The sequence below is a fragment of the Pseudomonas sp. CGJS7 genome (assembly GCF_036961695.1).
This window is the reverse complement of record NZ_JBAMDI010000081.1, coordinates 1-53,032: the sequence shown is the minus strand read 5'-3', so window position 1 is coordinate 53,032 and position 53,032 is coordinate 1. Positions and strand designations below refer to the sequence as shown.

Below are 53,032 nucleotides of genomic sequence, written 5' to 3'. Positions count from 1 at the left end.
ACAAAACCACGGCGCGAACAACGACACCGTCGCGCAACGCTCAAACCTTGAAGCGCCCGCCATCCACCCGCAAAACCTCGCCGGTGATGTAAGCCGCATCGCGCAGATACAGCACCGCGTCGACCACGTCGTCGACCGAACCCATCCGGCCTAGCACCGTGCGCGCGGCGATCGCGTCTTGCTGTTCGGCGCGTTCGGCCGGATCGCGCACCGACGGCAGCACCGTGCCCGGGGCGACCGCGTTGACCCGGCACGGGCTCAGTTCGGCGGCCAGGGCGCGGACCATGCCGGCGCCGGCGGCGCGGCTGACCTGGTAGGCGCTGTGGCCGGGGAAGGAACGGTCCAGGTAGGTATCGAGCAGCATCACCACCGAGTTCAACGGATGCCGCGCGTGCAGGCTCACCACCAGCTCCCACGGCGCCAGCAGGTTCACCCGCAGGTGCTGCTGCAAGCGCTCGCGTTCTTCCTCGATGCGCGCCTGCCCGCCGTCGGCCGCGCCGAGCGCGCCCCAGGCGTAACCGCGTTCGAACAACGAAGCGCTGAGCACCACGTCGGTGACCGGCGCCGTCGGCAACGCCGGCAGCGGCTGGTTCATGTCCCAGCACCATTCCAGCACCGGCGCCGAATACGGCTCGGGCACGCTGTCGGCGCTGCGCCGGTGCGCGACCACGGCATCGCCGCGGCGTAGGCAGGCTTCGGCGATGGCGCGGCCGATCCGGCGCGAGGCGCCGGTGACCAAGGTCGTGCGTGGCGGCATCAGCCGGTCTCCCGTTGCGAGGCCGAAGCCAGCCGGTCGGCCGCCTCGCGCAGGTAACGCTGCACGAACGCGGCGCTGGCGAAGCAATAAAAACCGCTGGCGTTGTGTTCCGGATCGAAGCCGCGCTGGCCGGCGAGCGCGGTCAGTTGTTCCTGCAACGCCGGCAACGGCAGCTGGCGCAAGCCGTGGAACAGATACGGCCGGCCCGGGTCGTAGCGCGCCTGCCAGCGCGGCGCGCCGTCGATGCGGCCGACCAGGTCGATGTCCAGCGGCACCGGCATCTGCCGGCGCGGATCGCGTTCGCGGCCGAATTCGGCTTCCAGTTGCTTGAAGCGCCGCTCCAGCGCGGCATCGGCCGGCGTCGCGCCGCGCCACTCCAGCGCCAGCATCAGGTTGACCGTGGCGCCGCCGCGGTACGGGCGGTGGCGGTCGCCGTACAACTCGGACACGCCGCGCAGCGAGTCGGCGCCGGCTTCGGCGGTCAGTTGGGCCGCGGCTTCGAGCAGATTTTCCACCCGCGCGCCGTCGCTGGCGCCCAGGCAGATCAGCGCGATCCAGCTCATGCCGCGCGCGCCGGTATGTAGCGGCGGCAGCGTCGAATCGGCGAATGGGTATCCATGGTCTTGCGCTCCAAGTTGCGCGCGCCCGGTCACGGCGGCCGCGGCGTCGAATGAGGCGCGATCGGCGCGGACGGCCGCGCGATCGCTTCGCCCGCATTCTAGCCAGCAAACGATGGGTTCCAGCGTGACGGGCGCGGCGCCCGCGTTCAGGACACCGGGTACGGCATGTCCTGGAAGCGCTGCGCGTGGTAGCCCTTGATCCCGACCTGATGGGCCAGTTCGCTGCGGAAATCCAGGCCCGCGCGCAGACAATCCAGGACGTAGCCGAAACCGAAGCGCGGCTCCCAGTGCAGGTCGCGCCGGGCGGCCTGGTTCACATAAACGCGATCCAGCTGCGGCAACAGCGCCCAGCCTTTGGCCGCGTACAGCTCGCGGCAGTGCGGGAACAGCCGCTCGACCACCATCGCCGCATCGCGGCTGAGTTCGGCCAGATCCTCCGGCGCGAACGGCGTGGTCGCCGAGACGATGTAGCGGCCGAAACCGAGCGCCGGCGCGCGCTCGATCGCGCACAGGTGCGCCTGCACCACATCGTCGATATCGGCGCGGCGATACAGCAGCTCATTGGCCTGCATGTTGGCCGAGTCGAAACGGCTGCGCACCGCGGCATCGTCGTCGTCCTCGGGGAAGAACCGCGAGGTGCGCAGCACCAGCACCGGCAGACCGTGCTTGCGCTGGAACAGTTCGCACAGGCCCTCGGCGGCGATCTTGGTCGTGCCGTAAATATTCTTGGGAATCGGCGCGACCTGCTCGGTGATCCAGGTCGCCGGCTCGCCCGGCCGCGGCGTCAACGCCGCGCCGAACGCGCTGGTGGTGCTGGTGAAAATGAAGCACTCCACGCCTTCGGCCACGGCCGCTTCCAGCAGCGCCAGGGTTCCGGCGATGTTGGTGTCGACGAATTGCCGATAGCTGTGGGTGGCCACATGCGGCTTGTGCAAGGTGGCCGAATGGATCACGCAGCGCACACCGCGCATGGCTTCGGCCACGACTTCGCGGTCGGCGATGGAACCGACCAGATCGGTGAACGCCGACGGCTTGATGTCCAGCCCGCGCGCCGACCGCGACTGTGCGCGCAAACGCCGCATCAGGCCTTCGCCCAGGTGGCCGGCGCTGCCGGTGACGAGGATGGTCATAACGCAGTGCTCGCGGGAGTCTTGCCGGAAAAGCTTGCGGAAAAGCGCCGCCGCGCGCTCGGGGCGCGACGGCGATGCGGGGATGTCCGCTAGGTTACAAGCCCATGCGCGCCGCTGCCACGGACAGATGTCACAGCCGCATCAAGCCCCGCCGTCCCGGCCGCCCGCATCGGCGCTCGCCGACAGCCGGCCCCAACCCCGCTCCAAGCGCGTCCCGCACGTGTTGCATTCCCGGTTGTTGCAATAGAACAACTCGACCCGGCCGACGCGGAGCGGGACGCATGCGCCCCGCTCCGCCTTTTGCTCCTTCCGTGGAGCTGCCGATTGAACCGATATCGAACCAGCGGCGAGCCGTTCGGCTCGCCGCGAACCCACGTCGATTACTGGGCCGAAGCGACCTCGGAGGTTGCGCCGGCCGCGGCGGCGACCACCGCCGTCGATGCCGACGCGACGCATGCGGACACGCGCCCTTCGACATCGCCACCGACAGCGCGCACCACATAGCCGTAACCCTTGCCGTCGTCGATCAGATTGTCGACCAACGTCAGGGCGCCACCCGCGGCCGCCGACTGATGCGCCACCAGGCGATACCCCTTCGCCGTCGTCTCCGCGTTGCAGCCGCCTTCGATTCGATAGAGCTGGTAGCCGGCGGCGTTGGCGACCGCGCCGAACTGCACGGTCACGCTCGGCGCCGGCAACGCCACCCGATTGGCCACCCGCACTGCGGTCGGCGCGGCCAATTGCGCCTTGCCTTGCGCCGGGCCGAACGCACCGGAGGCCACCAGCGCATAGCCCTGGCGGTCGCTGCCGGCCAGATCGGCACCGGCGCCGGGCACGTAAGTCCCCTTGACCCGCAGCTTGTAACGGCCGGCGACCGGCGCGGTCAGCCGGATCTGCTCGACGTTGTTGAGCACGTCGGCGTCGTTGGGCCCGGCCTGCAGGCAGCGCTGGGTCGTATTGCGCATCTGGTTGTAGCGCTCGCGGGTGCAGAACTCCTTCGACACGCCCTTGACCAGGCTGTTGCCGCGGTACACGCGTCCGTCCGGCCCTTCGACTTCCAGATCCAGGTCGTTGACCAGCGCGACCGCCGCGCCGGCGGTGGTGGGCGGATCCATCCAGGTCAGGGTCACCCGCAGTTCCTCTCCCGCCCGCAGCGCGGCGAGCTCGTACTCGTGCTGCTCATCGGTGCGCAGGCCGTTGGCGTTGTCGCGCTCGAACAAGCGCAAACGGCGGTTGTCGTTGCCGCCGAGCGTGGTGCGCTGGAACCACAAGTTCGAGTCCAGCCAAGGACGGCCCCAACCGCCGCCCAGAATCGGCCAGTCCGCGCCGCCCTTGTTGATCGGGCTGGAGGCATTGGCCGGATCCTTGACCGGCCGGGTGCCGTTGAGCAGCACCGCCTTGAGCGCCGCCGAACTCGGCGCCAGCCGATCGGCGACCGTGCGCTGGCCGGAGGGATAAAAGCCGTCGGTGAAGTACTGCCGCGTCAGCGCGGCCACCGCCGAAATCGCCGGCGCCGCCATCGAGGTGCCCGTCATCGCCTTGGTCTTCGGCGTATAGCCGGCTTGCGCCACGCCCGACGAATTCAGACACAGCCCCAAAAAGAACGGAGAATCGCAGGTCGCCGAAACCACGTCCGTGCCCGGCGCGGCGATATCCGGCTTAAAACGCCCGTCCGGAGTACCGCGGCTGGAGTAGCTGTCGATCTCGGTCGACGAGCCGTGCTTGGTGGCCGCCACGCTCAGAATGTTCTTGGCCAGGCTGATGTCGCCGATGCTGTTCCAGCAACGTCCGCCGCGAAGTTCCTGATCGCAGGCGAACCTGGGATCGCCGTTGTCGCCGAAGTTTCCGGCGGCATGCACGACCAACAGATCGTTGCGATACGTCGAGATGTCGGCCGCGCGCGCGTAGACGCCATAGCCGTTGCGGAACACGCCCCAGCTGTTGTTGTGCACGCGCGCGCCGGCGGCGTAGGCCTGATCGAGCACCTTTTGATGGGGGAATCTGCCCTCGTTGGCGTCGCCCTCCTTGAACGAGGATGCCTGGAACAGCAACTGCGCATGCGGCGCGTTGCCGTCGGCGCTGTCGTGCTCGGGCTGGCCGAGGAAGGACGCCGAATACAGGCTCTCGCCGTACTCGCCCGACAAATCGCCGGCGATGATCCCCGACACGTGGGTGCCGTGCTCGCTGGCGAGGGCCGAGCCCATGAACTCGGGCACGCTCGGCGCCCACACGCCGATCAGCTTGTTGGCCGGCGACAACGGCCCGATCGCGAGCGGCTGATTGTCGCCCGCCGGCGCGATAACCGAGTACGGCGTGATCGCCGCCGCCGGATCGCCGCCGTCGGCGCCGCGCAGATAGGTGAACCAGGCTTCGTCGTTGTCGATCGGAGAATCCATCACGCCCACGATCTGCCCCGAACCGACGATGCCCTGATCCCAGATCGGCGTCGCGCCCGTCACCCGTCCTTCGCCCGGCTCGGCGGTTCCCGCGCGTGGCGCATAGTTGCTCTGCAGCACCGGAATCGTCGCGGTGTTGAGCAACTGCGGTCCGGCATGACGGCTGATCTGTTGCACCGAATCGATCTGGCCGAGCGCCGACAACGCCTCGGCGAGCAGCGCGCCGGGCACTTCCAGCCGCACCGACGGCGCCTCGGCATCGTTGAACACCTGCAGCAGTTTCGCCCCCGGCAGGCGCGACTGAATCGCTTGCGCGGCGGTGCGCGCGTTCTCGTGATCGAACAGGCTCGCAACCAGCGAAGTCTTGTCGAATTTGACCGCGGCGCCGCCCTGCACCTGCCGCAACAGATCCGGCGCGAGCTTCATGTCGGAACGATAGCCGCCGGCCCAGCGAACGCCCTGGAGTTTCCGCAGCGCGCCGATCCCGCCGCTCTCGGTGCGCACCAGATAGGCGTTGTTGGGCACGTAGCCGAGAATCTCGGCGCCGCTGTTTTGCAACACCGCGCGCTGATCGCTCGCGCCTTCCTGGAACTGCACGATCGCGTACCGATCCGATACCGCCACGCCGGCGTTCGACACGTTCTGGCGCGGATCGGCCGGATCGAACAAACCCGATTGCAGGATCAGCTTGCGCTTGTCGCGGACCGCGGCGGCGATGGCGCTCTGGCTCGCGGGCACCACGCCTGCGGCGGGAGTGACCGAGGCCAACCATTGCTTGCGTGCGCGCTGCGCCACCGAGTCGTTGCCCGGATCGGCCGCGTTGCCGACGCTCGCCACGGCGCCCGCGGCGGTCGAACCGCCCGCATCGTGGGCCAGGTTGCTGTAAACGAAGGTTCCAAGCGCCGCCGCGACAGCGGTGGCGATTCCGCCGCGAACGAGTTTGCGTTTATTGTTCATGCGTCAATTCCTCGGGCTGTATGGATTGCTGATCGTCGTATCCATCGAACGACGCCTCTCATCCCGATGCGCACGAATCAGTTGCAACGCGCATTGTTGGCGTGGCCCGACTTCGTAGTACTAAAACGCAGCGTCCGATACCCACCCCACCCGATTTTCCGCGCCATGCTTCGAACTGCTTCGCGTTTCGTGAATCGCTCACGGTCAGCGATTTTTTGTAGGGAGCCGCGGCCGATCTACGTTGTTTGAACCGAAATGCGCTTGGCCTTCGGTTTGCCGACCGGCTCGTTGCAAGCGAGGTTCGAACGCGAGTGCGCGCGCAAGCCATGCGAATCGAAACCGGTTTCGTCGCGCCGATGTCTTCCGCGCGATCCATCTCGTCGACAGCCGCCGTCATGGCGCGGCGCGACGACACCGCTGAATGGAAGATCGTCGCGCGCCGATATCGATGGCGACGTCGATCAGGCGATCGACGTCGCCCAAGCGCGGCGAAGAATTACTGGATCGACCGCTTCGACCAACTCGGCGCCCGCGACCGGCCCCGCGCGGCGCACAAGGCGATGGCTCTGAAGCTCATCCGATTCGCAGCGCGCAAACGGACCGCCCGACTCGCCCGCTCACACTTTCGGCGGTACGCGCGTCGGGATCGCAGCGCCGTCGTCTGGATTCGACGCATCGGATCGCTCCGCTGGCGGGAGCGTCGTATCGGCCGAGGTCGCCTCGCGTGCGGCGGCGACGATCGCCCGCGCCAAACGTTCGGGGTCGTCGATCTGGGACAAACGCACGGCCAGGCGGTTGTAGCGCGATGCGTTGGAGCGAGGATCCATGGCGGTCCGGGAATCGATGGCGCGAGCCGACGGCTCGCGAGCTGCCGCTCAGGATGCGCCCGCCGATGTAGGCCGAATGTCGGAATCGCCCGCGCTGCGATCGGCCGGTTCGGTCCCACGCGGCGCAGACCGGCGACCGACGGCCCCAGCGGCCGCCGCAGCGAAGGCGCGCTCGAACCCACCCGGCGGCTTGGCTAGGATGGCCGCGACACCATCGCCCGCCGCTTCCGGAGCCCCGGCCCATGCAAACCAGCCTCAGACTGCATTGTCGCGACCTGCGCGCATCGATCGAGTTTTACGACCGCATCTTCTGGGCACGGCCGCAGCAACGCCGCGACCCGGACGCCAAGGTGCAGCACGTGGCGATCGGCAATGGCTTGTGGTTGAAGCTGATCGAGCGCGATCACCGGCCCGCGACCGACAGCCACCTGGAATTCGAAGGCGTCGACGTCATGTCGCTGTACCAGCGCATCCGCGGTCGCATTCCCGAGCGCGAGGGCTTACGCGAAGACCTGCCCCCGGGCCACTGCTGGGGACCGTACGAATACCCGGGCGGCCATCTGCTGGTGATCCGCGATCCGGATGGGCACGACCTGGATTTCGTCGAGTGGTGACCGCGCGGCCTGCGCAGCGAACATCCGCGTCGCGGCCCGCCGCCCGGCAGCGCCAGAACCGCCGCCCGCGGACGTGCCGCGCAACGAATAGGCTAAACTAGCCCGGTCACCGCATCCTGCCCGGATGGCGAAATCGGTAGACGCAGCGGACTTAAAATCCGCCGGCCTCGCGGCCGTGCCGGTTCGAGTCCGGCTCCGGGCACCACAGGTCAATGCCGGGATGTCTGGATGCATTCTGCAGAATGTGCGAAGGCCGGCGACCCCAGACCCGTATCCGCAGGCGCCCGCCGCGTCGAGCGTCCAACCCCGAAGCGAGCGCACGCGCACATCGCAGGGCACAAGTCGTGAATCGAAATGCCGCGGGAATTTCATGGTTGGCGTTCGCGCTCGCCGCCGGCCTTGGTCCAAACGCAATAGCCGCAGAGGACATCGTGCCCCCAGACGTCGCTTACAAGATATTGACGCGCCCGCAGATGGAGAAGCTCGAGGCGGACGGACGATTCGAAGGTTCGCAGCAGGATGCCGCCGATGGCTACATCCATCTTTCGACCGAGCAGCAATTGAATCGAACCGCCGATTCGCATTTTTCCGGCAACACCGATCTGTTCGTCGCATCGGTGAACGTGAAAGCCGCGGGCGAAAAAATCAGGTGGGAGACCTCGCCGCGCAGCGGTCTGATTTTCCCTCATCTGTATGGCGTGCTGGATCGATGCCTGGTGATGTCGCTCGCTCCTCTGCGGCGGGACGACCGCGGGCGCGTCGTCCTGGATGCGCGGTCCGAACCTTCCGCCGACTCCGGTCGCGGGTCCGGCGCGCGCGGATGCGCGCCGACGGGAGAATGACTGCGCAAGCGGCGAACGGATCGGAATGCGGCGTCGGGATCGTCGCCGCGCGCGCCCGGGCGCTCGGCGAGCCGCCGATGTTTTCCTGGACGACGCCGTATCCGCCGATCGCCGCCACTCACCAATCGCGGGTAGCGATCAACTCCTCGATATCGGCCTGGAACCCGTACGCCTGCGCGATCAAGGCGAAATCGCCGCCGATGCTTTCGCGCGCGGCGGTTTCGATTTCGCTGTCGTGCTCGTAGAACTCTTCGGCCAGATCGTTGAAGCGATCCGTCGCTGCGTGGGTCAAGCGATACAAGGCATCCAGATCGGCCGGACGCTGGTCTTCGATCGCCTCGCACAGTCCGATCAGGATCTGCTGCCCCTTGGCCACCAGATGCGGCGGGAAGTACGCGTCGTTCTGCATCTCGCGCAAGAACGCGTAGGTTTTCAGTTGCTCGTTAGCGATCGGCATATCGGACCTCCGTGTGCGGCCGAGCCGGCGCGGCCCTTCCTGGACCGGCCAAGTATCGCCTAAGCGCGGGTGAAGCTCGTAAAGGTGCTTGCGTCCTCAGACTGGGGGGCCACAGCCCGCTCGGACGACGCCAGGCGCTGGCGTGGCCTGCCTGCGATGCGCCCGCAAGGCGGCGCGGACCGGATGGGCGAATGCTTCGGGCAACAAAAAAGGGCCGCAAGGCCCTTGTTTGGATTAGCGCGATCCGGCCGGTGCCTGAATCGCGAAATCGGATTGGAGCGGGAAACGAGACTCGAACTCGCGACATCTACCTTGGCAAGGTAGTGCTCTACCAACTGAGCTATTCCCGCAGAAACTTTTATCTAAAACTCTTCTGAAGCGACGAACGTCCCGAAGGGGTGCGCCGATTCGAATTGGAGGCCGAGGTCGGAATTGAACCGGCGTACGCGGATTTGCAGTCCGCTGCATAACCACTCTGCCACCCGGCCGGTGACGTCGACACGTGTTGCCTACAACATACAGCCTGTTACCGAGAACGCCAGCAATTTTTTGGATCGCCTGCATTCGTTTTCTAAAAAACAAAACCCCGCGAGGGGGTTTAGTTTCAAGGAAGATTCCGTTGCCGGCATCTTCTCGAATCTGGAGCGGGAAACGAGACTCGAACTCGCGACATCTACCTTGGCAAGGTAGTGCTCTACCAACTGAGCTATTCCCGCGGAAGAACCGATATTTTAGGCATCGAAAGAAAACTGTCAACTAGTTTCTTCACGCCCCGGCGCCTTGCGGCCCGCGTCCGAACCGCCCGACAAGCCCGTCCCATAAGGTCCGCAGCGACTGGTTGCGTTGCGTCCCCTGCCCGTTCGGGCCCGGTCCGCATCGGCCGTTCCGTTGCCGGTCAGGCCGAAGGCTTGTTCGTATCGGCGCGCATTATAGGCCATGCCGCGCGCAAATAGGCCAGCCCCGACCACAACGTCAGCAGCGCGGCGGCGGCCAACATCCACTCGCCGATCTTGAACACCGGCAAGCCCAGGATGTCTTCCTGATACAGCAGACACACCAGCGCGACCATCTGCACGATGGTTTTGATCTTGCCGATCGCCGCCACCTTCACCGCCGCGCGCTGGCCGAGTTCGGCCATCCATTCGCGCAGCGCCGACACCGCGATTTCGCGGCCGACGATGACCGCCGCCCACAAGGTCATCCACACGGTCGGATGCTTCTGCACGATCAACAGCAGCGCCACCGCGACCATCAGCTTGTCGGCGACCGGATCCAGGAACGCGCCGAACGCCGAGTACTGGTTGTAACGGCGGGCGATCCAGCCATCGAGCCAGTCGGTGATCGAAGCGAACGCGAAGATGAACGCGGCCGCGAAATTGGTCCACGGATAGTCGAGGAAGAACACCACCACCAGCACCGGGATCAGCACGATCCGGGCCAGGGTCAACATGGTGGGTATGGTCAACTTCATCCTTCGCTCCGCTTGCGGTCCGGCGCCGCCTCGGCGGCGTCGGCGGGTTTACTGCGTTGGGTCTTGCTGCCCGCGGCCGCGGCCTTGGGGACTGCGCCCGGCGCGGGCGGTGCGGAGGCTTCGGCCGGCGCGTCCAGCCCGTGCAGGGCGGCGTAGATGCGCTCGGCCAAGGCTTCGTTGACGCCCTCGACCCGGGAGATTTCCTCGATCCCGGCGGCCTTCAGACCGCCCAGACCGCCGAAATGCCGCAACAGATTAGCGCGTCGGCGCGGGCCGATGCCGGGAATGTCTTCCAGCCTACTGCTGTTGCGCACCTTCTGACGACGCCCCCGATGGCCGGTGATGGCGAAACGGTGCGCCTCGTCGCGAACCTGCTGGACCAGCTGCAGCGCCGGCGACTCGGCGCCGGGGCGCACGGTGCGGCCGTCGGGCAGCAGCAGTTCCTCGTCGCCGGGGCGCCGGGCCGGGCCCTTGGCGACGCCGACCAGGATCAGGCCTTCGACCCCGAGCTCCTCCAGCGCCGCGCGCGCCTGCGCCACCTGCCCGGCGCCGCCGTCGATCAGCAGGATGTCGGGCAGCACCCCGTTTTCCTCCACCGCGCGGCGGAAACGCCGGCCGATCGCCTGATTCATCGCCGCGTAGTCGTCGCCCTCGGTGATGCCGGCGATGTTGTAGCGGCGGTACTGGCCGCGCACCGGCCCTTGCGCGTCGAACACCACGCACGAGGCGACGGTGGCCTCGCCCATGGTGTGGCTGATGTCGAAGCATTCGATCCGTTGCGGCAGCGCCGGCATCTTCAGCAAGTCGCGCAGCGCTTCGGCGCGGGCCAGTTGGGCGGAATGGCTGGTCAGTTCGGTGGCCAGGGCCAGCTCGGCGTTGCGCCGGGCCATGTCGACATAACCGGCGCGCTCGCCGCGCACGTTGGTCTTGATCTGCACCCGCCGCTCGCCGGAGGCGGAGAAGGCCTGCTCGAACAGTTCGCGGTCGGGCAGATCGCGGTCGAGCACGATTTCGCCCGGCGGGGTTTGTTCGCCGTAGTACTGGGAAATGAACGCGGTCAGCACTTCCTCGGGGTTGTCGCTGCCGCGGGTTTGCGGGAAGAACGCGCGGGTGCCCAGGTTGCGGCCGTCGCGGAACGCCAGCAGCAGCACGCAGGCGTTGACGCCGTGCATCGCCAAGGCCAGCACGTCCAGATCGGCGGCGCGGCCGTCGACGTACTGGCGCGCCTGCAGGCTGCGGATGCCGGCGATCAGATCGCGGATGCGCGCGGCGTCCTCGAAATCCAGGCGCACGCTGGCCGCTTCCATGTCGCGGCCGAGTTCGTCGGTGAGCTCATCGCTGCGGCCTTCCAGGAACAAGCCGGAGCGGCGCACGCTCTCGGCGTAGTCGCGCGCCGGCACCAGGCCGACGCAGGGCGCGCTGCAGCGGCCGATCTGATGCTGCAGGCACGGCCGCGAGCGGTTGCGGAACACGCTGTCCTCGCAGCTGCGCAGACGGAACAGCTTGTGCATCAGATTGAGCGTGTCGCGGACCGCGCCGACGCTGGCATACGGGCCGAAATAACGTCCGGCGATCGCGCGCGGGCCGCGGTGCATGGCGATGCGCGGCCAGGCCTCGGTGGTCATCAGCACGTAGGGATAGCTTTTGTCGTCGCGCAGCAGCACGTTGTAGCGCGGCTTGAGCGACTTGATCAGCTGGTTTTCCAGGATCAGCGCCTCGGCCTCGGTGCGGGTGACCGTGACCTCCATGCGCGCGGTCTGGGCCAGCATCGACATGATCCGCGCCGACTTGGGCGTGGCGTTGAAGTAACTGGAAACGCGGTTCTTGAGCGCGCCGGCCTTGCCGACGTAGAGCACGCCGTCGTCGGCGCCGATCATCCGGTACACGCCCGGCGCGGTGCTGAGGTGTTTGACGAAGGCTTTGCCGTCGAACGGCGCGGGCTGGGCGGCGCTCATGCGCGCGGCGTCCTCGCCGCGGCGCGTGGGCGACGGCGGTCGAGGCGGGCTGGCGCGGTAGCGGGCGTCGCGGTCTGGGGCATCGGGGGCGGCGTTTGGGCTCGGGAGCCGGCGGCGGATCGGGACGGGGAATGGATTGGGTCGATTATGCGGGAGTGCAAGGTGTGGGGGTGCGATGGCGGGGGCTACCCTCACCCCAACCCCTCTCCCGCAAGCGGGGTGAGGGGCCGCGCTTGCGAGCCACCGGCTCGCGCGGCACCGAACGCCCGAACGCTATGCGTTCGGGCCGGGGTGCGGGCGGAGTAAGCGCCGCAACCAGGCCCAACCCCTCAACGCCGCCTCAACGCACCCGCAACTCTTCGCGCAACCGCGCGATCGCCCCATCCGCGGCGCGGTCGAGCAACTGAAACACATGCTCGAACTGAGCCGGCCCGCCGGTGTACGGATCGGGCACTTCGCCATCGGTCACCGTGCCGCACCAATCCAGCAGCAACGCGCTTCGCGCCGTCGCGCCCTTGGGCGCACGCGCGCGCACGTCGCGCAAATTGGCCCGGTCGGCGCACAGCAACCAATCGAACTCGCGATAGTCCGCTGCCGCCAACTGCCGCGCGCGCAACCCGGAAATATCGATCCCGTGTTCGGCGGCATTGGCGATCGAACGCTTATCCGGCGGCTCGCCGATATGCCAGTCGCCGGTGCCGGCCGAATCCAGTTCCACCCGCCCCGCCACCGTCGAAGCGGCGATGCGCGCGCGCAGCACGCCCTCGGCCACCGGCGAGCGGCAGATGTTGCCCAGGCACACCACCAGCAGGCGCATGGCTCAGGCGCCCTCGCCGCCGGACGCGTCCGCCGCGTTCTGCCGCTCGCGCGCCAGATGCGCTTCGGCGCGCAGCAAATCCTCGGGCGTGTCCACGCCGGGCGGAAACGGCTCCGGGGTGATGCCGACCGCGATGCGGTAACCGGCTTCCAGCGCGCGCAATTGTTCCAGCGCTTCGATCTGTTCCAGACGCCCCGGCCGCATCTTGGCGAACTTGCGCAGGAAGCCGGCGCGGTAGCCGTAAATGCCGATATGCCGCAGCCACTCGCCGCCGCCGGGCATGCGCTCGCGGTCCTTGGCGAAGGCGTCGCGCGGCCACGGGATCGGCGCGCGGCTGAAGTACAGCGCATCGCCGTTGCCCGCGCGCACCAGCTTGACCGCGTTGGGGTCGAACAAGACGTCGACCTCGGTCACCGGCGCGGCCAGCGTCGACATCTCCGCGCCGCTGTCGCGCAAGGTCTGGGCGGTGGCGAGGATGCCGGCGGCCGGCGCGAACGGTTCGTCGCCCTGCAGGTTCACCACCACCGTGTCGTCGCGCCAACCGGCCAGGTCGGCGCATTCGGCCAGACGGTCGGTGCCGGACGCGTGTTCGGTCGAGGTCATCGCCACCTGAACTCCGCTGTCCTTGAGCGCTTGGGCGATGCGTTCGTCGTCGGCCGCGACCCAGACTTCGCGTGCGCCGGCCGCCAACGCGCGCCGGGCCACGTGCAGCACCAGCGGTTCGCCGGCCAGCTCGCGCAACGGTTTGCCGGGCAGCCGCGAGGCGGCATAGCGGGCGGGAATGGCGACGACGAAGTCTTGGCTCATGTTCGGCTCCGGATAAGGCGGCCCGCGGCGAAGATCGGGCGAGCGTGCATCATCTCAGATCGTCGGGCGGACGATGTGTGATCGCGCGGGACTGGGCCGGCGCCGCACACACCGCGATGCGCCTGCGATCGCCGCGCCGATGCCGCACGCCAAGGCCACCTTCGTTGAGCCTATCTCCTTGCTGCGCGCCATGAAAACATGGCGGCCGGCCCAGGCATCGCAAAGAGCGCTACCGATGATCGAAATCCAACCGTTGATCGGCGTGGGACCGTTGCGGCTGGGGATGTCGCAAGTCCAGGTCGGCGCGATTCTCGGCCCGCCCGACAGCCTCTGCTTTCCCGAACAGGACGACATCTTCGACGAAGCGCAAGAGCGGGCGTTCTATCGCGGCCAGATCGTGGAAATCCGCGGCCGCGACCAGACCATGGACCTGTTCGATCTGACCTTCGAGAACGACCGCCTGGTGTGCATCAATCTGCGCGGCGACTCGCCGCGGTCGTCGCTCGGCGGCATGGCCTGCAACGGCGACCGCATGCGTCTGCTGGATCTGCTGCGGGTAGGCGATCCGGCCGTGTACATCCGCAGCGACGACTACCTGTTCCTGACCACCGGGCTATGCGTCTCGCGCGCCAAGAACCGCAAGGACATGAACTATCTGCGGCTGTACGACCTGCCCTTCAAGCAACGCCGGTTGGCGTTCGAGCTGTACCAGCCGCACACGGGCGCGTTGATCCCATGATCGTGTCGCCGCGCGGGATCCGATCGCTTCAGCGCGAGAGCCCGCTTCGAGCAACGCCGAAGAGGCCGGATCGGCCGGCCGACTAAAGCAAACGCAGCTTTTCCGCCAGCGACACCCAGAACGCTTCCGGCAATTCGGCCCGCACCGGCACGCTGTAGTACGCGTCGGTGGCGAAGGCGCCCTCGCCGCTCAGCGGAATCTTGACCGCGTCTTTCTCGGTCATCAGCACCGGCAGTTTGCTGCCGAAGGCGAAATCGGATTCGACGTAACGGTGGTGATCGGGAAACGCATGCGGCACCACCGCGATGCCGAGGCCGCGCAGCATGGAGAAATAGCGTTCCGGATCGCCGATGCCGGCGACCGCGTGCACGCGCTGGCCGGCGAAGGCTTCCAGTTTGAGCGGGCGCGCGCCGAGCAAGGGCTGGGCCTGATCGGCGATCAGCCGCATCGGCCACTCGCCGAAGCCGGCGCTCGCGGCCGGATCGGCCGTGGCCGATTGCGCCAGGTTGACCACGCGGAAATCGCACAAGGCCGCGCGCTCGGGCGGTTCGCGCAAGGGGCCGGCCGGCAGCAACTGGCCGTTGCCGTAACGGCGGCGGCCGTCGACCACTTCGATCTCGATGTCGCGCGCCAGGCGGTAATGCTGCAAGCCGTCGTCGCAGATCACGATGTCGCAGCCGGCCGCGGCCAGAGCCTTGGCCGCGGCGGCGCGGTCGCGGTCGGCGCGCAGCTTGACCCCGGTGCGGCGCGCGATCAGCACCGGTTCGTCGCCGCCCAGGCGCGGATCGGTGTCGCGTTCGATCCACAGCGGCGTGGCGATGTCGTCGCGGCCGTAACCGCGGCTGGCGACCCCGGGATTCCAGCCTTCCTGCTTGAGCCGCTGGACCAGGGCGATGGTCAGCGGCGTCTTGCCGGCACCGCCGGCGGTGATGTTGCCGACCACGATCACCGGCGCGCCGGGATGGATGCGGCGCTTGTAGCCCTTGCGGTACAGCGCGCGGCGCAAACCGGTGACCGCGGCGTAGACGCCGGACAACAGCCGCGCGTGCGCGGGCACGGCGCTGTCGTCGTACCAGTACGCGGGCACGCCGTTGCGGTTGTCCGCGCTCATCGGCGCACGCTCGCGAGCGGACAAGACTGCGCGGCGCGAACGCGCGAGGGCGGCATCGGGGCGCGGCGGATATCGGTCATTCGGCTTCGCGGAACTGCATGCGGTGCAGATGCGCGTACAACCCGCCCTGGGCGAGCAGTTCGGCGTGCGAGCCGCGTTCGACGATCCGGCCCTGATCCATCACCAACACCTGGTCGGCGTGTTCGATCGTCGACAGACGATGGGCGATGACCAAGGTGGTGCGGTCCGGCATGAGCCGTTCCAGCGCGTCCTGGACCAGACGCTCGGATTCGGTGTCCAGCGCGGCGGTGGCTTCGTCGAGAATCAGGATCGGCGCGTCCTTGAGCATCGCCCGCGCGATCGCCAGACGCTGACGCTGGCCGCCGGACAGCTTGCCGCCCTTGGCCCCGACCGAGGTCTGCGCGCCTTCGGGCAAGCGGTCGATGAACTCGGCGGCGTTGGCGCCGCGCATCGCCCGATCCAGCGCGGCGTCGTCGGCGTCCTGCATTTCGCCAAAGGCGATATTGGCCGCGATGGTGCCGTCGAACAGCATCACCTGCTGGCCGACCAACGCGATCTGACGGCGCAGATCGGCCAGTTTGTAGTCCTGCACCGGGTGGCCGTCGAGCAGCACCTGGCCGGATTCGGGGTCGTAGAAACGCGGAATCAGCTTGATCAGGGTCGACTTGCCGCTGCCGGACCGGCCGACGATGGCGGTGACCGTGCCCGGCCGGGCGATGAAACTGATATCCGACAGCGCCGGCGAGGTCTGCCCGGGATAGCGCGCGGTGACCGCGCGGAATTCGATCTGGCCCTGGCTGCGCGTGAGTTCGCGGGTGCCGCTATCGGGTTCTTCGACCGCGTCGAGCACGTCGAACAAACGCTCGGCCGAGGCGACGCCGCGCTGGAGCATGTTCTGCACGTTGGTGAGCTGGCGCAGGTTGGGGATCATCGCCATCATCGACAGCATCAACGCAACGAAGCCGCCTGCGCTCAAGCGCCCGTTGAAGGCTTCGTAACCGGCCACCAGCAGCAACACCGCCAGGCCGACCGAGCCCATCAACTGCACCAACGCCGAGGCGATGCTGCGGGTGGATTCGACCTTGAGGCTGAGCTTGAGATAGTGATCGGCGACCGCGGCGTAACGGGCCAGCTCGGATTGCTGAGCGCCGTAGACCTTCACTTCCTGCTGGTTGGACAAGGACTGATCGGCGGCCAGCAACAACTGCGCGCCGCTTTCCTGGATGCGATGGCTGATCCGCCGATAGCGGCGCCCGACCTTGTCCATGACCCAGGCCAGCGGCGGCGCGACCACCAGCACCGCCAAAGTCACCTGCCAGCTGGTCGAGATCATCACCGCGAGCAAACCCAGGGCCTGGGTCGATTGCTGCACCATGACCTTGAGCGCGTCGACCGAGGCCTGCGCGACTTGATCGCTGTCCGAACCCAGGCGCACCAGCATCGACGGCACCGGCTCGGTGTCGAAGCGCGAGCCGGGCATGCGCAGGTACTTGCCGAGCACCTGCACGCGCAGATCGCGGGCGACGCCGCGGCCGGACTTGGCCATGTAGTAATCGGTGACATAGCCGGCGATGCCGCGCAGGACGAACAGGGCGACGATGGTCAGCGGCAGCCAGATCGCCACGCTTTGGTTCTTGGCGATGAAGGTCTGGTTGATGATCGGTTCCATCAACTTGGTGAACCCGGCGCCGGCAGCGGCTTCGATCAACATGCCGATGCCCGCCAGCCACAGCAGGCGGCGGTACGGCCTGGCGAATCGGAGCAGCCGGCGATAGACCCGCCAGGACGAATCGGTTTCGGCCTGCGTCACCGCGCCGACTCCGCGACGGGCTTAGCCGCGTTCTGCGGCGGCGCGGTCGCGCTCATGATCCGACGGAAACCCAATTGGCCGAGCGCGTCGTACACGGTGACCACGGCCTGGTACGGCGTGCGCGCATCGGCGCGCAGCATCACGGTGCGGTCGCGGTCGTTGCCGGCGACCTCGGCGATGGTGCTCTTGAGCGATTCCAGATCGTCGCGCAGCACCTCGCGGTCGCCGACGAAGTAACGGCCTTCGGCGTTGACCAGCACGATCAGCGCCTTGCTGGCGTCGCCCGAGGGCTCGCCGGTGGCGCGCGGCAGTTCCAGCTTGAGCACCGAGCGCGCGTCGAAGGTGGCGGTGACCACGAAGAAAATGATCAGCACCAGAATCACGTCGATCAACGGGACCAGGTTGATCTCGGGTTCGTCGTCGGCGCGATGGTCGCGAATACGCATTGCGGCGACCTCAGCCGGCCTGGCCGCCGGCCAGACGCACCGGCGCGCGCGCCGCTTCGGTCTGGCGCGATTCGGCGGTGCCCGGGGTCAGCACGTCGACCAGGGCGATGGCCTCGTGCTCCATCGCCACGATGTACTCGGCGATGCGGCCGCGGAACCAGCGGTGGGCGATCAGCGCCGGGATCGCCACGATCATGCCGGTGGCGGTGCACACCAGCGCCTTGCCGATGCCGCCAGCGAGCTGGTTGACGTCGCCGATGCCGTGGTCGTTGATGACCATGAACATCTGGATCATGCCGACCACCGTGCCGAACAGGCCCAGCAAGGGGCCGGCGGCGGAAATGGTGCCCAGCGTATTCAGGTAACGCTCCATGCGATGGACCAGATGCCGGCCCACGTCTTCGATGCGCTCGCGGATTTCCTCGCGCGGGCGCTGGCGCACGTCCAGCGCCGCGGCCAGCAGCGCGCCCAGCGGCGCGGTCGCGCGCAGCGATTCGATGTGGGCCGGATCGAGCTTGCCGCTGGCGGCCCAGGCGCGCACTTCCTGGCCCAGACGCGGCGGCAGCACCGCCCGTCGGCGCAGGGTCCACAGCCGCTCGATGATGATCGCCAGGGCCACCGCCGACAGGATCAACAGCGGAATCATCGGCCAACCGCCGGCCTTCACCAGTTCCAGCACTCGCGAACCTCCGGCCCGTGGCCGACTTCAATCCGGCCGATAGGATAGCCCAGGGCCCGCGCGCCGGGTCGCATCCCACAGACGCGGGTGTGTCTGGCGTCGCGTTTCCAGGCCGATCCCGCCGGCGCGCAGACCTACCCGCAGAGCCCCGTCGGCGGCGGTATCGGACGGCCGCGCACCGGCGCCGCGCCAGCGTTCGAGCACGTCCGCGCGCGGGTGGCCGAAGCGGTTGCCGTGGCCGCTGGAGATCAGCGCGTGGCGGGCGCCGGTGGCGCGCACGAAGGCCGGATCGGAGGAACCACCACTGCCGTGATGAGCCACCAGGACCACATCGGCGCGCAAGGAAGCGTCGGCCGACTCGGCCGCGCGGCGGACCAGATCGCGCTCCACCACCTCGCCGATGTCGCCGGTGAGCAAGGCGCTGCCGTGCCTGGTGTCGATCCGCAGCACGCAGCTGGATTCGTTCTTCAAATACGGAAAGTGCTTGGGCGGGTGCAGGAAACGCAGGCGCACGCCGTCCCATTCCCAGCCGGCGCCGGCCTGACAAGGACGCGTGCGCATGCCGTGCACCGCCTCGCCGTCCACGTCGGCCGGCGCGAACGGCGGCGACGTTGGAAATCGCCGCAGCACCGCGGCCATGCCGCCGGCATGGTCGTTGTCGCCGTGGCTGATCACCACCCGATCCAAGCGCCGCACGCCCAAGGCATGCAGCGCCGGCACCACCGCGCGCTCGCCGGCATCGAAGCCGTCGCGCACCGCCGGACCGGCATCGAACAACAGGCTGTGGCGGGCGGTACGCACCAGCACCGACAAGCCCTGCCCCACGTCGATCACCACCAGTTCTGCCTCGCCCGGCGCCGGCAGACGCCGCTCCGGCCACAGCAGCGGCAGCCACAGCAGCGCCGCCAAGGCCTTGCCCGGCGTCCCGCGCGGCAGCAGCAGCCAGAACGCGCCAATCAGCGCCAACGGCAAGGCGAACCACGACGCTTCCGGCAACCACCACAGCGCCAGCGGGCTATCGGCCAAGGCGACGAAGGCCGGCCAGCCCGGCTCGAAACACGCCGCGGCCCAGCGCCAGGCGAACTCGCCGGCGCCGGCATGCACGGCTTCCAAACCGGTTCCCAACAGGGACAGCGGGATCACCAGCAAACTCCACCACGGCACCGCAATCAGGTTCGCCAGCGGCCCAGCCAACGAGGCCTGTCCGAACAAGGCCGCACACACCGGCAGCAAGCCCAGGCTGGCCACACCCTGGGCCGAGACGAAGCCCTGCAGTTGTCGCCGCCAGTAGCTCTGCGCGAGCTCTGCGCCCGGTTGCGATCCGCTCCCGGGCAGGCACCACAGCAACCAGGCCACGCCCAGAAAGCTCAGCCAGAAACCGGCGCCGAGCAGCGCCAGCGGATCGGCCGACAGCATCGCGATCGCGGCCAGGGCCAGCGCGTCGGCGCCGTGCATCGGCCGCCTGAAAATCCGCAGGCCGGCGATCACCGCGATCATCAGCCAGGTGCGTAAGGTCGGCAGCGCGAACCCCACCGCGGCCGCGTACAGCAAACCGCCGAGCATCGCCGCCGCCGAGGCGGCGACCACCGCCGGAATTCGCCGCCCCAACGTTGGCGCCAACCACCATCCAACGCGCGCCAGCAAGGCGAAGAAACCGGCGACCAGCCCCACATGGAAACCGGAGATCGCAATCAGATGGGTCAGACCGTCGGCCCGCAACACCTCCCAATCGCGATCGCTGAGCCCGCGGGTATCGCCCAGTGCCAGCGCGCGCACGAAGCGCGAGCCTTGCGAAGGCACCGCCGCGGCGATGCGGTCGCTGATCGATTCGCGCCACGCACTCAAGCCTTGCGCGGGCGCCAGCAGACGCGCGCGCTCGGGATTGCGCAGATAACCGTTGGCGCTCAGGCGCCGCATCAATGCGTACTTTTCGGCATCCGCGCCACCGGGGTTGCGCAGCCCTCGCGGCGCGCGCACCCGCGCCTGGAAATGCCAGCGCTGTCCGGCTTTAAGTGCGCCACGCGCGCGCGGGTCGTCGTCGTACCACGCCAGCCGCAGCAGCGCGCCGCGCAACGGCGCCGGCTGCGAGATGTCGTCGTCGACGCGGAATTCGATCCGGCTTCGGCGCACCTCGTGCACCGGCAGATCGACGATGCGGCCGCTGACGGCGACGTCGCGTTTCTCCCAATCCGCGGGCAACTGCAGGTCCAACGCGTAGGCCGCATGCAACCCGGCCAGCGCGAACCCGAACCCGGCGATGGCGAGCGGCCGCCATCGCGGCCAACCCCACCACCCGTACCCGGCGGCGATCAGCATCGCCGCCGACATCTGCCACGGACACAGCCACGGCAAGGCCAGCGCGGCGCAGACGCCGGCCAACAGTGCGATCGCGGCTAGTTTTCCGAACGGCGGCGTCCTTGCCGCATCGAGCATGTCTACACCTCGGCGGCGTCCAGTTGCCGCAGCTTGCCCTCGTGCAGTTCCAGCACTCGGTCCAGGCGCCGCGCGAGGCGGCGGTCGTGGGTTACCAGCACCAGGCTGGTGCCCTGCTCGCGGTTCAGCGCGAGCATCAGCTCGAACACCGTCGCCGCGGTTTTCTCGTCCAGATTGCCGGTGGGCTCATCGCCGAGCACGCAGGCCGGGCGATTGATCAGCGCGCGCGCCACCGCGGCGCGTTGGCGTTCGCCGCCGGACAACTCGCCGGGCTTGTGCTGCAAGCGGTGGCCCAAACCGACCGATTCCAGCAAGGCCTTGGCGCGTTCGCGCGCCTGCGCCACCGACGGCGCGTCCACGCTTTCCGAGACCGAGCGCAGCATCGCGCAGGGCAGATCGAAGAAAACGTAGCGCGGAATGCCGAGCACCACCCCGCCCCAGGACCGCTGGCGGCGCGCGCGTACCGAGCGCCCGCTGAGCAGGATCGGCAGCATCACGTTTTCCAGCGCGGTGAACTCGGGCAACAGGTGATGGAACTGATAGATGAAGCCCAGCGATTGATTGCGCAGAATCCCGCGCGAGCGATCCGGCAAATCGTTCATCCGATGGCCGGCGACGAACACCTCGCCCGCGGTCGGCGTGTCCAGGCCGCCGAGCAAATGCAGCAAGGTGCTCTTGCCGGCGCCGGACGCGCCGAGGATGGCCACGGTTTCGCCGCGCTTGACCGACAGGTCCAGGCCGTCGAACACCGGCGTGTGCAGATTGCCTTCCGAATAGGTCATCGCCAATCCCTGGCACGACAACACGATCTCGGACGAGGCCGGGCCGCCGGTCTGCGCGGCGGCGGCGGATTGACGGATATCACTCATAACGCAGCGCCTCCGCCGGTGCCGTGCGCGCGGCGCGCCAGGCGGGATAAATGGTGGCCAGGAACGCCATCGCCAAAGCCACGCAAGCGATCACGATCACGTCGCCGCTGCGCAGATCAGTCGGCAGGCCGGTGATGTAGTAGACGTCTTCCGGCAGCAACTGCACGCCGAGCACCGCTTCGATCGCCTTGAGGATATGCTCCAGGTTCAAGGTCAACACGATGCCGCCGACCACGCCGAGCACCGTGCCGATGATGCCGATCAAGGTGCCCTGCACCACGAAGATCCGCATCACGCTCATCGGGGTGAGGCCGAGGGTGCGCTGGATCGCGATGTCGGCCTGCTTGTCGGTCACCAACATCACCTGCGAGGACACCAGATTGAACGCGCCCATCGCGATGATCAGCGACAGCAGGATCGCCATCACCGTCTTTTCCATCTTCAGCGCGCGGAACATGTTGGCGTTGTCGCTGCTCCAGTCGGTGACCCGATACGGGCCGCCCAGGCTGACCGCCAGATCGCGCGCCACCTCGCCCGCCTGATCCATGTCGTGCAGCTTCAGGCGCACGCCGGTGACGCCGTCGCCCATGCGCAGCACCCGCTGCATGTCGTTCATGTTGACGACGGCCAGGCCCTTGTCGAACTCGTTGTAGCCGGCCTCGAAGATGCCGCTGACGGTGAAGCGCTTGAGCTGCGGCAGCGTGCCCATCGGGCTGCTGCGGCCGTCGGCGAGCATCACCACTACGCCGTCGCCGACCTGCGCGCCCATCCACAGCGCGAGTTCCTTGCCCAGCACGATGTTGAAGCTGCCGGGCGTGAGCGAATCGAGCTTGCCTTCGACCATCTTGTCGGCCAGCACCGACACCTTGCCTTCTTCGGCCGGGACCACGCCGCGGATGATCGCCGGCTGTTGCCGCGTCGCCGACAGCAGCGCCTCTTTTTCCACGTACGGCGCGGCGCCGATCACCCGGGTGTCGGCCATGGCCTTGTCGACCGCGAGCCGCCATTCGGTCAGCGGCTCGCCGTAGGCGCTGACGGTGGCGTGCGCCGCCATCTGCAGCATGCGGTCGCGGATTTCGCGCTGGAAACCGCTCATCACCGCCAGGGTGGTGATCAGCGCGGTCACGCCCAGGGCGATGCCGGCGATCGAGGCCAACGAAATGAACGAAATGAAGCCGTTGCGGCGTTTGGCGCGCAGATAGCGCAGGCCGATGGCTACTGAAATGGGTTTGAACATCTAGGGATTCGGGCTTCTAGGTTCGAAATGGAGGATTCGCGAAAGCGTCGGCGGTTGGGTCGGTTCTGGTCGCGGGCTCGATCCGGCGGTTTTCGCGTGGGCCAATCGCCGATCTGAGTCTCGAATCCAGGCCGCTCATGGTGCCATCGAACTCGGACCACGCGCAGGCTCTAAGACCGCGACGGCCAGCCGTAGTTCACGGCGGCCGCCGGCGTCGAGCGTGTCCGGCCACCACGACAGGCGCAGGCGACGGCCGTCCGGGCCTACGGCATCGAGCCGGGCCAGCCAGCCGCGCCAATGCAGGCGCAGGTCCGAGACCGGGATATCGTCGAGGGTGGCGCGGCCGCCGGAGATCGTCAGCGACCGCGCCGGGCGGACGGCTTCACGACGGGCGGACCACAGTCCCCGGCCCAGGGTCAGGATCGCGAGCGGCCAGGCCGCGGCTGCGGGCAGCTCGCTGGCCAATACCGAGAAGGCCGCCAGCGCCGCCAGTACGATCAATCCCGCGCACAGCAGCCGCGAAGGCCGCCAGCGCAAACGGCATGCGCCCGTCGCCGGCGCGGGCTTGGCGCCAAGCGCGCTTACCGACCGCTCAGGGCGGCAGTTGGCGGATGAAGCCGACGAGTTCTCGCAACTGCGCATCGTGGGCGTCCTCGTGGCCCATGAACCAGTGCCAGAGCTTATCGTCCTCGGTTTCCAGCAACCGTAGGAAAACCCCGCGCTGGGCTTCGGAAGCCTGCCTCCATTCGCGGTCGAGATAGCGCCCGAGCAACTGATCCAACTCGCGCATGCCGCGCCGGCAACGCCAGCGCAGGCGCCGCAGTTCGAGTTCGTCGCGCTCGGCGGCGGACAGTTCTTCGTTCACGGTGCGCTCTCCGATGTTTGCGCCGAAGCGATCATCGCGCACAAGCCGCTCGGACGGCGCGCGCAATAGCCGTCGACCTCGCGTTTGAGCGCGGCGTCGCGGTTCAATGCCGTCGCCGCGGCGGCGAACAATTCCGGTCCGAACGAATCGCCCAGGGCGTCGCCGAGCTTGCCCTGCAAGTCGCCCGCGGCGAAAGCCTGATGCGCCTGCCATTGCGCTTCGCCGCCGCGTTCGCGGATGCATTCGCCGACCAGCGGCGTTCCGGGCGCGTCGTGCACGCAGCTCAACTCGGTCTGGCCGGCGGGACTGCGGAAATACGCCAAACCTTCGGCGATCTGGGCGCGGTCGAATTGCCCGGCCAGCCGCTGCGCGGCCTGCGCGGAAATCGCCTGCATCGGCGTCGCCGCGAGCCAGCGCTGCAGCAAGGCGGCGTCGCCGGCCTCGCGCGGTTCCCCGGCAACGGGCTGCTCGTTGATCAGCAGCAGCATCCGCCGCATCAGGTTTTCGAATCGCATGGTCTCGAGCAGGTCGCGCGCTTGCGCCACCTCGGTCTGCGGGGCCGCTGGCGCCGACGAATCGGCGGCCATCGCCGATCCGGCGCACAGCAGGCCGCCCAGGAGCGTCGCGAATCCGCTGGTCGAAGCGATCATGCGCAGAACAAACCCACGGCCAGACGGATCCACAACAGCCACAGCATCAAACCGCCGGCGGCATAAGCGAAAAAACGGTGCATGACTTTGTTGTACGTGCATTGGATGTAGCTGTGGGCGATGCGCATCGCCACGAACGCCCAGGCCAAGGTCAAGGTGAGCGCATCGGTGAAGCCGTTGAACGCCGCCACGCACAGCGCCAGGTAGAACAGCACCGGCAGCTCGAACAGGTTGCGGAAGTTGTCGGCCGCGGTCGATTCGGTCAAGCGGGTGATCGCTTGCGCGGAAGTGGCGACCGCCTGCGGGTGGATGCGGTCGCGGCGCATCTGGCCGATGCGCACATGGAACATGCGCAGCCATACGATGCAGGTCAACGCGGCCATCGCCAATGCGGGGAAGAAGATCGCTTTCGTATCCATTCGGTCGCCTCGCTGCTGTGTGATTTGCGCGTATTCGCTCTTCGCCCGTCATCCCCGCGAAGGCGGGGGTGAACGGATGCCGCTTGCGAGCCACTGGCTCGCGCATTCGTGAACGCCACGGCGCTTGCGCCGTGGCCGGGCCGCAGAGACTTCAGAGTCCTGTCGCGATAAAGCCCTGGATCCCCGCCTTCGCGGGGATGACGGGCGTTAAAGCCTCGCCCTATCGTCCCTTACCCGCGCCCCGGATGGCATCGCACCAACGGCCAAGGCCCGCTCGCGAAAACGCCGCCGCCGGATCGTCCGGGCGGCGGCGTCGAGGCGGTCGGAACCGGCCGGATTCAGCGATCAGACCCGGCGGGCCAACATCAGCTTCTTGATCTCGCCGATCGCCTGCGCCGGGTTCAAACCCTTCGGGCAGGTGCGGGCGCAGTTCATGATGGTGTGGCAGCGGTAGAGCTTGAACGGGTCTTCCAGATCGTCCAGGCGCGCGCCGGTGTCTTCATCGCGCGAGTCGATGATCCAGCGGTAGGCCTGCAACAGGATCGCCGGGCCCAGGTAACGGTCGCCGTTCCACCAGTAGCTCGGGCAGCTGGTCGAGCAGCACGCGCACAGGATGCATTCGTACAGGCCGTCGAGCTTCTTGCGGTCCTGCGGCGATTGCAGGCGCTCGCGGTCGGACGGGGTCGCGCTCTGGGTGCGCAGCCACGGACGGATCGAGGCGTACTGCGCGTAGAAGTGGGTCAGATCCGGAACCAGATCCTTGACCACGCCCATGCTCGGCAGCGGATACACCGGCACGTCGCTCTTGGCGTCGCCGCAATCGGCGATGGCGCGGGTGCAGGCCAGGGTGTTGGTGCCGTCGATGTTCATCGCGCACGAACCGCAAATGCCTTCGCGGCAGGAGCGGCGGAAGGTGAGGGTCGGGTCGATCTCGTTCTTGATCTTGATCAACGCGTCCAGAACCATCGGACCGCAAGTCGCCAGGTCCACCTCATAGGTGTCCACTCGCGGGTTCATGCCGTCGTCGGGGTTCCAGCGATAGACCTTGAAGGTGCGCGGCTGCTTGGCGCCGGGCGTCGGCCAATGGCGGCCCTTCTGGATCTGCGAATTTTTCGGTAGTGCGAACTGAGCCATGCTGGCGATCTCTGGGCTGGCGGCGGTACTGAAGGGTTTGGATTGCCGGCGCGCGACGGGCGCGCGCCCGGAACTCCGATCAGTACTTGCGTTCCTTGGGCGGCACGTAGGCCACGTCGTCGGTCAGGGTGTAGTTGTGCACCGGACGGTAGTCGATGCTGGTCGTACCCTTTTCGTCGACATAGCACAGGGTGTGCTTCTGCCACTCGGCGTCGTTGCGCGTGGGGAAGTCCTCGCGGGCGTGCGCGCCGCGCGACTCGGTGCGGTTCTCGGCCGAGACGATGGTGGCCAGGGCCTGGCTGAGCAGGTTGGACAGCTCGTAGGTCTCGATCAGGTCCGAGTTCCAGATCAGCGAACGGTCGCTGACTTTGACGTCGGCGAATAGCGCGTGGATCTCGCGCATCTTGCGCACGCCGTCGCTGAGCGTTTCGCCGGTGCGGAACACCGCGGCGTCGGCCTGCATGGTGCGCTGCATCTTGTCGCGGATCACCGAGGTCGGGGTGCTGCCGTTGGCGTTGCGCAGCTTGTCCAGGCGCGCCAGCGCCGCGTCGCAGGCGTCGGCCGGCAACTTGGCGTGGGCGCCGCCGGGCTTGATCGTCTCGGCGCAACGGTTGGCGACGGCGCGGCCGAACACCACCAGATCGAGCAGCGAGTTCGAACCCAGGCGGTTGGCGCCGTGCACCGACACGCAGGCGGCTTCGCCGATGGCGTACAGGCCTTCGACCACCGCGTCCGGGTTGCCGTCCTTCAACTGCACCACTTCGCCGTGGTAGTTGGTCGGAATCCCGCCCATGTTGTAGTGCACGGTCGGGATGACCGGGATCGGCTCCTTCTCCACATCGACGTTGGCGAAGATGCGCGCCGATTCGGCGATGCCGGGGAGCTTTTCGTGGATCACTTCCGGGCCGAGGTGGGTCAGGTCGAGCAGGATGTGGTCCTTGTGCTCGCCGACGCCGCGGCCTTCGCGGATTTCGATGGTCATCGAACGGCTGACCATGTCGCGCGGCGCCAGATCCTTCACGCTCGGCGCGTAGCGCTCCATGAAGCGCTCGCCGTTGCTGTTGCGCAGGATGCCGCCCTCGCCTCGCACGCCTTCGGTGATCAGGCAGCCGGCGCCGTAGATGCCGGTCGGGTGGAACTGGACGAACTCCATGTCCTGCAGGCCCAGACCGGCGCGCAGGGCCATGCCGCCGCCGTCGCCGGTGCAGGTGTGGGCCGAGGTCGCCGAGAAATACGCGCGGCCGTAGCCGCCGGTCGCCAGCACCGTGCCCTGGGCGCGGAACAGGTGCAGGGTGCCTTCGGCCATGTCCAGCGCGAGCACGCCGCGGCAGGCGCCGGTCTCGTCCATGATCAGGTCGAGGGCGAAGTATTCGATGAAGAACTGGGCGTCGTGCGCCAGCGACTGCTGGTACAGCGTGTGCAGGATCGCGTGGCCGGTGCGGTCGGCCGCGGCGCAGGTGCGCTGCGCCGGCGGGCCTTCGCCGTACTTGGTGGTCATGCCGCCGAACGGGCGCTGGTAGATCTTGCCCTCGTCGGTGCGCGAGAACGGCACGCCCTGGTGTTCGAGTTCGATGATGGCCGGGATGGCCTCTTTGCACATGTACTCGATCGCGTCCTGATCGCCCAACCAGTCCGAACCCTTGACGGTGTCGAAGAAGTGGTAGCGCCAGTCGTCCTCGCCCATGTTGGCCAGCGCGGCGGAGATACCGCCCTGCGCGGCGACGGTGTGCGAGCGGGTCGGGAACACCTTGGTGATGCAGGCGGTCTTCAGGCCCTTCTGGGCCAGACCGAAGGTCGCGCGCAAACCGGCGCCGCCGGCGCCGACCACGACCATGTCGAACTTGTGTTCTTGGATCTTGTAAGCAGAGGCCACGACTCAGGCTCCCAACGCGATGCGGATGATGGCGAGCACGCTGGCCAGGGCCGCGAGTACGCAAACGAAAACGACGGCGATCTGCGAGGCCGTGCCCAGCAGGCCGTGGACGTAGTCCTCGATGATCACCTGCAGGCCGAGCTTGGCGTGCCAGAACATCGCGATCACGAACGCGCTCAGCAGCACCGCGTTGCAGGGATTGGCGACCGAGGCGCGGACGCTGGCGTAATCGCCGCCGATCCACGACACGATCAGGCCCAGCACGTACAAGGTCAGGAACACCAACGCGATCGCGGTGACCCGCTGGACGATGAAGTGGTGGGTGCCGTCTTTGGCCGACCCCAGACCGCGCGCGGTCTTGAGCGGGTTGCGCAGGCTGCGTCCGCTTTCGCTTCCGATCTTGGTGCTCATGCGCCACCTCGCGACATCATGGCGACGATCCAGATCAATGCGGTCAGCACCAGGCTGCCGATGACGCTGATCCAGCCGTTACGGATGAAGGTCTCGACCTTGTAGGCATAGCCCGCGTCCTGGACCAAGTGGCGGATGCCGTTGATCAGGTGGTAGGCGAAGGCCCAGGTCCAGCCGAACAGAATCAGAAAGCCCAGCGGCGAGCGCGCGCAGGCGGTGAATTGCGCCCACGACTCCGGGCCGGCCGCCAACGCGACCAGGGCCCAGGCGATCAGCAGGCCGCCGACGGCGAGGATCACACCGGTGGTCCGGTGCAGGATCGAGGTCACCATCTGAATCTGCCAGCGGTAAACCTGCAGATGAGGTGATAAGGGTCGTTCGCGGTTCGCCATTAGCGTGGCAATCTCGGCTGGGCGGCGGCGCCGCGTGGCGGGAAGCGTGGGAGCGCTGTGGGTGGGGTGTGTGCTTGAAATGCGCGGTCGTTGCCCGGATCTAACAGGCTTGCAGCAAGCCAGCTAGAAATCGATGCAACGGCCGTTCTTTTCCCAGTCGCCGTAGCGGGTCGGCTCGAGGCCCTCGCGACCACCGTGCTCTTTCGGAGCATGCTCCTTGGGAGCGTCCTTGGCGGAAGGCGATTGGCCTCCCGCATCGGAAACGGGAGTCGCCGGGGTCTCGGACGCTTGGTCCGAACGTGCTTCCGGGGTGGTTTCGCCTATCATCACAGCGTTAAATATTAAGTCCCGCCCCCCATGCCTGACAACCCGCAAGCCTTGCCCGGACAGGCCTTCGCCCTGCCCGATCACTATTTGATCGCCCTGGAGGGCCGCGATGCGGCCGCTTTCGCCCAGGCGCAGTTCATGAACGATGTCAAAGCCTTAGCCGACGGCCATTGGCAATGGAGCGGCTGGCTGACGCCCAAGGGCCGGGTGATCGCCCTGTTCGCTTTGCTGCGCCTGTCGGATCAATCGATCCGGCTGCTGCTGCCCGATGCCGACGCGACGGCGCTGGTGGAATCGCTGAAACGATTCGTATTCCGCAGCAAGCTGACGATCGCTCTGAGTGAAGACCAGGTGATCGAAGGCCGCTTCGCCGCGCCGACGCAGGCGCGCGGCTCGGCGATCGGCGGCGATGAGGCCTCCGGCCTGGAACTGGATTTCAGCGGCGAAGGCGGCGCGCGCAGCCTGCGCGTCGTCGCCGGACCGGGCGCCGCCGCCGATGAGGCCGCACAGGCGCGCTGGGCGCAGGCGGACGTGGCGCACGGCTTGCCGCGCTTGCCGGCTTCGCAGCGCGAACAATGGACGCCGCAGCAGCTCTCGCTGGAGCGGCTGCGCGCTTTCAGCGTCAAGAAGGGCTGCTATCCCGGCCAGGAAATCGTCGCGCGCACCCATTTCCTCGGCAAGGCCAAGCGCGGGCTGGTGTTGTTCGAAAGCCCGGCCGAGGTCGCCGCCGGCGCGGAAGTGCGCGGCGAAGCGGCGGTGTTGGGTACGGTGGCTTCCAGCGCGAGCGCGGAGAACCGCCATTTGGCGCTGGCGGTGTTGCCGCTGGATCGCGCCGAAGGGCCGGCGAGCATCGATGGTCATGCGGTGAGCGAACAAGCGCTGCTGGCCGGACTGGAACGCTGAGGCGACGCTCCTACAGGGGGCGAGCCCTATAACCCGCCTTCGCCGTGCGAGTTGCGCGCCATCGCCTCGCCGGCCAGATTGCGCTGTTCGCGCCAATACTGATGCCAGGCCTGGAACATCAGCACGTTCCACAAATGCGTGTGCCAGCGCTTTTCGCCATCGACGAACGCGCGCCACAGGCCGCCGACCAGATCGGCGTCGAAGTAGCCTTCCGCGCGCAAGCGCTGCGGGTCGAGCAAGGCCTCGGCCCAGTCGCGCAGATCGCCGCGCAACCACTGCGACACCGGCGCGCCGAAACCGCGTTTGCCGCGGTCGACCATGGCATCGGGCAGATAGCGCTTGAGCACGCGCTTGAGCAAGTGCTTGCTGCCGTCCTCGCCGCGCTTGTACGCCAGCGGCAGCGACCAGGCGAATTCGGCCACGCCGGTGTCCAGCAACGGCGCGCGCGCTTCCAAGCCCACCGCCATGCTCGCCCGGTCGACCTTGCACAGCAGATCGTCGGGCAAGTACACGCTGTAGTCGGCCAGCATCATCGCGTCGGCCGGGGTGCCCTGCCCGTGCAGCGGCTCGGCCAGGTCGTATAGCGTCGGCCGCAGTTTCGAACCCGGCACCGCCGCTTCGGGGAAGCGCCAGCGCACGATCCGGTTGCGGTACACATCGCCGATCCCGCGCGCGCCCATCTCGGCCGCGAACGCGGCGAAACCGCCGGCGCGCGAGGCTTCGCCGTGGCCGCGCGCCGATCTGGCCAGCCAGTCGCGCAGCGACTGCGGCACCCGCTGCAACAAACGCAGATTGCGCAGCGCGCGCTCGTAACGCTTGTAGCCGAAGAACAATTCATCGCCGCCGTCGCCCGACAGCGCCACCGTGACCAGGCTGCGCGCCAGCGTGCACACCAGCGCGGTCGGCACCTGCGAGGCGTCGGCAAAGGGTTCGTCGAACATCGCCGGCAACCGCGGCACCACCGCCAACGCGTCGGTGCCGCTGACGTACAGCTCGGTGTGGGCGGTGCCCAGGTGCCGCGCCACTTCCAGCGCCAGCGGCGCTTCGTCGTGGTGCGAGCCTTCGAAGCCGATGGTGAAGCTCTGCACCGGCTTGCTGCTGAGCGCCTGCATCAGCGAGGTCACCACCGAAGAATCGGTGCCGCCGGACAGGAACACCCCGACCGGCACGTCGGCGACCATGCGCAGGCCGACCGCTTCGCGCAGCAGCTCATCGAGCCGGTCCTCGGCCGAATCCAGGTCGCCGTCGAACGGTTGCGCGATCGCCTCGGCCATGCGCTCGCTGGCCTGCCAGTAGCGGCGCTGATCGCGCTCGGGGTTGTGCATGCCCGGGCCGGCCGCGACCGCGCAGGAATCGAAGCGCAGCAAGGCGCCCGGCATCAGTTTGAAAGTGTCGGTGTGGATGCAGTACGGCGACGGCACGTAGTCGTAGCGCAGCAACAGCGCCAACGCATCGCGGTCGACGCCGTTGTCGAAATCCGGATGCCGCCACAAGGCCTTGAGTTCGGAACCGAACACCAGGGTCTCGCCGGCCCAGCCGTAGTACAGCGGCTTCTTGCCGACCCGATCGCGCGCCAGCCACAACTCGCCGCGCTGCCGGTCCCACAGCGCCATCGCGAACATGCCGTTGCAGCGGGCGATGGCCGCGTCCACGCCCCACTCCACCACCGCGGCCAGCAACACCTCGGTGTCGGAGTGGCCGCGGAAACTGCGGCCGAGCGCGAGCAATTGCTCGCGCAGTTCGGCGAAGTTGTAGATCTCGCCGTTATAGGCGACCACATAACGGCCGTCGGCCGAGGCCATCGGCTGATGGCCCAGCGGCGACAGGTCCAGGATGCTCAGGCGCCGGTGCGCGAGCGCGATACCGGCCTGCGGATCGGCCCAGACGCCGTCGTCGTCCGGGCCGCGATGGCGCAGCGCATCGCCCATCGACGCGGCCAGCGCCTGCAGGTGCTCGAGATCGAGATCCTTGCGCGGACGCAGCAGCCCGGCCAGCCCGCACATCGGCGATCAGCCCTGCGCCAGCGCGTCGGCGGCGCGGACGATGTCGTCCTCGCCGGGAATCACCAGGAACGCCGCGCCGGCCAGCGGCGTGTAGGTATCCACGCCGACCACCCGCTGCATCGGCACTGCGCCCAGGCCGGCTTCGGCCAGCGCGGTGATCACGCCCTCGCCGACGCCGGCGCTGCGCCGGCCTTCGTCGACCACGATGATGCGCTTGGCGCCGCGCGCCTGTTCGGCGATGTAGGCGTCGTTGAGCGGCACCAGCCAGCGCAGGTCGACGACCCGGGTTTTCCAGCCGCGGGCCTGTTCGATCTGTTTGGCCGCGCGCAGGCTCATCGGCACGCCGTTGCCGTAACTGAAAATCACCAGATCCTTGCCTTCGCCATAAGTACGGCCTTCGCCCAGGGTCATCGCTTCGGTTGGCGCAGGATACGAGGTCAGCCACTGGCCGTCGCCGGCCTCGTACAAGTCCTTGGTCATGTACAACGCAATCGGCTCCAGGAACACGGCCACGCGGCCGTCGACCTTGGCCAGCGCGGTCAGCGTGCGCAGCATCGTCGCCGCGTCGTCGCCGCGCGAGGGGCAGCCGACCACCAGGCCGGGGATGTCGCGCAGCGCGGTGATCGAGTTGTCGTTGTGGAAATGGCCGCCGAAACCGCGCTGATAACCCAGGCCGGCGATGCGCACCACCATCGGGTTGCGGTATTGGTTGTTGCTGAAGAACTGCAGCGAGGCCGCTTCGCCGCGGATTTGGTCGCAGGCGTTGTGGAAATAGGCCAGGTACTGGATTTCCGGAATCGGCAGCAGGCCGACGTTGGCGAAGCCCTGGGCCATGCCCAGAATCATGGTTTCGTCGAGCAAGGTGTTGAACACCCGGCGCGGGCCGAACGCCTTCTGCAAGCCCTTGGTGACGGTGTAGACGCCGCCCTTCTGCGCTACGTCCTCGCCGAACAGCAGCGTTTCCGGGTACTTGGCGAAGATGTCGTGCAGGGCGTTGTTGATCTGGATCGCCAGATGCCGCGGCGGCTGGTTTTCCGGCAGCTTGGCCTCGCCGCCGAACACTTCCAGGCGGCGCTCGGCGAAATCGGCGCGCGACGCTTCCTGCGCCACCGCCGCCGGCGTGTACGGCGCCAACGGCGCGATCACTTCGTTCAAATCGTCGAGCTTGGGCCGGCGATCGGCCTCCTCGGCCGCGGCGAAGCAGCGCTTGCGCGTGGCTTCGTACAGATCCAGCACGTCGTCTTTCGACATCAAACCCGATTCCAGCGCGATCGCCGCCGAACGCAGCAACGGGTCGCTGGCCTCGACCGCGCACAGTTCCTCGACCGAACGCCATTCGATTTCGAAGTCGGTACCGGCGTGGCCCATGATCCGGGTGGTGCGCAGGTGCAGGAAGGTCGGCCGGCGGCTGCGGCGGCAATGTTCGACCGCGCGCTGCACGTCGCCGTAACCGTTGGCCAGGTCCAGGCCGTCGGCGGCGAAATAATCCAGGCCGTCCATGTTGCGGAAGCGGTTGCCGATCCAGCCGCCCGGGGTCTTGACCGAAATGCCGATGCCGTTGTCTTCGCACACGAACAACACCGGTGCCGGCAGCTTCTGGTACGCGGTCCAGGCCGCGGCGTTGAACGCGGTCTGGGCGGTGGCGTGATTGGCCGAGGCGTCGCCGAAGGAGCAGATGGCGATGCTGTCGTCGGGAATCGGCAGCGCGTGGCCGAGGCGGCGGCCGGTTTCGATCGCCACCGCGGTGCCCAGCGCCTTGGGCAGGTGCGAGGCGATGGTCGAGGTCTGCGGCAGCACCCACAACGGCTTGCTGCCCCATACCTTGTGGCGCCCGCCCGAGGCCGGGTCGTCCTTGCTGGCGGCGAAGGACAGCGCCGAATCCATCACCGGATCCATGCCCGGCAACTTGCGGAAGCGTTCGGCCATGAAGCCGCCGCTGCGGTAATGCAGGAACGCCGGATCGGTGTGGCGGGCCAGCCGCGCGACCATCGCATTGCCTTCGTGGCCGCTGGAACCGATGGTGTAGAAGACCTTGTTCTGCACCCGCAGCACCCGCGCCATCAAGTCCAGATGGCGGCTGATCAACTGCGATTCGAACAACTCGCGGAAACCGCGCGCGTCCAGCGCGCTGCCCTCCAGGATGGCTTCGTCGGCGGCCGGGCGCGCGTCGGCGCGGCCGTTCCAGGCTTTGACGAACTCGACGAAATTGACGTCGCAGATCTCGGCCCGGTTGAGGCCCTTCATCCGCGCCGGAATCGGCTGGGCCACCGGATTGAAGTTCGGCACGCTGCTGAAGATCGGGGACTGCGGTTGCGCTGACATCGGACACTCCGCCGCCCGCATGCGGGCCGGCTCAACGGTTGGAAGGAATCGTAAGGGCGAATCAATCGGTCTGTGCGATCCGTCGCGCGGCCTGCGCGTCGGGTTCGGGCAAGGCGAGGAAACCCGGCGTCGCGCGCACCCGCGCCAGCCAGGCGCGCAGCGCCGGATACGCGTCCAGGGCGATGCCGCCGTGCGGGGCGACGTCGGTGTAGGCGAACAAGGCGATATCGGCGATGCCGTAAACATCGCCGGTGAACCATGCGTGAGTTTGCAGATGCCGCTCCATCACCGCCAACGCGCAATGGCCGCGCTCGCGCAGCATCGGCAGCTCGGCCCGGCGCGGCGAATCCTCCGCGGTCCAGCCGGCGATGAAACGGGCTACGGCGATGTACGGTTCGTGGCTGTATTGCTCGAAGTTCATCCAGCTCAGCGCCTGCGCGCGTTGCCACAGATCGGACGGCAGGAACTCGCTGCCGTCGGCAAGGTAGTACAGGATCGCGTTGGATTCGCTGAGGGTACGGCCGTCGCCGAACTCCACCACCGGCACCTTGCCGTTGGGATTGAGCGCGAGGAACTGCGGCGTGCGGGTCTGGCCCTGGCTGCTGTCGACCTCGACCCACTGGTAACGCTCGCCCAGTTGCTCCAGCAGCAAGCGCAGCTTGTGGCAATTGCCCGAGGGCGAGAAACCGTGGACGGTGATCACGCCGCCGCTCCGGCCTTGCGCCGCGCGCGCCACTCTTCGGCGGACTGGCCCCAGACCTCGACTTCTTTTTCGTCGAACGGCACCGGCAGCCGGCCTTGGCGCAGGTAGCGCGAGCCGAGTTTGGCGGCCACGCGCTTGGACGGCAGGTTGCCGGCATCGATGGTGTGGATGATCTCGGTCCAGCCCAGGTGCTCGACCGCCCAATCCATCGCCGCGGCGGCGCCTTCGCTGGCGTAGCCCTTGCCGCCGACGCTTTCGATCACGCCCCAGCCCACTTCGGTGCCCGGCCAACCGTCCGGCTGCCAGGGGCCGAGCCGGCCGATCCAGCGGCCGCTGTCTTTTTCGATGATCGAGAAGAAGCCGTAACCGAGCGCGGCCCAGGAGCCGATCACCGACATCAGGCCGCGCCAGGCCAACGGCCGCGGCTGCGGGCCGCCGATATAGCGCAGGTAGTCGCCGGCGTTCATGAATTCGGCCCAGGCGTCGAAATCTTCCATGCGCGGCGGACGCAGGATCAGGCGCGGCGTTTCCAGCTGGATATCGGGAATCGTCATCACGGTCGCGTACTCCTGCTGCGCATCGATGCCCTGCTTCGCTTTTGGAGCCCCTCTCCCGCTTGCGGCGCCCGAAGGGTGTGCAAGGCTGAGAGGGGTTGGGGTGAGGGCGTGCGGTACTGCCAGTTGCGCGATTTCGCGCGCCCTCATCCGGCCCTCCGGGCCACCTTCTCCCGCGAGCGGGAGAAGGAATTTCGCGCTGCCTGCGGCAGCAACACTTAGAAAGCGTTGATCCCGGTCAGCTCGCGACCGACCACCAACTGGTGAACCGTCTCGGTGCCTTCGTACGTGATCACCGATTCCAGATTCAGCGCATGGCGGATCGCCGCATGCTCGGTGGTGATGCCCGCGCCGCCCAACAAGTCGCGGCATTCGCGCGCGATGTCGATGGCCATGCGGCAGTTGTTCCACTTCGCCAGCGACACCTGGGTCGGCTGCATGTTGCCGGCGTCCTTCAGACGGCCCAACTGCACCACCAGCAACTGCGCCAGGGTGATCCGGCGCGCCATCTCGGCCATCTTGATCTGCGCCGACTGGGTCGCCGCGACCGGACGGTCGAACAGGATGCGTTCCTTGGTGTAGCCCAGCACTTCGTCCAGGCAGGCGATGGCCGCGCCGATCGGGCCCCAGGTGATGCCGTAACGGGCCTGGGTCAGGCAGCCCAGCGGGCCCTTGAGGCCCTTCACGTTGGGCAGGCGGTTGGCCTCGGGCACGCGCACGTTGTCGAAGAACAGCGACGAGGTCACCGACGCGCGCAAGCTCATCTTGTGCTTGATTTCCTGGGCGGCGAAACCGGGCATGCCCTTCTCGACCACGAAGCCCTGGATGCCGTCCTCGGTCTGCGCCCAGACGATGGCGATGTCGGCCAGGTTGCCGTTGGTGATCCACATCTTGGAGCCGTTGAGGATCCAGTCGGCGCCGTCTTTCTTGGCGTTGGTCTTCATGTTGGCCGGATCCGAGCCGCCGTGCGGTTCGGTCAGGCCGAAGCAGCCGATGATCTCGCCGCGGGCCATGCCCGGCAGCCAGCGCATGCGCTGTTCTTCGGTGCCGTAAGCGTAGATCGGGTACATGCACAGCGAGGACTGCACGCTGACGAAGCTGCGGATGCCGCTGTCGCCGCGCTCCAGTTCCTGGCAGATCAAGCCGTAGCTGACCGCGTTCAGGCCGGCGCAGCCGTATTTTTCCGGCAACGAGGAGCCCAGCAGACCCAGCTCGGCGATCTCCGCCACCAGTTCCTTGGGGAAACGGCCCTGATCGAAGGCATCGCCGATGATCGGAATCACGCGTTCGTCGGTGAAGCGGGCCACGGTGTCCTGGACGGCGCGCTCCTCTTCGCTGAGCAGGGAACGGACGTCGTAGAGATCGTAGGGATGCAGGGCCATGGCGCGCTCAGGAGTCCTGTTTAGGCAGAAAGACCGCCATTGTATCGACCGCACCGCGTCGGAGTAAGGCCGAAAGCGCGAGAAAACGCTGTTGTAAGCGTTATCGGCACGAACGCTTCATGCGCGCGCAAATTCGCCGCTTTTCGACCACCCCGCACGCAAAAAAAAACGGGGCCGGATGTCCGGCCCCGTTTGGGATGTCGCTGGTGTGGCGAAGGATCAGCCGCGGACCGGCGCCGCCGCGGACGCGGTCTGGGTGACCACCTGGCCGTTGATCACCGGCAGGCGCTGGGTCGGACGCTCATCCATGCGGATGGTCTGTTCCTGACCCTGATAGCGGTAGGTCACGTCGTAACCGACGGTCTTGTTCTCGCTGCCCAGGGCGATGCGGCTGCCCGGCTTGCTCTCGGTGCGCATGGTGCCGGTGGTGCCGTCCGGGTTGCGGAAGGTCACGTTGTAGGCGACCACGCGCGAGGACTGCGAGCTGTCGGAGACGGTGTGGCACTGGCGCTCGGTGCGATTGACCACCCGGCCGCCGACGTGATTGCGGTCGACCCGGTTGCCGATGAAGCCGCCGGCCACGGCGCCGGCCGCGGTGGCGGCCTTCTTGCCGTTGCCGCCGCCGATCTGGTTGCCGAGCAGGCCGCCGATGACCGCGCCGGCCACGGTGCCGCCGACGTTGCCGTCGCGCTCGGGCAGGCGCTCTTGCACGACCACGTCGTTGCAGACTTCGCGCGGGGTGGAGACGGTGCTGGTTTCTCGGACCGGATCGGTGCCGATCACGGTGGCGTAGAGCTTTTCTTTCTGGTTGATCGGCTTGACGTTGACCACGTCGGCGTAATCGACCTGCGGGGCGGTGTTGATCGCGCCGCTGGAGGCCAGGTCGCCGGCCGGGCTGGCGCCGTTGAGGGCGGCCTGCGGCTCGAGCGGGGCCGGGCTCAGGGTCGCGGCGGGGCCGGCGGCGGACGGGCCGCGGAAGCTCTGGAAGGCCGCTACCGCCACACCGCCGACCAGCAGCGACGCGATCGCGACGGCAATCATGTTCTTGTTCATTTGGAGCCTCCTGCAGCGGGGGAACCGCGGTGGTGTTGAGCTTGGCCGTTGCCCGCGGATCGCTTCGTGGAAACCCGTAATGCGTGTGCGGTTTCCGAAGCCTCTCCCCGAGGCGCGTCCAAACCGTTCGTGGACGGGGCCATTCCACCACCGGAATGCTGAACCGGTGCCTATTGAATTTCGCTAATCTGTCCCCTGTCTGAACCGTCACGCGGCCTCGTGCTAGCGTGTTCGCCAACTGCGTCACAACCCAAACCGCCATGGCCAATCCGCTGCTCGCTCCCCTGATGGGTTTTCTCGGACGCCTGAGCTATCCGCGTCTGTTCGTGGTGACCGCGACCTTGTTCGTGGTCGACCTGCTGATCCCCGATTTCGTGCCGCTGGCCGACGAGATCCTGCTCGGCCTGGGCACCTTGCTGCTGGCGAACTGGAAGAACCGCAAGAACGCCCCGCCGCCGCCCAGCATTCAGCCGCCCGCCCGCTGAGCGCATGCCCGCGCTGATCGACAGCCACTGCCACCTCGACGCGCCCGAATTCGATCCCGACCGCGCGCAGGTGATCGAACGCGCGCGCGCCGCCGGCGTGGCCGCGCAAGTGGTTCCGGCGATCGACGCCGCCGGCTGGCCCAAGCTGCGCGAAGTGTGCGCGGCGCAAGGGCTGTATCCGGCTTACGGCCTGCATCCGATGTTCCTGGATGCGCACCGGCCCGAGCATCTGCACGAACTGCGCGACTGGCTCGCGCGCGAGCGGGTTTGCGCGGTCGGCGAATGCGGGCTGGACTACTTCGTCGAAGGGCTGGATCGCGAACGGCAATCGTTCTACTTCGACGGCCAACTCGAACTGGCGCGCGAATTCGACCTGCCGGTGATCGTGCACGCGCGCCACGCGGTCGATGCGGTGATCGCCGCGATCCGTCGCGTCGGCGGCTTGCGCGGCGTGGTGCACAGCTATTCGGGCAGTCAGGAACAGGCCGAGCAGTTATGGAAACTCGGCTTTCTGATCGGCCTGGGCGGCCCGGTGACCTACGAGCGCGCCCAGCGCCTGCGCCGGATCGTCGCGGCGATGCCGCTGGAATTCCTGCTGCTGGAAACCGACGCGCCCGATCAGCCCGACGCGCAGATCCGCGGGCAACGCAACGAACCGGCGCGATTGGCGACGGTGTGCCAGACCATCGCGCAACTGCGCGGCATGCCGGAAGACGAACTCGCCGCGGCCACCTCGGACAATGCGCGGCGTTTGTTCGGATTGCAGTAATCGTTGAAGGCTTGCGCCCAGCCCTGCAGCCTTAAGCCGCCTGCGCCTTGGGCTTGAGCAGAATCTCCAACGCCCGCGCCACCGCCGCGAACGCGAACACGCCGGTGATGTGGGTGGCCGCGCCGAGCCCTGCCCCGCAATCGAGCTTTAATGCCGCGTCGCCGGCCACTTTCGGGCGCAAGCCGCACACGGTGCCGTCGGGCTGCGGGTATTTGACGTTTTCCAGCGAATAGATCGCCGACACGCCGAAGTAGCGATCCGGATTCTTGGGGAAATTGAACTCGCCGCGCAGCTTCTTGCGGATCAGCGCCAGCATCGCGTCGTGCTCGGTGCGCGACAGATCGCGCACCCGCACCAGGGTCGGATCGGTGCGCCCGCCGGCCGAACCGACCGCGATCACCGGCAGCTTGCGCCGTCGGCACCAGGCGATCAGCTCGACCTTGCTGCGGAAGCTGTCGCAGGCGTCGAGCACCAGATCGAAACCGCGGTCGAGCAGTTCGTCCAGATTCGACGGGGTCAGAAAGCTCTGCACCGCATCGACCTGGATCGCCGGATTGATCGCGCGGCAGCGCTCGGCCATCGCTTCGACCTTGGCCCGGCCGTACTGGCCCTCCAGCGCCGGCAGTTGCCGGTTGGTGTTGGACACGCACAGATCGTCGGCGTCGATCAGGGTCAGATGGCCGATGCCGGTGCGGGCCAAGGCCTCGACCGCCCACGAACCGACGCCGCCCATGCCGACCACGGCGATACGGCACTGGCGGAAACGGGCGACGGAACCGTGTCCGTACAAGCGGTCGATGCCGGCGAAACGTTCTTGCCAGACGGTGTCGGAGGATGCGGAATTCATCCCGCCATTGTAGTGGTCCCGGCCGTCCCTTCGGCTGCCGGCGATGGAAAAGTCCGGGCCATCGGCGACGCCGCGCCCCGCTCGCCGGCCCGGGCCGCGCGTGATCCGGGCCTCACATCGGCCCATGCTATCGTTCCGCGATCTTGGATGGAGGCCAGGCAATGAGCGATACCCAGCCCACCAACGCCCCTGCAAAACGCAAAGGCAATGGTTCGAAATACTTGTTCCTGTTTTTGATCGGCCTGGTCGGCGGCATCGTCGCCACGGTCATGGCGGTACGCGCGCTGGAACAGCGCAAAGACCATTTCCCCGACAGCGTCATGCACGTGCAGGCTTGGCATCTGGGTCAGCTGGACAGCAGGGCCAAGGAAAACCGCTGCGCGGCCACCGACACGCTGCCGCACATCAAGGCCTTGCGCACCATGGCCGACGATCTCGATCCGGCCTTCCCCGACCTTAAAGACGACGCGCGCTTCGCCCAGCATTCGGCCAAGATGCGCGCCGCGCTCGACGGCGCTCTGGCCGCGCCGCCGGTCAGCTGCGCGGGCGTGACCGCGGTGTCGCAACAGATCGGGGAAGCCTGCAAGGCCTGCCATCAGGATTTCCGCGGCTGAGTCGCGCGATCCATCGACAAAGTCGAATCCACCTCGATCGGCCCCGCCTCCGCGCGGGGCCGATTCTTTTTGCGGCGCCCACCCTGCCCTCAGCTGAACACGCCCGGTTCGCGGCACATAAATTGAACACGCGTTCACGTAGCGGCTTATAGCTTGGCAAGCGCGTGGCGACTGTCCGCCACCTCGCATGCACAAGCGCAGGAGCCTGGAATGAACATCAACAACATCCGATTGCTGGGCGTAGCGGCCGTAGCCACCCTGGCGCTGGCCGGTTGCGCGACTTCGCCGGGTTACGGCGGTGGTGGCGGCTACAACAACGGCGGCTACAACAACAACTATCCGCAGCCGAGCTACCCCAATCAGAACAACGGCTGCTACGACTGCGGCATCGTCACCCGGATCGAGCAGATCAGCACCCAGAGCAACGCCCCCAGCGCCACCGGTGCGGTGTTGGGCGGCTTGGTCGGCGCGGTCGCCGGGCGCAAGATCGCCGACGACCACACCGACAGCAAGGGCCGCAAGAACAGCGCCACCGTCGGCGGCGCGGTCGCCGGCGCCATCGCCGGCAACGCCATCCAGAACCGCGTCGGCGCGCCCAGCTACAACGTGTATGTGCGCATGGACGACGGCCGCACCCAAGTGGTCACCCAGAAGGATCTCGGCGGCATCCGCGAGAACACCTATGTGCGGGTCAACAACGGCCGCGCTTACATCCGCTGATACGCGGCGCCGGCATCGGCGCAACCCGCGCCGCGTTCGCGTGGCGCGATGAAACAATGTAACGAAACCGAACGGCCCGCATCGCGGGCCGTTTTCGTTGTGCGCGCACGCGGCGACGAGTTCTCAACCCGCATCACGATTAGCCGCGGAACTGGCGCACCTATTGGGGTCTTCTTCGCGCAAGCCTTGGGTTAGCGTCGTTCGCGTCCGCATCGCGGGCCTCGCCATCGCAAGATCAGGAGATCGGAATGAAACTTCGCTTCGTGCATGTGGTTTCCGTGGGCGCCGTTCTGACCGGCGCCATTGCCGCCGCCGTCGCCACCCCGCCCAGCGTGCAGAACAATCCGCTGCGCGTGGGCATGGTCGCGGTCACCGGCGGCGCCGACGATTTCCTCGGCTCGGTCGAAATCAGCATCACCAACACCAGCCGCAAGACCGTGCGCTTGCCGAAGTGGCAGCTGCCGTCGGATCAGTTCGACGCCAAGCTGTTCTCGATCAGCTACAACGGCGAACCGGTGGCCTACGAGGGCGCGATGGTCAAGCGCGGCCTGCCGCAGGCCGAGGACTTCGCGATCCTGCAGCCGGGCCAAACGCTGCGCCGCGTGGTCGATCTGTCCGCCGGTTACGACCTGTCCCGGACCGGCCAGTACGTGGTGACCTTCCGCGCGCCGCTGCAGCACGCTTCCACCTCCGACCGGGTCATGCTGCGTCAGGCCAACGGCTTGCCGATGAGCGCGCAAAGCGCGCCGCTGAGCCTGTGGGTCGACGGTCTGGATCAACTCGGCGGCGCCAAGGCCGGCGGCGCTCAGCTCGCCGCCAAGAAGCCCAACGTCGGCCCCGCCGCGGTGGTCAACGGCGTCAACTACGTCGGCTGCAGCACCTCGCGCATCAGCACCGCCGGCCAGGCGGTCAACGCCGCGCGCACCTACTCGGAAAACGCCAAGGGTTATCTCAACGCCGGCACCGTCGGCCCGCGCTACACCACCTGGTTCGGCGCCTACACCTCCAGCCGCTACGGCACCGCGCGTTCGCACTTCCAGTCGATCGACACCGCGATGGATCAGAACAGCGGCCAGATCACCATCAACTGCGGCTGCACCAGCAGCGCTTACGCCTACGTGTATCCGAACCAGCACTATCAGATCTACGTGTGCAACGCGTTCTGGAACGCGCCGCTGACCGGCACCGACTCCAAGGCCGGCACGCTGATCCACGAGATGAGCCACTTCACCGTCGTCGCCGGCACCGACGATCACGTCTACGGGCAGGCCGGTGCCAAGAACCTGGCCAACACCAACCCGACCAACGCGCTCGACAACGCCGACAACCACGAGTACTTCGCCGAGAACACCCCGTTCCAGAACTAAACCGCGTTCGCCGCCCGTCCGCGCTCAGGCGCGGGCGGGCCGCGCCGCTCCACGGCCCGCCATCGCGGGCCGTTTTTTTGCCCGGTGCCAACCCCGCCGCGCGCGTGCGCGCGTTGGATATCTGCGAGCCCGGCGCAGGATGCGCGCGACGATGCAGGAGGCGCGAGCGCCGGCGGGAGACGAGGCCCGCCGCGCGATCGATGCAGGCTCTCCGCGCCCGGTCGTGGCGCGGGCGGTCGGATCGGTGTGGGGCGAGGTATCGGAACACCGGTTCGCGGGTTTGCCGCACACGGAGGTGAACACGGCCGCCGGGGGTCCATCGGGCCCCCGGTTTTTTATCCGGCCGGGTATCTGCTCGCGAATATCCAGAATCGGCCGCGGGAGGGATCGGCGACCGGCACTCGCGGCCGGCCGGCGATAATCGATTTAAATCGATATAAATACGTAGAAAATGTGCCTAACCGGGCGTTCCAAGGTGTTTCTAAATTGCGAGTCGGGCGATGCCGGGCACCAGCGATGTGTCGCCAGCTGGCGTCGTGGAAGGGCAAACATTCGCATTTGTGACGGGCATCAAAAATACACAAAAGAAAAACCCGGCCGAGGCCGGGTTTTTCTGACTCGAACGCTGCGCCTTGCGGCGCTGCAGCATCGAGCATTACTTCATTACAACGGCTCGACGGCGTCGGCCTGCAGGCCCTTCTGGCCCTGCACCACGGTGAAGGAAACCTTCTGGCCTTCCTTCAGGCTTTTGAAGCCCTGGCTCTGGATCGCGCGGAAATGCACGAACACGTCTTCGCCGTTTTCACGGCTGATAAAGCCAAAACCCTTGGCGTCGTTGAACCACTTAACGGTTCCGGTTTCTTTGGACATCGTTACTCTCTCCTTGGAACGTGGTGTTGTTAACGCGAGCATCGCGTGCTGGTTGCAAGGAGGAAGCGAGGTGCAACGATGTAGCGGATCGGTGGATCTACCGCATCGGGCCACGATTCACGGTGACCCTTGGCAAACGCAGCGCCCGCAACGTACCCCGACATGGGCCAAAATGCAAACAGCCCGGACAGCCCGTCCGGACAGGGGTCAGGTATGGATTTAGATACGTTTTATTACATATTGGCGGGCGTACTGGTGGTGGTCGGAATCGTCGGTACGGTGCTGCCCGCGCTGCCCGGCTTGCCGCTGGTGTTCGCCGGCATGGTCCTGGCCTCCTGGGTTTCGGATTTCCAGAAAGTCGGCTGGGTGATGCTGGTGGTGCTGGGCCTGCTGACGGCGCTGTCGATGGGGGTGGATTTCGCCGCCACGGCCATGGGCGCCAAACGGGTCGGGGCCAGCAAGCTGGCGATCGTCGGCTCGGTCATCGGCACCTTCGCCGGGTTGGCGTTCGGCCTGATCGGGGTGTTCGTCGGCCCGTTCCTGGGCGCGTTGATCGGCGAGCTGATCCACACCCGCCAGCTCGATCAGGCGACCAAGGTCGGCGTCGGCACCTGGGTCGGCATCGTCGTCGGCACCGTGCTCAAGCTGGGCCTGGCCTTCGCGATGATCGGCTTGTTCGCACTGGCCTGGTTCTTCTGAGCGGCTCGCTCAGGGTTTGCCGAGGCAGCCGGATGCCTCGTCGATTCACGCTTCTTTCGCGAGCGGATGCAAAACTGCTGCGCCGCGTCGCCACGCCGGAGCTCGCTTTGGAACCGCCGCACACATGATGACTACGTCCCCACCCTACTCCCGTTGCGTCCTGTCGATCGCGCTGGCGGCGTTGCCGGCGCTGAGCCAGGCGCAGACCGCCGTGCCCAAGCCGGCCACGCCGGAAGCCTGTCTGGCCATTTCCATCGACGCCGACCGTCTGGCCTGCTACGACGCGGCACTGGGCCGGCAAGGCGGCGGCGTGCGCGAGGCCGATATCGCCGCCAAGGAAGCCAAGGCGATCCAGAAGAATCTGCAAGTCGGCGACGAAATCGCCGGCGAGCCCCCGCCCAGCGCGAGCGAACGCGCGCGGCGCGCGCTCTCGGGCAGCGTTTTCACTCACGACGACCCGCTGACCGATGCGATCGCCAACGCCGGCAAGGGCGGCCTGCTCGACAGCCGCTGGGAGCTGGCCAAGGATTCCAAGCTGGGCGTGTTCAACTTCCGCGCCTACAAGCCGGTGTATCTGCTGCCGGTGTTCTGGAACGACGACCCCAACACGCTCCCGCACTCGCCCAACCCGCGCAACACCGTCACCGAGCCGCAATCGCTGAAGGACATCGAAGCCAAGTTCCAGATCAGCTTCAAGACCAAGGCGGTGGAGAACCTGTTCGGCGACAACGGCGATGTGTGGATGGGTTACACCCAGTCCTCGCGCTGGCAGGTCTACAACGGCGAGGATTCGCGGCCGTTCCGCGAGACCAATTACGAACCCGAAGTGATGCTGGTGTTCCGCAACAACTACCGCATCGGCGGCTGGAACGGGCGGATGGCCGCGATCGGCCTGAATCACCAGTCCAACGGCCGCGCCGACCCGTTCTCGCGCAGTTGGAATCGGGTGATCGGGCAGATCGGACTGGATCGCGAGAACTGGGCGATCGTGGCGCGGCCGTGGTGGCGCATTTCCGACGGCAACGACGACGACAATCCGGACATCGAGGATTACATCGGCCGCGGCGACATCACCATCGTCCACACCCGCGGCGGCCACGAGTTTTCCTTGATGGCGCGGCACTCGCTGCGAGGCGGCGATCGTTCGCACGGTGCGCTGCAGTTCGATTGGGGCTTTCCGATCCACAACCAGCTGCGCGGGCATTTGCAGATTTTCGATGGTTATGGCGAGAGTTTGATCGACTACAACCACAAGGCCACCTACATCGGCTTGGGCATTTCGCTGTTGGAGTGGTACTGAGCCCTCCCCCGCTGAGTTCCCCCCTTTGAAAAAGGGGGGGCTGGGGGGATTTGCTCTTAGCTCCAAGCAAAAGCAAATCCCCCGCGCCGACAGCACGCATCGGCTTCGTGCAATCGACTGGCGCTCGCCCCCTTTTTCAAAGGGGGCGCTCATTTTCGCGCCTCCAATCCCGTGCTGAGTTCCCCCCTTTGAAAAAGGGGGGCTAGGGGGGATTTGCTCTTAGCTCCAAGCAAAAGCAAATCCCCCGCGCCGATACCACGCATCGACTTCGTACCGCCGACGGGCGCTCGCCCCCTTTTTCAAAGGGGGCACATTTGCGCTGTGTTTTTTCCAGTGAAACTGCGACGCGGTCCAGGCCGCGCCACCGCATCGCCACGCTACCCTGGCCGCCGAAACGGAGAATCCGATGAAGATGCGGCGCATCCTCTCGCTCGACGGCGGAGGCATACGCGGCCTGGTGAGTTGCCATTGGCTGGCTGGCCTGGAACAGGCGCTGGTTCAGGCGGGAAAGGCCCAGGCCGGAAAGAACGGCTTACTGAACAACTTCGACTTGATCGCCGGCAGTTCCACCGGCGCGCTGGTCGCCTGCGGCCTGGCCAGCGGGATCGGGCCGGACGCGCTGGCGCGTTTGTATCGCGATCAACGCCACCAGATTTTTCCCGACCTCGCCGGCCGTTTGTGGTCGCGCGCCAATCGGCTGATCAGCGACGGCATGTCGGCGCCGCGCTACGACGGCGTCGGCATCGAGAAAGTGCTGCGCAAGGTGTTCGGCAAGACCACCCTGGGCCAGCTCAAGGCGCCGGTGCTGATCACCGCCTACGACACGATTTCGCGCACGCCGGTGATCTTCAAGAGTTTCGATCCCAAACACCGCGACTTGCCGGTGTGGGAAGTCTGCCGCGCCTCCAGCGCCGCGCCGACCTACTTTCCGGCGCATCCGATGACCGTGGAAGGCAAGGCCTGCGCGCTGATCGACGGCGGCGTGGTCGCCAACAACCCGACCGCGTGCGCGATCGCCGAGGCGCTGCGCAAGGACGCGCAGGTCGACAACAGCCGCGATCTGGTGGTGGTGTCGGTCGGCTCCGGCGAGCGCACGCGCAGCATCGATCTGCAATCGGCGCGCTCGTGGGGCGCGCTGGAATGGGCGGTGCCGATCATCGACGTGTTGTTCGACGGCAATACCGATTCGGTGGATTACATCGCCCGGCAGTTGGTCGGCGATGGGTATTACCGGATGCAGGCCGAGCTGCTGGTGGGGCTGGACGATCTGGACGACACCAGCGAGACCAATGTGTTGGCGTTGGAAACGCTGGCGAAGGAGTATTTGACCCGGCCGGCGACCAAGAAGATGTTGGCGCAGTTGGTCAAGAAGCTGTAGCGACACGGCCGCGCATCGCGCATGGGCTGACTGTAGGAGCTGCGCAAGCTGCGACCGCGAATACACAGCTACGACGGCAATTCCGACGCGGTTGCCGATTCGCGGTCGCAGCTTGCGCAGCTCCTACAGGGGCTTCGGGCTGAAATGAAGACGCCCGGCGGGTGCCGGGCGTCTGAGGTATCGCTTGGGTGACGCGGCTCAGGCCTACTCGACCACCACCGGAATCTTGCCGATCCGCGCCTGCCACTCCTTCGGGCCGGTCTTGTGCACCGACTCGCCGGCGCTGTCGACCGCGACCGTCACCGGCATGTCCTGCACGGTGAATTCGTAGATGGCTTCCATGCCCAAGTCTGCGAACCCGACCACGCGCGAGGCCTTGATCGCCTTCGACACCAGGTAGGCGGCGCCGCCGACGGCCATCAGATACACCGAACGGTGCTTCTTGATCGCATCGATGCCGGCCGGACCGCGCTCGGCCTTGCCGACCATGCCGAGCAAGCCGGTTTGCGCCAGCACTTGCTCGGTGAACTTGTCCATGCGCGTGGCCGTGGTCGGGCCGGCCGGGCCGACCACTTCGTCGCGGACCGGATCGACCGGGCCGACGTAATAGATGAAGCGACCCTTGAAATCGACCGGCAGCTGTTCGCCCTTGTTGAGCATCTCGACCATGCGCTTGTGCGCGGCGTCGCGGCCGGTCAGCAGCTTGCCGTTGAGCAGCAGCACTTCGCCGGGCTTCCAGCTCGCCACTTCTTCGGCAGTGACCTTGTCCAGATCGACGCGACGGCCCTTGGACGCGTCGTAGGTCAGCTTGGGCCAGTCTTCCAGCGACGGCGGGTCGAGCATCACCGGGCCGCTGCCGTCGAGGGTGAAGTGCGCATGGCGGGTGGCGGCGCAGTTGGGGATCATCGCCACCGGCAGGTTGGCGGCGTGGGTCGGGTAGTCCTTGACCTTGATGTCGAGCACCGTGGTCAGGCCGCCCAGGCCCTGCGCGCCGATACCGAGCGCGTTGACCTTTTCGTACAGCTCCAGCCGCAGCTCTTCGGCGCGATTGCTGGCGCCGCGCGCCTGCAGGTCGACGATGTCGATCGGCTCCATCAGCGATTCTTTCGCCAGCAGCATCGCCTTCTCGGCGGTGCCGCCGATGCCGATGCCGAGCATGCCCGGCGGGCACCAGCCCGCGCCCATGGTCGGCACGGTCTTGAGCACCCAGTCGACGATCGAGTCGGACGGGTTGAGCATGGCGAATTTCGACTTGGCTTCCGAACCGCCGCCCTTGGCCGCGACAATCACGTCCACGGTGTTGCCCGGAACGATTTTCACGTTCACCACCGCCGGCGTGTTGTCCTTGGTGTTGCTGCGCTTGCCGGCCGGATCGGCCAGCACGCTGGCGCGCAGCTTGTTGTCGGGATGGTTGTAGGCGCGGCGCACGCCTTCGTTGACCATGTCCTCCACGCCCATGGTCGCGCCGTCCCAGCGCACGTCCATGCCGATTTCCAGAAACACGGTGACGATGCCGGTGTCCTGGCAGATCGGCCGGTGGCCTTCGGCGCACATGCGCGAGTTGATCAGGATCTGGGCGATCGCGTCCTTGGCCGCGGCGCTCTCTTCGCGCTCGTAAGCGGCGGCGAGGTTCTTGATGTAGTCGACCGGGTGGTAGTAGCTGATGTATTGCAGGCCATCGGCGATGGACTGGATCAGGTCGTCCTGACGGATGACGACGGGGCCGCGGGTGGCGGCCGAAGACGGGGTTGCGGTCACGGCGGGCGTAGGGCTGGCGGTGTGGGGGGCCTATTCTACCCGCCCGGCCCCGCTTAGGCCCTTGCGGCGGCCGGCGCGGGCTGGATTACCATCGGCCCATGCAAACGCCCACGCCCCCCTCCGCCGCGGCCGCCGTGCCGTTCCGCCCCGTGCTGCTGGGCATGGGCCTGCTGCTGTCCAGCCTTTGCGCGATCGCCCCGATCTGGGTAGTGCCGCAGTTCAAGCAGGTATTCGTCAGCTTCGGCACCGACCTGCCGCCGGCGACCCGGCTGCTGGTCGACTATCCCTGGGCGCTGTGCGCTCTGCCCTTGCTGGTGTTGGCGATCTGGGCCGTGTCGCCGCGGCGCTGGCGCGACCTGCTGGCTTGCGTGGTCGGGGTGGCCTTGGCGGCGGGCGGCATCGCATTCATGAGCTGGGCGCTGTATCTGCCGATCTTCATGCTCGGCGCGACGATCTGAGCGCGGCGCGGCAACCGCTTCCCCGCGAACGGGGAAGCGGACCGGCAATCAGCGGCTTACTGCGGGCAGGCATCCAGCACGCACATCCGCCACGCCGTTTCGCAGTACCCACCGCCGCCGCCTTCCAGGCAGGGCTGGAGCACTTCGGCATAGCAGTACACGCCACCGGCGCAAACGATCAGGTTGCTATCGCGCGCGCTCGCGCTGTAGGCGAACGCGAAAGCGAATGCGCCCAGCGCCGCGGTGGCGCGCCAGCCCTTCAAAATCCCACGCTTCATTCGAACTCTCCTTTTCGATGACAGATCGGCCGTCGCGGCCGAGCGCTCCTCATGGAGCGCAGCCAACTTAGCCGCAGCGCCGCGCGGTTCCAAGCTGCAGTGCGGTATGGTCGCTCAAGCGGTCCGCCGCCACATCCACCACCGCCCGACGGTACTGGGCCGTATCGAGAACGCCTCATGCTGACCTGCTATCTACGTTACGTCATCGACCCTTACCAACTGGCCGAATTCGAACACTACGGCCGCTTGTGGATCGGGCTGGTGGAGAAATTCGGCGGCACCCACCACGGCTATTTCCTGCCGTCGGAAGGCCACAACAACATCGCGCTGGCGATGTTCACCTTTCCGAGCATGGCGGCGTACGAGGAGTATCGCGCGCGTTCGGCCGAAGATCCCGAATGCATCGCGGCGTTCGCCTACGCGACGCAGAAACGCTTCATCGTCAGCTACGAGCGCAGCTTCTTCCGGCCGGTGTTCGGCGAATCGGCGGCGGGTCGGGCCTAGTCGCGCCACTGCGGCCGCGAGAAGAACCAGTAAAGCCCCTTCCACAGCAACGCGGTGGTCAGCACCAGGCTGATCGCCGCATGCGACTGCAGACTCTCCTGTTCCGACCACCCCAACAGCGCTACCGCCGGCATGACCCAGCCATCGGCGAATCCAGGCGCGAAGAACAGCGCGATCGCGACCGCGCGCACCAGCCAACGCCAGGGCGGGCTCAGCACGAAGCTGACCGCCCAGACCAGCGAGTACGCCAGCGCGAACACCACCAGGTAGATCGCCAGCAGCATCCCGAACATACCGACAGCGGGGCCGGAGGCCCAAGCCGGGAGGCTGATCGCGGCCAGCGAACACATAGCAAGGATCGTTATCGGACGTTGTACGAAACGGCTCATGGCGCATCCCTGCCTGATTGTCGGCGGCAGCATCGCACGCGATGCGCGCGCCGCCAACGGTTGCACGCGATCCATCCGTACGCTCTCGGCTTGCCCAACAGGTCCCGCGGCCTCCGCTGACCCACCGGCGCCCGATGCGGCGCTTTCACTGCCGATCGGAAGGCTCCCCGGCCTCTGGCGAACTCACGCTCTGAGCCGGATGCGCCCTCTCGTACAGCACCCAGGCCGCGATCCAGCCGAACAGCACGCAGGCCACGATGCTGGTCAGCGCTACCTGCCGGTCTTCGCCGGTGACCAGCATCAACCCCGCCGGCACCGGAAAATACTCACCGAAGGTCGGCGCGAAAAAGAATCCAAGCACGGCCGCATGCACGAACAGCTTGCCGCCGATGTAGTCGATGCCCGCGGCCACCACCTTCCAGGTGAAGGCGTAGATCAGGATGAAGGCGATGCCGTAAGCGCCGAACAGATAAACCGCCAACCTGCCGAAATCCGAAGCATCGGCGGCGAAACTGGCCAGCGCTCCGCCGACCAGAACCAGCGCGCGCGCCGATGACGGCGCCGATCCGAGCTTGCCCATCCTGCGGTCCCCGTCCGTAGTGGTGGCCAGACTTGAGCACCGATGCGCGCAGGATTCAAGAGGACATCGGGTCCGATCGCAACCTGCGACGGATCGGGGGCACAATCGTCCCATGGCCAATCCCAGCGACAACGGCGCCCGCCGCCCCGGTAAAGACACCGCCAGCAAACCGAGCCTGCGCGAACGCTTCAAGGCCTTGCGCAATCTGCGGCCCTTCCTCAAGCAGATCTGGCAGACCAGCCCCGCGCTGACCCTGATCACCCTGGGCCTGCGCCTGATCCGCGCGCTGTTGCCGGTGGCCACGCTCTACGTCGGCAAGCTCATCATCGATGAGGCGGTGCGGCTGGTCGGCACCGGCCACGGTTTCGATTCGATGGCGCAAGCCTGGAGCAGCGGGCAGTTGAACACGCTGCTGGCGTTGCTGGCGCTGGAGTTCGGCCTGGCGATCGGCTCGGACCTGCTCGGCCGGGTGATCAACTACGGCGATTCGCTGCTGTCGGAGTTGTTCACCAACGCCACCAGCGTGCGCCTGATGGAACACGCCGCGACCTTGGACCTGGAGGACTTCGAAGACCCCGATCTGCAGGACAAGCTCGACCGCGCGCGCCGCCAGACCATGGGGCGCATGAGTCTGATGAGCCAGTTGTTCGGGCAAGTGCAGGACACCATCACCGTGGTGAGCTTCGCGGTCGGCCTATTGGTATATGCGCCGTGGCTGATCCTGCTGCTGGCGGTGGCGCTGATTCCGGCCTTCGTCGGCGAGGCGCATTTCAACGCCCTGGGCTACTCGCTCAACTTCGCCTGGACCCAGGAGCGGCGCCAGCTCGAATACGTGCGGCAGATGGGCGCGAGCGTTGAAACCGCCAAGGAAGTGAAGATTTTCAATCTGCACCGCTTCCTGATCGACAAATACCGCGAGCTCGCCGACAGCTTCTTCAAGGCCAACCGCGCCCTCGCACGCCGCCGCGCGTTCTGGGGCACGGTGTTGGCCGGCCTGGGCACGTTGGGCTATTACATCGCGTATGGCTACATCGCCTGGCGCACGGTGCGCGGGGATTTCAGCATCGGCGATCTGACCTTCCTGGCCGGCAGCTTCCGCCGGCTGCGGCAATTGCTGGAAGGGCTTTTGGTCGGGTTCTCGCAAGTCGCCAGCCAGGCGCTGTATCTGGACGATCTGTTCTCGTTCTTCGAAGTCGTCCCGGAAATCGCCTCGCCCGCGCAGCCGGTGGCGGTGCCGCAACCGATCCGGCGCGGGTTCGTGTTCGAGAACGTCGGCTTTCGTTATCCCGACGCCGAGCGCTGGGCGCTGCGCGGGCTGGATTTCGAATTGCGCGCCGGCGAGGTGCTGGCCTTGGTCGGCGAGAACGGCGCGGGCAAGACCACCCTGGTCAAATTGCTGGCGCGGCTGTACGACCCGGACGAAGGGCGGATCCTGCTCGACGGCCGCGACCTGCGCGAGTACGACCTGGACCAGTTGCGCGCCAGCGTCGGCGTGATCTTCCAGGACTTCGTCCGCTACCACCTCACCGCCGGCGAGAACATCGGCGTCGGCCAGATCGAGGCGATGACCGACACCGACCGCATCCGCGAAGCCGCGCGCCGGTCGATGGCCGACGAAGTGATCGAACGCTTGCCCAAGGGTTACGACCAACCGATCGGCCGGCGCTTCAAGAACGGCGTCGACTTGTCCGGCGGGCAATGGCAGAAGATCGCGATCGCCCGCGCCTACATGCGCGACGCGCAGGTGATGATTCTCGACGAACCCACCGCTGCGCTCGACGCGCGCGCCGAGTTCGAGGTGTTCCAGCGCTTCAAGGAACTGTCCGACGACAAGACCGCGGTGCTGATCTCGCACCGCTTCTCCAGCGTGCGCATGGCCGACCGGATTCTGGTGTTGGCCGAAGGCCGGCTGGAAGCCAGCGGCACGCACGAGCAATTGCTGGCGCAAGGCGGGCGTTATGCGGAGTTGTTCGAGTTGCAGGCGGCGGGGTATCGCTGAGCGCGGGTAGTCGCGCGGTGGTTGCGGTTTC

At 67.2% G+C, this 53,032-nt stretch carries 52 protein-coding genes, 4 tRNA genes and 1 pseudogene; 16 read left to right on the top strand and 41 right to left on the bottom strand.

The features are described 5' to 3' along the window. Nucleotides 1–40 precede the first annotated feature (40 nt). The 5 genes from V7787_RS34795 to V7787_RS34775 all read right to left on the bottom strand — a co-directional run bounded on the left by V7787_RS34795 (nucleotide 41) and on the right by V7787_RS34775 (nucleotide 6,687). A complete protein-coding gene (locus V7787_RS34795) occupies nucleotides 41–757 on the bottom strand; it encodes an SDR family NAD(P)-dependent oxidoreductase (RefSeq protein WP_336091943.1) in 717 nt (238 codons plus the stop codon). Further along, nucleotides 757–1,320, bottom strand: coding sequence for a 2-amino-4-hydroxy-6-hydroxymethyldihydropteridine diphosphokinase (locus V7787_RS34790; protein ID WP_336091942.1), 564 nt, complete (start codon nucleotides 1,318–1,320; stop codon nucleotides 757–759). The genes V7787_RS34795 and V7787_RS34790 overlap by 1 nt, the downstream gene beginning before the upstream one ends. 203 nt (nucleotides 1,321–1,523) lie before the next feature. Continuing rightward, entirely contained in the window at nucleotides 1,524–2,507 is a 984-nt protein-coding gene (locus tag V7787_RS34785; protein ID WP_336091941.1) for an NAD-dependent epimerase/dehydratase family protein, read from the bottom strand. Nucleotides 2,508–2,887: 380 nt separating this feature from the next. Then, entirely contained in the window at nucleotides 2,888–5,860 is a 2,973-nt protein-coding gene (locus tag V7787_RS34780) for a S8 family serine peptidase (protein WP_336091940.1), read from the bottom strand. A 617-nt stretch (nucleotides 5,861–6,477) separates the two neighbouring features. Continuing rightward, nucleotides 6,478–6,687: a hypothetical protein gene (locus V7787_RS34775; protein ID WP_336091939.1), complete on the bottom strand. Its 210-nt coding sequence runs from the start codon at nucleotides 6,685–6,687 to the stop codon at nucleotides 6,478–6,480. Nucleotides 6,688–6,929: 242 nt separating this feature from the next. On the opposite strand from V7787_RS34775, the gene V7787_RS34770 reads away from it, so the two are divergent. The 3 genes from V7787_RS34770 to V7787_RS34760 all read left to right on the top strand — a co-directional run bounded on the left by V7787_RS34770 (nucleotide 6,930) and on the right by V7787_RS34760 (nucleotide 8,143). Then, nucleotides 6,930–7,301: a VOC family protein gene (locus tag V7787_RS34770; protein ID WP_336091938.1), complete on the top strand. Its 372-nt coding sequence runs from the start codon at nucleotides 6,930–6,932 to the stop codon at nucleotides 7,299–7,301. A 118-nt stretch (nucleotides 7,302–7,419) separates the two neighbouring features. After that, nucleotides 7,420–7,506, top strand: a tRNA-Leu gene (locus tag V7787_RS34765). A 169-nt stretch (nucleotides 7,507–7,675) separates the two neighbouring features. Continuing rightward, nucleotides 7,676–8,143 (top strand): DUF952 domain-containing protein, encoded by a 468-nt coding sequence (locus V7787_RS34760; protein ID WP_336091937.1) that lies wholly within the window; start codon nucleotides 7,676–7,678, stop codon nucleotides 8,141–8,143. Nucleotides 8,144–8,261: 118 nt separating this feature from the next. Here V7787_RS34760 and V7787_RS34755 read toward each other — a convergent pair whose 3' ends face one another. The 8 genes and pseudogenes from V7787_RS34755 to kdsB all read right to left on the bottom strand — a co-directional run bounded on the left by V7787_RS34755 (nucleotide 8,262) and on the right by kdsB (nucleotide 13,650). Continuing rightward, nucleotides 8,262–8,600, bottom strand: coding sequence for a DUF5713 family protein (locus V7787_RS34755; RefSeq protein WP_336091935.1), 339 nt, complete (start codon nucleotides 8,598–8,600; stop codon nucleotides 8,262–8,264). Nucleotides 8,601–8,874: 274 nt separating this feature from the next. Beyond that, nucleotides 8,875–8,950, bottom strand: a tRNA-Gly gene (locus V7787_RS34750). Between the two features lie 64 nt (nucleotides 8,951–9,014). Then, nucleotides 9,015–9,088, bottom strand: a tRNA-Cys gene (locus V7787_RS34745). Nucleotides 9,089–9,240: 152 nt separating this feature from the next. Further along, a tRNA-Gly gene (locus V7787_RS34740) sits at nucleotides 9,241–9,316 on the bottom strand. A gap of 179 nt (nucleotides 9,317–9,495) precedes the next feature. After that, nucleotides 9,496–10,065 (bottom strand): CDP-diacylglycerol--glycerol-3-phosphate 3-phosphatidyltransferase, encoded by a 570-nt coding sequence (gene pgsA, locus V7787_RS34735; RefSeq protein ID WP_336091945.1) that lies wholly within the window; start codon nucleotides 10,063–10,065, stop codon nucleotides 9,496–9,498. Between the two features lie 146 nt (nucleotides 10,066–10,211). Beyond that, nucleotides 10,212–12,026, bottom strand: a pseudogene (uvrC, locus tag V7787_RS34730) (excinuclease ABC subunit UvrC); the annotation flags it as partial. Nucleotides 12,027–12,366: 340 nt separating this feature from the next. Further along, complete coding sequence (locus V7787_RS34725) at nucleotides 12,367–12,843, bottom strand: low molecular weight protein-tyrosine-phosphatase (protein WP_336091933.1); 477 nt, start codon at nucleotides 12,841–12,843, stop codon at nucleotides 12,367–12,369. A gap of 3 nt (nucleotides 12,844–12,846) precedes the next feature. Beyond that, nucleotides 12,847–13,650, bottom strand: a complete 804-nt coding sequence (gene kdsB, locus V7787_RS34720) for a 3-deoxy-manno-octulosonate cytidylyltransferase (RefSeq protein ID WP_336091931.1) — start codon at nucleotides 13,648–13,650, stop codon at nucleotides 12,847–12,849. A 235-nt stretch (nucleotides 13,651–13,885) separates the two neighbouring features. On the opposite strand from kdsB, the gene V7787_RS34715 reads away from it, so the two are divergent. Then, nucleotides 13,886–14,389, top strand: a complete 504-nt coding sequence (locus V7787_RS34715) for a hypothetical protein (RefSeq protein ID WP_336091930.1) — start codon at nucleotides 13,886–13,888, stop codon at nucleotides 14,387–14,389. An 82-nt stretch (nucleotides 14,390–14,471) separates the two neighbouring features. On the opposite strand, the gene lpxK is transcribed toward V7787_RS34715, so the two are convergent. From lpxK to V7787_RS53200, 16 genes are all read right to left on the bottom strand, one after another. After that, entirely contained in the window at nucleotides 14,472–15,500 is a 1,029-nt protein-coding gene (gene lpxK / locus V7787_RS34710; protein WP_336091929.1) for a tetraacyldisaccharide 4'-kinase, read from the bottom strand. A 76-nt stretch (nucleotides 15,501–15,576) separates the two neighbouring features. Further along, the gene (gene msbA / locus V7787_RS34705) at nucleotides 15,577–17,331 is read right to left on the bottom strand and encodes a lipid A export permease/ATP-binding protein MsbA (RefSeq protein ID WP_336091927.1); all 1,755 of its coding nucleotides are present in this window, start codon (nucleotides 17,329–17,331) and stop codon (nucleotides 15,577–15,579) included. Next, nucleotides 17,328–17,777 (bottom strand): ExbD/TolR family protein, encoded by a 450-nt coding sequence (locus V7787_RS34700; RefSeq protein WP_336091925.1) that lies wholly within the window; start codon nucleotides 17,775–17,777, stop codon nucleotides 17,328–17,330. The genes msbA and V7787_RS34700 overlap by 4 nt, the downstream gene beginning before the upstream one ends. A 10-nt stretch (nucleotides 17,778–17,787) precedes the next feature. Then, a complete protein-coding gene (locus tag V7787_RS34695) occupies nucleotides 17,788–18,456 on the bottom strand; it encodes a MotA/TolQ/ExbB proton channel family protein (RefSeq protein WP_336091923.1) in 669 nt (222 codons plus the stop codon). A gap of 27 nt (nucleotides 18,457–18,483) precedes the next feature. After that, a complete protein-coding gene (locus tag V7787_RS34690) occupies nucleotides 18,484–20,889 on the bottom strand; it encodes a DNA internalization-related competence protein ComEC/Rec2 (RefSeq protein WP_336091922.1) in 2,406 nt (801 codons plus the stop codon). 2 nt (nucleotides 20,890–20,891) lie between these two features. Beyond that, nucleotides 20,892–21,671, bottom strand: coding sequence for an ATP-binding cassette domain-containing protein (locus V7787_RS34685; protein ID WP_442965344.1), 780 nt, complete (start codon nucleotides 21,669–21,671; stop codon nucleotides 20,892–20,894). Between the two features lie 79 nt (nucleotides 21,672–21,750). Next, nucleotides 21,751–22,995, bottom strand: coding sequence for a lipoprotein-releasing ABC transporter permease subunit (locus V7787_RS34680; RefSeq protein ID WP_336091919.1), 1,245 nt, complete (start codon nucleotides 22,993–22,995; stop codon nucleotides 21,751–21,753). 135 nt (nucleotides 22,996–23,130) lie between these two features. Continuing rightward, on the bottom strand, nucleotides 23,131–23,637 hold the full coding sequence (locus tag V7787_RS34675) for a hypothetical protein (RefSeq protein WP_336091917.1): 507 nt from the start codon (nucleotides 23,635–23,637) through the stop codon (nucleotides 23,131–23,133). Then, nucleotides 23,588–23,860 (bottom strand): FAD assembly factor SdhE, encoded by a 273-nt coding sequence (locus V7787_RS34670; RefSeq protein ID WP_336091916.1) that lies wholly within the window; start codon nucleotides 23,858–23,860, stop codon nucleotides 23,588–23,590. The genes V7787_RS34675 and V7787_RS34670 overlap by 50 nt, the downstream gene beginning before the upstream one ends. Beyond that, nucleotides 23,857–24,510: a hypothetical protein gene (locus V7787_RS34665; RefSeq protein WP_336091914.1), complete on the bottom strand. Its 654-nt coding sequence runs from the start codon at nucleotides 24,508–24,510 to the stop codon at nucleotides 23,857–23,859. Before V7787_RS34665 ends, V7787_RS34670 begins: the two co-directional genes overlap by 4 nt. Then, complete coding sequence (locus V7787_RS34660) at nucleotides 24,507–24,929, bottom strand: MAPEG family protein (RefSeq protein WP_336091913.1); 423 nt, start codon at nucleotides 24,927–24,929, stop codon at nucleotides 24,507–24,509. Before V7787_RS34660 ends, V7787_RS34665 begins: the two co-directional genes overlap by 4 nt. 345 nt (nucleotides 24,930–25,274) lie before the next feature. Continuing rightward, nucleotides 25,275–26,063, bottom strand: coding sequence for a succinate dehydrogenase iron-sulfur subunit (locus V7787_RS34655; RefSeq protein WP_215060381.1), 789 nt, complete (start codon nucleotides 26,061–26,063; stop codon nucleotides 25,275–25,277). 79 nt (nucleotides 26,064–26,142) lie between these two features. Beyond that, nucleotides 26,143–27,897 carry a succinate dehydrogenase flavoprotein subunit gene (gene sdhA / locus V7787_RS34650; RefSeq protein WP_336091944.1) on the bottom strand — a complete coding sequence of 585 codons (1,755 nt, stop codon included), beginning with the start codon at nucleotides 27,895–27,897 and terminating at the stop codon, nucleotides 26,143–26,145. Between the two features lie 42 nt (nucleotides 27,898–27,939). Continuing rightward, nucleotides 27,940–28,347, bottom strand: a complete 408-nt coding sequence (gene sdhD, locus V7787_RS34645; RefSeq protein ID WP_336091911.1) for a succinate dehydrogenase, hydrophobic membrane anchor protein — start codon at nucleotides 28,345–28,347, stop codon at nucleotides 27,940–27,942. Then, nucleotides 28,344–28,739, bottom strand: a complete 396-nt coding sequence (gene sdhC / locus V7787_RS34640; RefSeq protein WP_336091909.1) for a succinate dehydrogenase, cytochrome b556 subunit — start codon at nucleotides 28,737–28,739, stop codon at nucleotides 28,344–28,346. Before sdhC ends, sdhD begins: the two co-directional genes overlap by 4 nt. Nucleotides 28,740–28,862: 123 nt before the next feature. Further along, nucleotides 28,863–29,066: a DUF1674 domain-containing protein gene (locus tag V7787_RS53200; RefSeq protein ID WP_442965343.1), complete on the bottom strand. Its 204-nt coding sequence runs from the start codon at nucleotides 29,064–29,066 to the stop codon at nucleotides 28,863–28,865. A gap of 30 nt (nucleotides 29,067–29,096) precedes the next feature. On the opposite strand from V7787_RS53200, the gene ygfZ reads away from it, so the two are divergent. Then, the gene (gene ygfZ, locus V7787_RS34635; protein ID WP_336091906.1) at nucleotides 29,097–29,969 is read left to right on the top strand and encodes a CAF17-like 4Fe-4S cluster assembly/insertion protein YgfZ; all 873 of its coding nucleotides are present in this window, start codon (nucleotides 29,097–29,099) and stop codon (nucleotides 29,967–29,969) included. 26 nt (nucleotides 29,970–29,995) lie between these two features. Here the strand turns inward: ygfZ and asnB are convergent, their stop codons facing one another. The 6 genes from asnB to V7787_RS34605 all read right to left on the bottom strand — a co-directional run bounded on the left by asnB (nucleotide 29,996) and on the right by V7787_RS34605 (nucleotide 37,986). Further along, the gene (asnB, locus tag V7787_RS34630; protein WP_336091905.1) at nucleotides 29,996–31,972 is read right to left on the bottom strand and encodes an asparagine synthase (glutamine-hydrolyzing); all 1,977 of its coding nucleotides are present in this window, start codon (nucleotides 31,970–31,972) and stop codon (nucleotides 29,996–29,998) included. A gap of 6 nt (nucleotides 31,973–31,978) precedes the next feature. Beyond that, on the bottom strand, nucleotides 31,979–34,294 hold the full coding sequence (locus V7787_RS34625) for a thiamine pyrophosphate-dependent enzyme (protein ID WP_336091903.1): 2,316 nt from the start codon (nucleotides 34,292–34,294) through the stop codon (nucleotides 31,979–31,981). Between the two features lie 61 nt (nucleotides 34,295–34,355). Further along, nucleotides 34,356–34,997 (bottom strand): glutathione S-transferase family protein, encoded by a 642-nt coding sequence (locus V7787_RS34620; RefSeq protein WP_336091901.1) that lies wholly within the window; start codon nucleotides 34,995–34,997, stop codon nucleotides 34,356–34,358. Further along, nucleotides 34,994–35,551 carry a GNAT family N-acetyltransferase gene (locus V7787_RS34615; RefSeq protein ID WP_336091899.1) on the bottom strand — a complete coding sequence of 186 codons (558 nt, stop codon included), beginning with the start codon at nucleotides 35,549–35,551 and terminating at the stop codon, nucleotides 34,994–34,996. Before V7787_RS34615 ends, V7787_RS34620 begins: the two co-directional genes overlap by 4 nt. A gap of 218 nt (nucleotides 35,552–35,769) precedes the next feature. Next, a complete protein-coding gene (locus V7787_RS34610) occupies nucleotides 35,770–36,933 on the bottom strand; it encodes an acyl-CoA dehydrogenase family protein (RefSeq protein ID WP_336091898.1) in 1,164 nt (387 codons plus the stop codon). 219 nt (nucleotides 36,934–37,152) lie between these two features. Next, nucleotides 37,153–37,986 (bottom strand): glycine zipper 2TM domain-containing protein, encoded by an 834-nt coding sequence (locus V7787_RS34605; protein ID WP_336091897.1) that lies wholly within the window; start codon nucleotides 37,984–37,986, stop codon nucleotides 37,153–37,155. Between the two features lie 260 nt (nucleotides 37,987–38,246). Between V7787_RS34605 and V7787_RS34600 the strand changes: the two genes are divergently transcribed. Both V7787_RS34600 and V7787_RS34595 read left to right on the top strand, forming a co-directional pair. Next, on the top strand, nucleotides 38,247–38,471 hold the full coding sequence (locus V7787_RS34600) for a DUF6116 family protein (RefSeq protein ID WP_336091896.1): 225 nt from the start codon (nucleotides 38,247–38,249) through the stop codon (nucleotides 38,469–38,471). 4 nt (nucleotides 38,472–38,475) lie between these two features. Next, nucleotides 38,476–39,240, top strand: a complete 765-nt coding sequence (locus V7787_RS34595) for a TatD family hydrolase (RefSeq protein ID WP_336091895.1) — start codon at nucleotides 38,476–38,478, stop codon at nucleotides 39,238–39,240. 31 nt (nucleotides 39,241–39,271) lie between these two features. Here the strand turns inward: V7787_RS34595 and V7787_RS34590 are convergent, their stop codons facing one another. Then, nucleotides 39,272–40,087 (bottom strand): tRNA threonylcarbamoyladenosine dehydratase, encoded by an 816-nt coding sequence (locus V7787_RS34590; protein WP_336091893.1) that lies wholly within the window; start codon nucleotides 40,085–40,087, stop codon nucleotides 39,272–39,274. Between the two features lie 161 nt (nucleotides 40,088–40,248). Here V7787_RS34590 and V7787_RS34585 point away from each other — a divergent pair, with 161 nt between their 5' ends. From V7787_RS34585 to V7787_RS34575, 3 genes are all read left to right on the top strand, one after another. Beyond that, nucleotides 40,249–40,701: a hypothetical protein gene (locus V7787_RS34585; protein ID WP_336091891.1), complete on the top strand. Its 453-nt coding sequence runs from the start codon at nucleotides 40,249–40,251 to the stop codon at nucleotides 40,699–40,701. Between the two features lie 210 nt (nucleotides 40,702–40,911). Continuing rightward, nucleotides 40,912–41,421: a glycine zipper 2TM domain-containing protein gene (locus tag V7787_RS34580; protein WP_336091889.1), complete on the top strand. Its 510-nt coding sequence runs from the start codon at nucleotides 40,912–40,914 to the stop codon at nucleotides 41,419–41,421. Between the two features lie 248 nt (nucleotides 41,422–41,669). After that, nucleotides 41,670–42,788, top strand: a complete 1,119-nt coding sequence (locus V7787_RS34575) for a M35 family metallo-endopeptidase (RefSeq protein ID WP_336091888.1) — start codon at nucleotides 41,670–41,672, stop codon at nucleotides 42,786–42,788. Between the two features lie 663 nt (nucleotides 42,789–43,451). On the opposite strand, the gene V7787_RS34570 is transcribed toward V7787_RS34575, so the two are convergent. Beyond that, nucleotides 43,452–43,658 (bottom strand): cold-shock protein, encoded by a 207-nt coding sequence (locus V7787_RS34570; protein WP_036109558.1) that lies wholly within the window; start codon nucleotides 43,656–43,658, stop codon nucleotides 43,452–43,454. Between the two features lie 213 nt (nucleotides 43,659–43,871). Here V7787_RS34570 and V7787_RS34565 point away from each other — a divergent pair, with 213 nt between their 5' ends. From V7787_RS34565 to V7787_RS34555, 3 genes are all read left to right on the top strand, one after another. Continuing rightward, nucleotides 43,872–44,357, top strand: a complete 486-nt coding sequence (locus V7787_RS34565; RefSeq protein WP_336091886.1) for a DUF456 domain-containing protein — start codon at nucleotides 43,872–43,874, stop codon at nucleotides 44,355–44,357. Nucleotides 44,358–44,481: 124 nt separating this feature from the next. After that, nucleotides 44,482–45,657 carry a phospholipase A gene (locus V7787_RS34560; RefSeq protein ID WP_336091884.1) on the top strand — a complete coding sequence of 392 codons (1,176 nt, stop codon included), beginning with the start codon at nucleotides 44,482–44,484 and terminating at the stop codon, nucleotides 45,655–45,657. A 406-nt stretch (nucleotides 45,658–46,063) separates the two neighbouring features. Then, a complete protein-coding gene (locus V7787_RS34555; protein ID WP_336091883.1) occupies nucleotides 46,064–47,035 on the top strand; it encodes a patatin-like phospholipase family protein in 972 nt (323 codons plus the stop codon). 204 nt (nucleotides 47,036–47,239) lie between these two features. Here the strand turns inward: V7787_RS34555 and V7787_RS34550 are convergent, their stop codons facing one another. Then, nucleotides 47,240–48,793 carry a fumarate hydratase gene (locus V7787_RS34550; RefSeq protein ID WP_336091881.1) on the bottom strand — a complete coding sequence of 518 codons (1,554 nt, stop codon included), beginning with the start codon at nucleotides 48,791–48,793 and terminating at the stop codon, nucleotides 47,240–47,242. Between the two features lie 98 nt (nucleotides 48,794–48,891). On the opposite strand from V7787_RS34550, the gene V7787_RS34545 reads away from it, so the two are divergent. Beyond that, nucleotides 48,892–49,251, top strand: a complete 360-nt coding sequence (locus V7787_RS34545; protein ID WP_336091880.1) for a hypothetical protein — start codon at nucleotides 48,892–48,894, stop codon at nucleotides 49,249–49,251. A gap of 56 nt (nucleotides 49,252–49,307) precedes the next feature. On the opposite strand, the gene V7787_RS34540 is transcribed toward V7787_RS34545, so the two are convergent. After that, on the bottom strand, nucleotides 49,308–49,529 hold the full coding sequence (locus V7787_RS34540) for a hypothetical protein (RefSeq protein ID WP_336091878.1): 222 nt from the start codon (nucleotides 49,527–49,529) through the stop codon (nucleotides 49,308–49,310). A 177-nt stretch (nucleotides 49,530–49,706) separates the two neighbouring features. On the opposite strand from V7787_RS34540, the gene V7787_RS34535 reads away from it, so the two are divergent. Further along, nucleotides 49,707–50,033, top strand: coding sequence for an NIPSNAP family protein (locus V7787_RS34535; protein ID WP_336091876.1), 327 nt, complete (start codon nucleotides 49,707–49,709; stop codon nucleotides 50,031–50,033). Here the strand turns inward: V7787_RS34535 and V7787_RS34530 are convergent. After that, nucleotides 50,030–50,422: a hypothetical protein gene (locus tag V7787_RS34530; RefSeq protein ID WP_336091875.1), complete on the bottom strand. Its 393-nt coding sequence runs from the start codon at nucleotides 50,420–50,422 to the stop codon at nucleotides 50,030–50,032. The two genes, V7787_RS34535 and V7787_RS34530, sit on opposite strands and share 4 nt — an antisense overlap. Nucleotides 50,423–50,567: 145 nt before the next feature. Then, nucleotides 50,568–51,002, bottom strand: a complete 435-nt coding sequence (locus V7787_RS34525; RefSeq protein ID WP_336091873.1) for a hypothetical protein — start codon at nucleotides 51,000–51,002, stop codon at nucleotides 50,568–50,570. A 112-nt stretch (nucleotides 51,003–51,114) separates the two neighbouring features. Here V7787_RS34525 and V7787_RS34520 point away from each other — a divergent pair, with 112 nt between their 5' ends. Continuing rightward, nucleotides 51,115–53,001 (top strand): ABC transporter ATP-binding protein, encoded by a 1,887-nt coding sequence (locus V7787_RS34520; protein WP_336091871.1) that lies wholly within the window; start codon nucleotides 51,115–51,117, stop codon nucleotides 52,999–53,001. Nucleotides 53,002–53,032 lie beyond the last annotated feature (31 nt).

What these genes read in the sequence shown, in the direction of transcription:
- V7787_RS34600 (WP_336091896.1), top strand. Translation starts at nt 38,247, where the DNA reads ATGGCCAATCCGCTGCTCGCTCCCCTGATGGGTTTTCTCGGACGCCTG.
- V7787_RS34690 (WP_336091922.1), bottom strand. Translation starts at nt 20,889, where the DNA reads ATGCTCGATGCGGCAAGGACGCCGCCGTTCGGAAAACTAGCCGCGATC.
- V7787_RS34655 (WP_215060381.1), bottom strand. Translation starts at nt 26,063, where the DNA reads ATGGCTCAGTTCGCACTACCGAAAAATTCGCAGATCCAGAAGGGCCGC.
- V7787_RS34535 (WP_336091876.1), top strand. Translation starts at nt 49,707, where the DNA reads ATGCTGACCTGCTATCTACGTTACGTCATCGACCCTTACCAACTGGCC.
- V7787_RS34785 (WP_336091941.1), bottom strand. Translation starts at nt 2,507, where the DNA reads ATGACCATCCTCGTCACCGGCAGCGCCGGCCACCTGGGCGAAGGCCTG.
- V7787_RS34775 (WP_336091939.1), bottom strand. Translation starts at nt 6,687, where the DNA reads ATGGATCCTCGCTCCAACGCATCGCGCTACAACCGCCTGGCCGTGCGT.
- V7787_RS34755 (WP_336091935.1), bottom strand. Translation starts at nt 8,600, where the DNA reads ATGCCGATCGCTAACGAGCAACTGAAAACCTACGCGTTCTTGCGCGAG.
- V7787_RS34580 (WP_336091889.1), top strand. Translation starts at nt 40,912, where the DNA reads ATGAACATCAACAACATCCGATTGCTGGGCGTAGCGGCCGTAGCCACC.
- V7787_RS34715 (WP_336091930.1), top strand. Translation starts at nt 13,886, where the DNA reads ATGATCGAAATCCAACCGTTGATCGGCGTGGGACCGTTGCGGCTGGGG.
- V7787_RS34560 (WP_336091884.1), top strand. Translation starts at nt 44,482, where the DNA reads ATGATGACTACGTCCCCACCCTACTCCCGTTGCGTCCTGTCGATCGCG.
- V7787_RS34585 (WP_336091891.1), top strand. Translation starts at nt 40,249, where the DNA reads ATGAGCGATACCCAGCCCACCAACGCCCCTGCAAAACGCAAAGGCAAT.
- V7787_RS34700 (WP_336091925.1), bottom strand. Translation starts at nt 17,777, where the DNA reads ATGCGTATTCGCGACCATCGCGCCGACGACGAACCCGAGATCAACCTG.
- V7787_RS34610 (WP_336091898.1), bottom strand. Translation starts at nt 36,933, where the DNA reads ATGGCCCTGCATCCCTACGATCTCTACGACGTCCGTTCCCTGCTCAGC.
- sdhD (WP_336091911.1), bottom strand. Translation starts at nt 28,347, where the DNA reads ATGAGCACCAAGATCGGAAGCGAAAGCGGACGCAGCCTGCGCAACCCG.
- V7787_RS34680 (WP_336091919.1), bottom strand. Translation starts at nt 22,995, where the DNA reads ATGTTCAAACCCATTTCAGTAGCCATCGGCCTGCGCTATCTGCGCGCC.
- V7787_RS34530 (WP_336091875.1), bottom strand. Translation starts at nt 50,422, where the DNA reads ATGAGCCGTTTCGTACAACGTCCGATAACGATCCTTGCTATGTGTTCG.
- V7787_RS34770 (WP_336091938.1), top strand. Translation starts at nt 6,930, where the DNA reads ATGCAAACCAGCCTCAGACTGCATTGTCGCGACCTGCGCGCATCGATC.
- ygfZ (WP_336091906.1), top strand. Translation starts at nt 29,097, where the DNA reads ATGCCTGACAACCCGCAAGCCTTGCCCGGACAGGCCTTCGCCCTGCCC.
- V7787_RS34605 (WP_336091897.1), bottom strand. Translation starts at nt 37,986, where the DNA reads ATGAACAAGAACATGATTGCCGTCGCGATCGCGTCGCTGCTGGTCGGC.
- sdhC (WP_336091909.1), bottom strand. Translation starts at nt 28,739, where the DNA reads ATGGCGAACCGCGAACGACCCTTATCACCTCATCTGCAGGTTTACCGC.
- V7787_RS34675 (WP_336091917.1), bottom strand. Translation starts at nt 23,637, where the DNA reads ATGCGCAGTTGCGAGAACTCGTCGGCTTCATCCGCCAACTGCCGCCCT.
- V7787_RS34660 (WP_336091913.1), bottom strand. Translation starts at nt 24,929, where the DNA reads ATGGATACGAAAGCGATCTTCTTCCCCGCATTGGCGATGGCCGCGTTG.
- V7787_RS34595 (WP_336091895.1), top strand. Translation starts at nt 38,476, where the DNA reads ATGCCCGCGCTGATCGACAGCCACTGCCACCTCGACGCGCCCGAATTC.
- V7787_RS34570 (WP_036109558.1), bottom strand. Translation starts at nt 43,658, where the DNA reads ATGTCCAAAGAAACCGGAACCGTTAAGTGGTTCAACGACGCCAAGGGT.
- V7787_RS34725 (WP_336091933.1), bottom strand. Translation starts at nt 12,843, where the DNA reads ATGCGCCTGCTGGTGGTGTGCCTGGGCAACATCTGCCGCTCGCCGGTG.
- V7787_RS34565 (WP_336091886.1), top strand. Translation starts at nt 43,872, where the DNA reads ATGGATTTAGATACGTTTTATTACATATTGGCGGGCGTACTGGTGGTG.
- V7787_RS34575 (WP_336091888.1), top strand. Translation starts at nt 41,670, where the DNA reads ATGAAACTTCGCTTCGTGCATGTGGTTTCCGTGGGCGCCGTTCTGACC.
- lpxK (WP_336091929.1), bottom strand. Translation starts at nt 15,500, where the DNA reads ATGAGCGCGGACAACCGCAACGGCGTGCCCGCGTACTGGTACGACGAC.
- V7787_RS34665 (WP_336091914.1), bottom strand. Translation starts at nt 24,510, where the DNA reads ATGATCGCTTCGACCAGCGGATTCGCGACGCTCCTGGGCGGCCTGCTG.
- V7787_RS34625 (WP_336091903.1), bottom strand. Translation starts at nt 34,294, where the DNA reads ATGTCAGCGCAACCGCAGTCCCCGATCTTCAGCAGCGTGCCGAACTTC.
- V7787_RS34615 (WP_336091899.1), bottom strand. Translation starts at nt 35,551, where the DNA reads ATGACGATTCCCGATATCCAGCTGGAAACGCCGCGCCTGATCCTGCGT.
- sdhA (WP_336091944.1), bottom strand. Translation starts at nt 27,897, where the DNA reads ATGGTCGTGGTCGGCGCCGGCGGCGCCGGTTTGCGCGCGACCTTCGGT.
- V7787_RS34555 (WP_336091883.1), top strand. Translation starts at nt 46,064, where the DNA reads ATGAAGATGCGGCGCATCCTCTCGCTCGACGGCGGAGGCATACGCGGC.
- V7787_RS34795 (WP_336091943.1), bottom strand. Translation starts at nt 757, where the DNA reads ATGCCGCCACGCACGACCTTGGTCACCGGCGCCTCGCGCCGGATCGGC.
- V7787_RS34780 (WP_336091940.1), bottom strand. Translation starts at nt 5,860, where the DNA reads ATGAACAATAAACGCAAACTCGTTCGCGGCGGAATCGCCACCGCTGTC.
- V7787_RS34520 (WP_336091871.1), top strand. Translation starts at nt 51,115, where the DNA reads ATGGCCAATCCCAGCGACAACGGCGCCCGCCGCCCCGGTAAAGACACC.
- V7787_RS34525 (WP_336091873.1), bottom strand. Translation starts at nt 51,002, where the DNA reads ATGGGCAAGCTCGGATCGGCGCCGTCATCGGCGCGCGCGCTGGTTCTG.
- kdsB (WP_336091931.1), bottom strand. Translation starts at nt 13,650, where the DNA reads ATGAGCCAAGACTTCGTCGTCGCCATTCCCGCCCGCTATGCCGCCTCG.
- V7787_RS34545 (WP_336091880.1), top strand. Translation starts at nt 48,892, where the DNA reads ATGCAAACGCCCACGCCCCCCTCCGCCGCGGCCGCCGTGCCGTTCCGC.
- V7787_RS34540 (WP_336091878.1), bottom strand. Translation starts at nt 49,529, where the DNA reads ATGAAGCGTGGGATTTTGAAGGGCTGGCGCGCCACCGCGGCGCTGGGC.
- V7787_RS34590 (WP_336091893.1), bottom strand. Translation starts at nt 40,087, where the DNA reads ATGAATTCCGCATCCTCCGACACCGTCTGGCAAGAACGTTTCGCCGGC.
- V7787_RS34685 (WP_442965344.1), bottom strand. Translation starts at nt 21,671, where the DNA reads ATGACCTATTCGGAAGGCAATCTGCACACGCCGGTGTTCGACGGCCTG.
- asnB (WP_336091905.1), bottom strand. Translation starts at nt 31,972, where the DNA reads ATGTGCGGGCTGGCCGGGCTGCTGCGTCCGCGCAAGGATCTCGATCTC.
- V7787_RS34790 (WP_336091942.1), bottom strand. Translation starts at nt 1,320, where the DNA reads ATGAGCTGGATCGCGCTGATCTGCCTGGGCGCCAGCGACGGCGCGCGG.
- V7787_RS53200 (WP_442965343.1), bottom strand. Translation starts at nt 29,066, where the DNA reads ATGATAGGCGAAACCACCCCGGAAGCACGTTCGGACCAAGCGTCCGAG.